Here is a 50,971-nt window from a genome sequence, read left to right as displayed (position 1 = left end):
ACCCAATCTCACAAGCTGATTTAGTATGTAGTTAAGTTATGACCTCTATAAATTTATTATCAATTTTTTTAGTAGCTTTATCTGTCAATTACAGTGCGCAGGTAGGGATCAATACCAATCCGCCACATCCCTCGGCAGCATTGGATATGTCCGACAGCAAACGTGGTTTTTTACCACCAAGGGTTGTATTAAGCCCAACGTCCGAAAACCCCTTTAATCCCATTACAAATCCTGCCGACGGATTACTGGTATACAACAAAACAGCAAGTACCTCTTTTCCTGCAAAATATTATTATAAATACGGCACGAGCTGGATACCTTTTGGGAATGGGAATGAAACCTACAAAAATGCAACATCCCTTGGGATAAGTGCTTCGACATTAGGCTATGCGCCACGCATCCTGACCTCTACAGCAGATGTACCCAACTCATTGAATGTTTCTGGTGTTATATCTACCAAATCTAAATGTGCTGCGTTTAATGGTCACACATACTGCTCTTTTAACCTCAATAATGGAGTAACATGGGAACAGGCCTTCAATATTGGTAAAGTATATGGCGGCTACTTGCCTGTAATTACTACCAATGACGAATGGAATTTTATTAAAACCAACCTGCTGGATGGGACAGGCAACAGTAACCATGACAGTTGGATTGGCTTTAATTATGTTCCTTTTAAAGGAAACGCAGGAGCTTACACCTGGATTACTGCTGAAAAATCTATGGTTAACTGGTCAACATCTTCCAGTGAAACCAATTTTGCAACGGATCAGCCCGCCGCTTATGACTCTAGCGGGAATGTTGTGCCTACAACACCAGGTTGTATTAAAATAGCAAACAGTACAACCAACAGCAATAGACAATGGTATAAAGACAACTGCAGCAACACCGCAAATTTTGATTTTATCATCATTGAATTCCATAACAACTAATTTGATAATGCATGAAAAATATATATTTATTCCTTAGCCTTTTTCTTTTTGGAATGATTAGCGCACAAGTCCAGATCAACGTGCCGGCAGGTAGTGAAGAAATGTCTGCAGATTTACAACTAGATGCCAGCAATCAGGGAGTTATTCTGCCACGTGTTGCTTTATCATCTACAACCGTATCATCACCGGTAAGCAATCCAAAAGAAGGAATTATGGTTTTTAATACTCAAACTGTAGGAGACGTCACTCCGGGATATTACTATTGGAAGTTAAGCCCCACTCCACACTGGGTTTCTATGGGATTGACATCTACAAACACCATCATACAGCTTGTGGATCAAAATATCTTAGGATACAATCCAACAGCAGCCGGTTCTACAGCACCATCCAGCATTAGCTTTGGCGGTAATACGGCTACCAAACAACGATGCAAAAAATGGGAAAAAACAGCCGGTGGCAACGGACACAGTTACTGTGCATATACCATTGACAAAGTCACAGATTTTGGGACAGCTTTCAACATGGCACAGAGTACAAATGGTTACCTTCTTACCGTAACTTCTCAAAACGAATGGGCTTTTGTACTGGATAACATTATTAATGACGGTCTTGGATTGGGAGGATCTGTGCTTAATCAAAAAATATGGATAGGTTATGTAAAAGTAAGAAGGCCGGGTAATAACAGCTGGGTCAATAAGTATGAGTTCATTACCGGAGAAACCTGGGATATGTTTTGGGCAAACTCCGCATCCACACAGGATCATTTTGCAACAGGGCAACCGGCGGACGCCACAACTGACAATACCTCAAAATGCTCATACATTGCCAGCAGCGCAACCAACAGTTCACGTCTTTGGTATTCTGATACCTGTAGTACCACTACAAATTACACCAATTTAATCATTGAATTCACAAACTAAAATGATGAAAAACAAATACTTTTTTAGCATAGCAATTCTTTTAATTTCTTACGCACAAGTCTATTCTCAAAATAAAAATGTAGGAATAGGAACAGAAACCCCAGACCCATCGGCTGTTTTGGATGTGGTGGCCACAAACAAGGGTTTTGAAGGCCCTAATGTAGCATTATTAAGCCGTACTGATAAACTGACAATTCCGCTTCCTGCAGACGGGCTGATAGTTTTTAACACCACCACTCTCAGTGGCGATACAGATACAGAACTAAAACCAGCCTACTACTATTGGAAAACCAACAAATGGTATCCATTTGCCGATGACACGGAAGTAAATGTTATTACCAATGGCGTTTTCCCTACCTTTTTGGGTTATGTTGCCAACGGAACACATAATGATTCTTCTTTTTCAGACAACGGAATCACTTTAACCGGGCTGGGTTGTAAACAATGGACGAAGGCGAGCGGAGGTAATGATCATTGGTATTGCGGCTACAGAAAAGGAGTTGTGAATGACAGCAATTACAATGCGGGGATGACCTGGTCACAGGCATTCAGTGCGGCTAAAAGCAGAGGCGGCTATCTCGCCACTTTTACATCAACTGATGAGTGGAACTGGGTTAGAACCAACTTGATAGAAAATACGACAGGATACAACCTTGCCAGCCACATTTGGATAGGTTATAATAAAATCAAATATTCCGGGAATACTACAGAGTTTACATGGATAACTGGGGAAAAATCAAGAGTCAGCTGGGGAACTGTAGCATCTCTACCCTATATGCAACATTATTTTTCTCTAAACCCTAATAATCCTACCGAGCCTAATAATCAAGGAGGAAACGAAGGTTGTACACATGTCACCTCCGTTAGTTTGGGAAGACAAAGAACTTGGAATGACTTTGCATGTACAGCTGGCGGGTCTGGTGGATGGGGAGGATCGTTTTCTGAAATAATTATAGAATTCGAGCAATAATGATTCGCTCTTGGCATATTGAATTATTTTAAAAATGAAGCAAGGCGCTATCATTAATGATGAAATTTTTATGATGGGATTTCTGATTTATATAAATTTGTTGCATCAAAAAGTAACTTGTAAAATTTACTAAAACTAGATCAATTAAGAATTTACAAATCTTTTAAATAAATCGTAAAAATGAAAAACAAGCTTATAGCACCTTCCCTTTTGTCTGCTGATTTTGGAAACCTGCAGAGAGACATAGAGATGCTAAATCATTCTCAGGCAGACTGGCTTCATGTAGATGTGATGGATGGGCGTTTTGTTCCCAACATTTCTTTTGGATTTCCCGTGATGAAAACGATCCAGCAGCACGCCAAAAAATTTGTGGACGTCCACCTGATGATTGTAGAACCCGAAAAATATGTAGAAGAATTCATAGAACACGGCGCGGACCTTGTCTCCGTCCATTATGAGGCATGTACGCATCTGCACCGGGTGATTCACCAGATTCAGAACAAAGGCGCAAAAGCGGGTGTTGTACTTAATCCTGCTACGCCTGTTTTGCTTTTGGAAGACATTATCTCTGATGTGGATTTGGTTTTGCTGATGAGTGTCAATCCCGGATTTGGCGGGCAAAAATTTATCGATAATACTTATAAAAAAATCAGTGAGACTAAAGATTTGATTTTAGGGAACAATTCTACAGCACTGATTCAGGTAGATGGCGGCGTTAATCTGGATAATGCCTCAAGGCTTTTTGATGCCGGTGCAGACGTTTTGGTTGCAGGTAATGCTGTTTTCTCATCAGAAAATCCTGAAAAAACCATAGAACTCCTGAAAATCTAAATAATGGGGAGCTTCATCCCGCTGTCCATTGTATCTTTTTTATAATGTTACAGAGCATTTGTCAAAAAAAGGATGTTATAGAGCACAATTACAAAAAAGGATGCCGTTAACATCGGGGCCAGTTCCAGAAAAAACGGAAAAAGCTGTCAAAATCTGACAGCTTTTTATGTATGACATTTCCGGGAAATGTATTAGAAAATCTCTCTTCCTGAAAAATGGAACTGAGCTTCTATAAGCGCATTTTCATCAGAATCAGAACCATGAACCGCATTCTCTCCAATGCTTCTTGCAAACATTTTTCTAATCGTACCTTCAGCAGCTTCGGCAGGGTTTGTAGAACCAATCACAGTTCTGAAATCTTCTACCGCATTATCCTTTTCCAATACTGCAGCCACAATTGGCCCTGAAGACATAAAATCTACCAACTCCCCATAGAATGGTCTCTCCGCGTGAACTTCATAGAATTTTTTAGCATCTGCTACCGTCAATTGGGTTAATTTCAGAGCTTTGATTTTAAAACCAGCTTCGCTGATTTTTCCAAGAATCGCACCAATATGTCCATCAGCTACAGCATCTGGCTTAATCATGGTAAATGTGATTTTTCCTGACATTTTAAATTTATTTTTTAGAACTGCAAATTTACAATATTTTTTCCTTAATTTTGTCAACGGAAATTCTTTTCAAAAGAGTCGATTTATTGGCACAGTATTTGTTTCAATACTATTGATTCTCATGTTTAATTTGAGTTTTCATGGTTATTAGTTTTTACCCCAACTTCGGTTGGGGTTTTTTTGTGGAATCAATTAGTTAGATAAAACAAATGCGCCAAACTAACTATGTCTTGGCGCACTGAAATTTATTGCTGTGAAATCCAATTTACTCGAACAGATCCACCATTTCTGGATTGGCAACCGGATACTTCTCTGTAAAGCAACCAAAGCAATGGTTTGGTGAGCCCAGTATGTTAATTAAGTTGTCAACGGTCAAAAACTCAAGACTGTCAACATCCAGATATTTCCTTAATTCTTCTTTGGACATGTTGGCAGAGATGAGGTCATCCTTGGTAGGTGTATCGATACCTAAAAAGCAAGGTGCAACAATTGGTGGGGAAACACTCCTAAAGTGTATCTCCTTAACTCCAGCATTTTTAAGAATCTTAACCAGTCGTTTGGATGTCGTTCCGCGTACAATTGAATCATCTATAATAACCACTCTTTTATCCTTCATTTCAGAAATAATAGGATTGAGTTTAAGGTTTACAAAATGTTCCCTCATCTCCTGAGACGGGATAATAAATGACCTTCCAATATATCTGTTTTTGATCAAAACTGGGCGAAAAGGTATGCCTGATGCTTTGGAAAAACCGATAGCCGCAGGAACGCCCGAGTCCGGAACGCCGATAACAATATCCGCTTCCACAGGTGCTTGTTCCCAGATTTTCATCCCCGATTTTTCACGAACTTCGTGCACGTTAATACCCTCCAATGTGGAGTCCGGTCTTGCAAAATAGATGTACTCAAATGCACAAATTTTATTCACACAATCTTCTTTTACAAGGTAAGATTGCAAACCTTCTTCATTATCGCTGGTATAAACAATTTCGCCAGGTAAAATATCCCTCACGTATTGTGCGCCAATCCCATCTAATGCGCAGGTTTCCGAAGCGACCACAAAAGTATTCTCGTCAATAGCTCCCAAAACCAAAGGCCTGATTCCGTTAAAATCTCGGAAAGCGAAAAACTTGTTTCTGGTGATCCCAACCACCGAATAAGCACCTTCTATCTTCTCCATCGTTGCTTTAATAGCGCCTCGCAGACCAAGATCCAGATTTTTCTGAATCAGTCTTAAAATAACCTCGGTATCCGAAGTTGCGCGAAATACCACACCTTCGTCCTCCAACTCTTTCCTGAGTTGCTTGGCGTTGGTAAGATTCCCGTTGTGCGCAATGGATAGGATGATCTGGTCATACTCATTCTTGGCAAAAAACGGTTGAAAATTATATTTCTTTTTATCTCCTGCAGTTGTATAACGTGTATGGCCGATGACAGAACTTCCCATAAACTGCTCGGGCTCCCCAATCGTTTTAAAAACATCCAAAACCAAACCCTCATCTTTCACAGAAAATATCTTTCCCTTGTTACCCACTGCTATACCGCAAGCCTCCTGACCGCGGTGCTGTAAGGCAAAAAGACCAAATTGTGAAAGGGAAAACGTATCCTGTTTTTCATCAGAATGCAATCCAAAAACGCCACACTCCTCTTCCATTTTATCAAAAGGGTAATTTCCTAATTCTTCTTTGGAAAGGTGCTTGCTGTCTTCAAAATCCTGATATCTGTTCTGGAAAGCGTATTTTGGTAATGTGCTATATTGTTGAAATTCTAAATCCATTCTACTGTTTCTCGGATTTTATTTTTCTAAAGCTGTTCGTAATCTGTTATAAATCTCGACATAAGCTTCGGTGATTTCTCCCAAATCTCTTCGGAACCTGTCCTTGTCAAGTTTTTTCATTGTGTCCTTATCCCAAAGCCTGCAAGTATCAGGAGAAATTTCGTCTGCCAAAACAATTTTACCATCCGATGTTTTTCCCAATTCTATTTTGAAATCAACAAGGATTACGTTCATTTTGTCAAATAATGATATAAGCAGTTGATTAATTTTATCGGTCAAGGCATACATTTCCTTCAGCTCATCAAAGCTTGCAGCACCTAAAAAAACCGCCTGATAATCATTAATTAATGGATCTCCCAATTCGTCTTTTTTGTAGCAGATGTCAAAGATCGTTACCGGAGATTTGGTACCTTCTTCCACGCCCAACCTCTGAGCCATACTTCCTGCGGCGTAATTACGCACCACCATTTCCAACGGAATAATGTCTACTTTTTTTACCAGCTGCTCTCTGTCATCCAATTTTTGAATAAAGTGCGTTGGAATACCGTTCTCTGCAAGATAACCGAAGATTAATGTAGAAATAGCGTTGTTCAGTTCGCCTTTTCTGTCAAACTGCCCGCGTTTTTGGGCATTGAAAGCGGTTGCGTCATCTTTGTAACGCACCACCACTTCATCAGGCTTGTCTGTAGCAAAAACCTGTTTAGCCTTACCTTCGTAAAGCATTTCTTTCTTTTCACTCATAATTACTTTCATTTTATTAAACAAGACATTGGATCACCAATTTCTGATTAAACTTTTTACAATTAGATTTATGCACAAATTTACGAATTTTATATTTCTTTTTGATGGGATTATTAATTGTGTAAAATTTGTTTGTGCCACAAGAATCGAGGTATTAATTTTGTTAAAGAAAAACAGCTAAAAGGATTATGCAGACAACATTTGGAGATAAAGTGATTGAGTTTAACAAAAATTTAAATTATACCGGATTACTGCCGGATGGCTTTAGGGTTCTCAATCCTTACCTAGACAATCCCGAAACGCTGGATGTGATGCAACAGTTTTACCACAAATATTATAATGATGTGAAACCACGGAAATTCATTGTAGGAATCAACCCTAGCAGGCACGGCGCAGGTGTAACGGGCATTCCCTTTACCGACACAAAACGGCTGAAAGATGTTTGCGGAATTGAAATGAAATCTGCCCACACCCACGAAGTTTCCTCTGTTTTCATTTATGATATGATTGCGGCATTTGGCGGTGCGAAAAAGTTTTACAGCAAATTCTATATCAACTCTCCTTTTCCACTGGCGATTATCAGAAAAAATAAAGACAACAGTTGGGTGAACGCTAATTATTATGATGACAACAGTCTCTTTGCCATGGTTAAAGATTTCATGATTCAATCTTTAAAGAAACATATCGACCTGGGACTGGATACATCCAGAGTTTTTGTATTGGGCAAGAAAAATGCAGGTTTTATCCAAAAGCTTAACCATGAAGCTCATTTGTTTGATCAAATCGAAATACTGGAGCACCCGCGTTATATACAGCAATACAAATCAAAAGAGAAACAACTTTACATTGATAAGTATATATTAACCCTAAACGGAATGGATAATGATCTTTTATAATTATTAATTAACCAGAACAATGAAAACAAAATTTAAAATTGGCGATAAAGTCAGTTGGAACTCAGAGGCAGGACATGTTTCGGGAACGATTATAAAAATACATACAACCAATTTCAATTACAAAGGTTACACCCATCACGCCACCGAAACAGAGCCTCAATATGAAATTAAAAGTGATAAATCTAACCATATAGCCGCCCACAAAGACTCTGCCTTGACTAAAATCTAAAGGTTTAACAAATCGCGCAGGTGGCGATCTACCTCCTCCAAATAATCTTTATCCATGCCAAATAAAGCCAGATGTCCCCAAATGCTCTTAAGCGGGCGCAACTCACTGTTCGGGATCAGTTCCTGCTCTAGTTGACAGTCATTTTGTATAAAAAACATGTCGTGGTCAATTGGCATCACAAATACTTTAGCTTTTACGCGGCCTAGTGCGGCAGCCAAATCGCCACCGGTGTTTCTGCTTACGTCGCCACGCTGCCATTTCCAGGCACAGGTTTGCAGTACATTGGGATCCATCACGGCAAAATATTCTTCGGTAAAGCCCTTTGTAAAAGCCTCAGCCGTGTCAAAACCTAATGCTTTATAAGCTTTTTGGCGGAACATTTCTGGAGAAAAACCCATCACATTCCAAATATTACCCTGGCGTTTAAGAGCAGGTACCATAGCCGCTTGGTCTGTATAGAAGCCATCTTTAAAATTAGGATCTGACGAAATGGTGTCAATCAGCGTCTGTGTAAAGATGAAATCGTGTTCACTGTTTTTGGCGTAGCCGGCAATAGGTGCTGCTTTTCTCATAAAATCAGGAAAGCGGACGATCCACTCATAGGTTTGCTGTGCGCCCATAGAACCACCCACAACCAGCTCCAATTGCTGTATCCCAAAATGTTGCGTCAAAAGCTGGTATTGTGCCTTAACATCATCTTCTATCCTAACTTTTGGGAAATGACCGGCATGGATGGGTTTCGGCGCATTGTTTGCCGATGTAGAAAGACCGTTGCCAATCTGGTTGACAAGAATGATAAAATACTTTGCCGAATCCAAGGCACGGCCTTCACCAATGTAAACATCTTCCCATATTTTTGTAGTACCACTATACCATGTGGGGATTAATATAGCATTGGATTTATCGGCATTCAGCGTGCCGCGGGTTCTTACTGCCAGTTGCAGATCCGGGATGATTCCACCTTCGCTCAGTTTGAATTCGCCCAGCGAAATCAACTCAAAATCACCATGATGCTCTCTATTGTAAAATGTGTTTCCTGTATTCATACGTTTTTTAAGTTTATCTCTGTTTTAAAAATAATAAAAAATCATAAAATAGAAAACCAGCTTAAAACCATTGCGTCATAAACCGGTCAAACGCTGATGCAGAACAAGAAATCCATCATATCAGGTATTACTCCGGCGGATAAAACCCACAGATTTTATCCCTTAATATATTCCCGAAGGTAAGGTGCCGTCACACTATTTTGCTGATTAACAAAATCTGCCGGGGTGCAGGCCGCCACCACTTTGCCGCCATGCCTTCCCGCACCGGGTCCTATCTCTATAATCCAGTCACTTTGTGCTATAATCTGCAGGTCATGCTCCACCACAATGACGGTGCTCCCCGCCTGTGCCAAGTTCCTAAGTTGCTGCAACAGGCGGTCTGTATCTGCAGGGTGCAGGCCGGTGGTTGGCTCATCCAAAACGTATAATGTTCCTTTGTGCTGTGTTTTTTGCAGTTCGGTTACCAGCTTGATGCGTTGTGCCTCGCCGCCGGAGAGTTCCGTTGCGGGTTGCCCCAGTTTAAGGTAGCCCAACCCCAGATCAGATGCTACCTGAAGACCCCGCGAAATAACTGGCTCATCCTGAAAAAAAGCCAGAGCCTCTTCTACAGTTAAGCCCAGTACGTCGGCAATATTCTTATCCTTGTATTTAACCTGCAAAACCTGTTGGCTGTACCTGCTGCCATGGCACTCCGGGCAGGGCGTATAGACACTGGGCAGGAACAGGAGCTCTACCATCACCATGCCTTCCCCTTTACAGCGCGGGCAACGGCCTTTGGCCACATTAAATGAGAACCAGCCGGCGTCGTAATGCTGTTGGCGGGCTTGGGGAGTGGCCGCGAATATTTTCCTGATCCCGTCGAATATGCCACTGTAAGTTGCCAGGTTAGAGCGTGGTGTGCGGCCTATTGGTTTTTGGTCTATCGGTACCAGCCTGCGGATCAGGTCCCTGCCTGCGGTCACTGTCCCGGTAACAGGTTTTTGCTCATTCTCGGCAAGCAGCAGGCTGTCGGTTTCATTATCTTCTTCGTCTGCTGTGGCATTCATCCTGTCATTTAATAAATTAACCAATGCCTGGCTCACCAAGCTGCTTTTACCCGAGCCCGATACGCCGGTAACGCTGGTTAATACCCCCAGAGGGAAATCAACATTAATATCATTCAGGTTATTATGGGAAACATGCTCCAGCTTTAGCCAGCCTTCCGGGGTGCGGGGCTTATTGTTAAGGGTATGGGGCTTATCATAAAGGTATTGCCGCGTAACAGAATTGGTAACATCCTGCAGGCCTTCTGCATTACCGCTGTATAGTATTTCACCACCATGCTGGCCAGCCCCCGGCCCTACATCTACAATCCAGTCGGCATGGCGGATAACGTCTGTCTCATGCTCTACTACCAGGATAGAGTTGCCGCCTTCCTTCAGCTGGTCCAGTGCTTTTAGCAGTTCGTGGGTATCGGCTGGGTGTAGGCCAGCAGAAGGCTCATCCAGCACATAAACCACACCAAAAAGGTTAGACCTAATCTGTGTTGCCAGCCGCAGCCGTTGCAGTTCGCCGGGAGAGAGCGAGGGTGTACTCCTGCCAAGGCTTAGATAGCCGAGTCCCAGGTCTATAATAATCTGCATCCGGGATGCAAGGTCGGCTGCTATACGCTGTTTTACCACCACACGCTCCGGTGATTGGTTGTTTTTACCCGTAGGGTTTCCGCCTGCATCCTTGCGGAACAGCTCATAAAGATCTTCGACAGGCAGGGCGGACAGTTCTGTAATATCCATCCTGTGATAGGTAACAGCCAGGGCATCCTTCCTCAGCCTTTTGCCGTGGCACGTAGGGCAAACAGTGCTTATCATAAACCGGCTGACGCGGTTTTTCATCAGCTGGCTCTGGCTATTGGCAAAAGTCTGCATGATATAGCGTTTGGCTCCTGTAAAAGTCCCCATGTAGGACGGTTTGCGTTTTTCTTCGATGGCTTGTTTTACTTCCTGCGGAGACAGCCTGGGATAGACAGGCATCACAGGTTGCTCATTGGTATAAAGGATAAAGTCGCGCTGCTTTTTGGGTAGGTCTCGCCACGGGATGTCCACATTATAACCCATGGAAATAAGGATGTCTCTAAGGTTTTGCCCCTGCCATGCCGTGGGCCAGGAGGCTACAGCACGCTCCCGGATGCTGAGGCTGTCATCGGGAACCATAAGCTTTTCCGATACTTCATAGATGCGCCCCAGGCCATGACATCTGGGGCAGGCACCCTCCGGGGTGTTGGGCGAAAAGAACTCTGCATGCACAGTTGGCAGGCCAGGAGGATAATCCCCGGCACGCGAATAGAGCATCCGGAGAAGGTTGGAAATGGTAGTAACGCTGCCTACGGATGACCGGCTGCTAAAAGCCCCACGCTGCTGCTGTAGGGCAATTGCGGGTGGCAGGCCAGTAACCTCATCCAGATCCGGCACCTGCATCTGATTAAACAGGCGACGGGCGTATGGAGATACCGACTCCAGGTAGCGGCGCTGCGCCTCTGCGTAGAGTGTCCCAAAGGCCAGGGAGGATTTGCCAGAGCCGGAAACGCCGGTAAATACAACCAATGCATCCCGCGGGATACTTACATTGATATTTTTTAGATTATTCTCGCGGCCGCCTTTCAGTGTTATGAATCCATTGTATTCTTTTTGATTGCTGTTGCCCATCGTTATTTTATCTGAACCCAAAAGTTAGCATTAGTCACGCAAACAAGCAAATTTTATGGTGAAAAAGTGGAGGCTTTTAAATGGTTGATCGTAGCTTTAAGGCATAAGAATTCATGGTTCTACCAAATATTTCTAATTCCACCTGAAGAAATAGAAAGTCAATTTTTTTAAGTTTACCATTAAAATAAATTGGACTTAAAGAAATAAAAGTTTCTAATATATAATTAGTTCTAAACAAAAAATATCAAAAAAGGAGCAGATTTACAGGATATTAGATAAATTTTGCTCTATAAATAAAATGCTAATGAAAGTTGAATAAATTTCTAGCTTAATGCGTACGACCGTTACATTTAATGAAAATTACACTTGGAGAATAAATCTTAAAATATTTTCTAAAGGATTTACTATCTTTTTTAATTATTTATAAAACTATTTTTTGGTTAGTTTTGCTAGGTAAGAATCCTCATCCTGCAAGACTTTTTCTATATTAAAGTTGTTCTGTTCTGCGGCATTCTTCAGCGTATTATAATCTAAATACAGCCATTTAATAGGATCTTCCGACTCGTTTTTATAATGGACGATGTAATCCAGGTCGCCATAATAGCCGTCTGCCGGAATGAAAACGCCACCATCTTCATCGGTATCAAACATATATAAAATATCTGTACTATCAATCAAGATTTGGCCATCTTTATTGAGTAAACTGTTTAATTTCTGAAGATAAATATCAATCACATTCAGGCTTTGAAAAATCCCAGTTCCATTCATCAACAAAAGAATCGTATCGAATGTTTCCGCCGAAAATTGCAGCAGATTGTCTGAATAAGCTTTTCTGACACCGCGTTCTTTACAAATTTCTATTGCTTTTGGGGAAATATCAATGGCAGTAACATCCAATTTCAGTTCATCCTGAAGATACAAGGCATGAGAACCGGCTCCTGCCCCCACATCCAAAACCTTTCCTGAAGACAGTTTCAAGGCTTTTTGTTCGATTTTATTCATCGAGGCGAAATCGCGAAAGAGGTATTTTACCGGTAATTCATCCAGCTCTGATATGGATGTTTCTGTCTGCAGGTCTGCGGAATTTTTTTGATGATAAAAATCCCAAATCGCCTGCCCCATTAGATCTTTCATAATTAATCTCTGATTGTACGTTTCTAATATTTTACAAAGATAGGTACAATTTGCTGTTAAGTTTTAACGAAGGGCAAAACCCATAGCCCCGATAGAAACGGCATCCTTTTTTGCGGCATGGAAAAAGCCAAGGCAGCAAAAAAGATACAGTGGATAGCGGGAATAGCTCCAAAAAAATAATTGAGATATTATTTTAACTAGAACTGGCCACCTCCCAAAGCTCTATAAAATTCGGTGACGGCTCTCAATTGCTGAAGCTTATCGTTGACTGCCGATAATTTTGCCGCTAGAAGGGATTGCTCCGATGTTAAAACATTGACATAATTAACATGTGACGAGTAGGTTAGCAATTCTTTATTAAATTCTAGAGCCTTTTCCAAAGATTGTATCTGTAATTGTCGCGTATCTTCTTTTTCTTTGGCTTTTTGATAAGACAATAAAGCATTTGAAACCTCGGATCCGGCCGTGAGTAACGTTTTCTCAAATGTATAATAAGCCTGCATTTTACGGGCCTCCATCACTTTAACCTGGGTTTTCCTATTGCCCATTTGGAAAATATTTTGTGTAAGCGTACCGCCCACTGTATAAAACAGGGAGTTGGTAAAGAAATTTTCCAAAGTTCTGGAGGATAAGCCTAAAGTCCCTGTAATACTAAACGTGGGATAAACCTGTGCCAAAGCCATATTTTTGTTTTCAAATGCCTGACGGAAGGTTAATTCTGCCGCCTGAACATCTGGTCTGTTTTTTAACAGAGATGTGGGCACGCCGGTTTTGAGGTCGGTATAAATCTGTTGGTCATCCAGTCTGTTTCTTTCCACAGCCTGTGGATTATCATTCATCAAGATACTCAAGGCATTTTCGGTTTGCTGAATCTGCAATTCCAAATCGGGGACTGATAACTGTGCAGAATATAGGTTGGCCTTGCTTTGCTCTACATCGGCACCTGTAAGATAAGCCGCCGTCATGAGTGCCTGCACAGTTTCAACATCTTTTTTCCTAAGCTCGATGGTTTGTTTTGTAATTTCAAGCTGTTTGTCCAGCGACAGCAATTGATAATAAAAGCTGGCAGCCTGCGCCACAAGTTGTGTCTGAACGGCTCTTTTAGCGGCATCGGTTTGTAAAAATCCCGCATAAGCTGAACGTTTTAATGATGCAATCCTGCCCCAGATATCCACTTCCCAACCGGTGGAAATTCCCAATTGGTAATTTAGCAAATCCGGCATTACAAATGTGTTTGCCTGCGCAGCAGAACTATTTTTGGTTTCCTTAATTCCCGCAACGGCATCTAAGCTAGGAAGATTCTGAAGTTTAGATTGCTTAAAAATAGCATCGGCTTCTTGAATTTTTGCCACTGCCACCTTAAGATCCAGATTATTGGCAATTGTTTTACGAATAATATTTTGAAGTTTATTATCTGTAAAAATTTGATTCCATGACACATTGGCAACAGAAAGACTGTCTGAACTGGTTTTCTCCCGGAAAAGATTCTGACGCGACTGCTCTATTTTTGGATTCTGATAAGTTTCGGTGACTTTACACGAATGAAAAAAACCAGCAACGCCTGCTAATAGGATTAAATTTGATATTCTAATTTTCATCTGATTACAACTTGTTTTTGGTTATTCGCTTAGTTCACCTTCGTATTTATCCAGATCTTTTTTACCACTCACTTTCTCCTGCAGATACATAAACACCGCAAACAGAATTGGAATAAAAAATACACCAAAAATAGTCCCGAACAACATCCCTCCAATCGCACCAATGCCAATTGACTGGTTACCGACAGCACCTGCCCCGGTAGAAATGGCCAATGGAATCAATCCAAATATGAATGCAAAAGAGGTCATAAGAATTGGCCTAATCCTCTGCTTGGCACCACTAATCGCAGCATGGGCAATGGTGTAGCCTTTTTTCCTAGCATCCAAGGCAAATTCTACAATAAGGATGGCATTTTTGGCTAGTAACCCAATCAACATAATAAGAGAGATCTGGGTATAAATATTATTTGAGCCACCAATCCAACTGCTAAACATCATTACACCAGCCAAACCAACCGGTAAAGACAACATCACAGCAAAGGGTAAAAGGTAGCTCTCATACTGCGCTGCCAATAGAAAATAGACAAATACACAACACAGTATAAATATATAAACTGTCTGGCTTCCTGCAGTTACTTCTTCTCTTGTAAGGCCGGAAAACTCGTAGCCATAACCTTGTGGTAATGTTTGTTTGGCAACCCTCTCTACTGTACTGATTGCATCCCCAGAAGAGAATCCCGGGTTGGGAGTACCATTCAGAGAAATAGCTGTAAATAAGTTAAATCTGCCAACAGTTTGTGGCCCGTACACTTTTTTTGCGGTAATAAAACGGCTAAGCGGTGCCATCTCACCTTTGGAATTACGGACCTTAATCATATTAAAACTTTCAAGATTTTCTCTATCCTGAAAAGGTGCCTGATAAATAACCCTATATTGTTTACCAAACAAATTGATATTGGATGAGTACACTCCACCATAATAACCTTGCATTGTACTTAAAAGATCCGACACTGAAAATCCTGCTGCCTTGGCTGTAGGCACGTCAATATCAATCATATATTGAGGATAATTGGGATTAAAGGATGTAAAAGTTTTCTGAATCTCGGGTTGCTGATTCATTTTATCAATAAAATCATTAGTCACCTTGTTGAGATCTGAGATACTTCCCCCCTTCTGATCCTGTACCTGCATTTCAAAACCTGCCGCATTACCAAAACCTTGAAGAGTTGGGCGACCAAAGAAAGTCATTTTAGCATCCTTGATACCGGCTGTTTCCTTATACATTCTGGCAACAAATGATTGTAAATCCGAGCCTTTTGCTGTACGGTCTTTCCAATCTTTTAGTTTTACAATCAACATCCCATTGTTGGAACCTGTTCCGCTGATCATCCCTCTACCCGATACTTTGAAAATATGCAACACTTCGGGTTGCTTTTTTACAATGTTTTCAACTTTGGCCATGACTTCTTTGGTTCGGTTTTCATTAGAACCAATCGGCAAGGAAATATCCATAAAAATTCCGCCCATATCTTCACTGGGTACAAAAGATTTAGGTGTTGTATTCATTAGCCAAACAAAAATTGTCGCAAACACGGCGAGTCCTGCAAAAGCCATCCATTTCTTTCTGAGCAGAAAAAGAATGCCTCGCGAATACCTTGCCACAAATACATCAAAAACGGTATTGAAATTATCAAAGAAACGCTGTAAAAAGTTCTTTTTCTTATCCTCGTGTGAATGTGGTTTTAAAAAGATGGCACACAAGGCGGGGCTTAGTGTTAAAGCATTAACCGCTGACAATACGATAGAGATAGCCAGAGTAAGACCAAACTGCTTGTAGAAAACACCCGCAGATCCTGATATAAAACTTACCGGGATAAAAACCGCCGCCATCACCAACGTTATACTGATAATTGCACCACTAATCTCGTCCATAGCACTGATACTGGCTCTGAGTGGTGACTTTTCACCTTGTTCCAATTTACTGTGAACCGCTTCAACCACCACAATCGCGTCATCCACCACAATACCAACAGCCAAGATTAATGCAAACAGGGTTAAGAGATTGATGGTAAAACCAAATATATCCAGAAAAAAGAATGTACCCACAATAGCTACCGGAACCGATATGGCCGGTATAAGCGTAGACCGCCAGTCCTGCAGGAATAGGAACACCACGATAAAAACCAATATAAATGCTTCAAAAAGGGTATGAATCACCTTTTCTATAGATGCATCCAAAAAATCATTGGCATTAACGAGTGCTTCATATTTGATACCCTTTGGGAAAGAGGCTTGTGCTTTATCCAGTACAGCAATAGATTGATTAATAACATCTTGGGCATTGGATCCAGCCGTCTGAGCGACCGCCATCCCTATCGCCGGATAACCGTCGGTAGCACTACTGCCCGTATAATCCTGGGCGCCCAACTCTACTCTTGCAACATCTTTTAGTTTAAGGATTTGTCCATTTTCCGTTGCCTTCAGAACAATATTATCAAACTCCGGAATTTGTGTCAGCCTTCCTTTATACTTGAGGGTATAACGAAAACTCTGGCTACTTTCGTCACCAAGACTTCCGGGGGCGGCTTCTATATTCTGTTCTGCTAAAACACTGCTGATATCCGAAGGTACAAGACCATAGCTGGCCATTTTGTTGGGATCTAGCCAAATCCTGATGGAATAGTCCTTTGCTCCAAATACGGTAACATCACCCACCCCGGTTACACGCTTAATTTGTGGTACAATATTGATGTTGGCATAATTCTGCAAAAATGTCATGTCATAAGCAGGATTCTGGCTGTATAAAGAAAAGATCAATACATTGGAACTTTGTCTCTTGGTCACAGTAACACCCGCCTGCGTTACTTCTTTCGGTAGTAGCGAATTTGCTCTCGATACCCTGTTCTGAACGTTTACAGCAGCAATATCCGGATTGACGCCTTGCTTGAAATAAACCGTCACCGAACCGGTACCATCATTGGTAGCAGTGGATGTCATATAGGTCATACCTTCTACCCCGTTTATCTGCTCTTCCAGTGGTACAATCACACTTTTGAGAATCACGTCTGCATTAGCCCCCATATAACTGGCATTAACGACCACTGTTGGTGGCGCAATATCCGGATACTGAGAAACAGGCAATGTAACGATTCCCAAAACACCGAGAATAACGATAATGATAGAAATAACCGTGGATAAAACGGGACGTTCTATAAATTTTTTAAACATATATCCAATAGTTTAAAGAAGATTAAAAACCCATCAAACAACGTTTTAATTCCTCTAAATATTAATAAATAAGGCTAAGATTATTTTTTGTTGAGCACGCTCTGTAAACTGGTTTCTTTCGGAACTACCTGTGTATCATCTTTGAGAAGTCCTATGCCTTCTACCACAATTTTGTCTCCTTTTTTAAGGCCAGAAGTTACAGCGTAGGTTAAACCATCCGGCAAATCCTCAACTTTAATTTCGGTTGATTTGACTTTATTATTGTTACCAATCAGGTAAACAAATACTTTGCCCTGAAGCTCATAAGTTGCTGCCTGTGGAATGATAATCACATTTTCCAGATTATTCGGTAACTGAATGGTGGCACTGTAACCGCTTCTCAGAAGCCCCTGCGGGTTGGCAAATGTAGCTCTCATAGAAAAAGAGCCCGTATTAGGGTCTACAAGTCCGCTAATAGATTCTATTTTGCCCTTTTGATCATATTTGCTGCCATCAGATAACACCAGATCTACAAGAGGTGAGTTTTTAATTTTATCCTGAATAGTGGCTCCGGGAGAATGTTTGAAAAACTCCAGCTGCTGTTTTTCATTAATAGAGAAATAAGCATAGATGCTGGAAATATTAGAGACAGTGGTCAACGCTTGAGCTGTAGAACTACTAATGTAGCTACCGGCTTTATAAGGCAGCGTTCCCACAACACCGCTTACAGGGCTGTATAACCTAGTATATCCTTGGTTGACCTGAGCATTACTCAACTGCGCCTGAGTCTCTGCCAAGGCAGCTTTAGACGATTTAAGAGCTAACTCTGCCGCCTGCAACTCGTAAGCGGAGATAATTTTTTTATCTACAAGAGGTTTGGTTTTTGTCACCTGCATCTGTGATGTTGCCACCTGAGCCTTGGCACTGTTAACCGCTGCCTGAGCTGCCAGTACAGACTGTTCATACTGAGGATTTCTTATCAAGAATAGCAATTGTCCTTTTTTAACCTGGCTGCCTTCATCCACATAGATCTTCTCTACAAAACCATCAATTTTTGGCCGGATTTCTACATTTTCTACACCTTCAAGCCGGGCTGGGTATTGCGTAAGATTTTCTGCTGGGCCACTATTTGCAACAATATATTGGTATGGTTGGGGCGGCAATTCTTTAGTGTTATCTTTCTTTTCTGACTTGGAACAGGCAGTTAAGAGACTTAAAACAACAAAAAAACTAAGCGCGGTATTCCTCATAGATACTATTTTTAAGATGTATATTTCAAACAAACGTTCAAATTTATTGATTAATTATAAAACGGATGTTATGTCTTTACTTATAAAATCTATCAAATATAATCAACAAAAACTATTATTATTGATATCCAATACCTTAAAAATTAATTTTAAAGAAAAATTAACATGTAAATCAAACAAATGTTTGACTGAATATAAAGAAATTAATGTTAACTCTTACGAACCACCGGTAAGATCTCACTTCTGTTTAATCCAAATTTACTGGATTCGGCCTCAGTAAATTTTTGTGAGTAATAATTGATTTCTACATCAAACCCAACACTTTGCAGGCGGTCAAAATAATCCATGCCATACCAGCGGACATGATCATATTGCCCAAAATGCTTTTGCCGCTCTTTGGGATCTGTAATGCTGAAATCTTCATAAGTATGTGCCAGAGAATTTTTCATGGGAACCTGTAGAATTCCCCAACCACCAGGCCTCATCACACGATACAATTCCGACATTGCCTTTCGGTCATCCACTATATGTTCCAAAACGTGGTTACAGATGATAACGTCAAAACTATTATCCGCAAAAGGTAGATCCAGAATATCCGCCTTCACATCCACGATTGGTGAAAAAAGATCGGCCGAAGTATAATCAAGGTTGGGCATTTTCTTGAACCGACGCAGAAATTCCTGCTCCGGCGCAATGTGCAAAACCTTTAAGTTATCCGTAAAAAACTTGGTTTCATTTTGAAGGTACAACCACATTTGCCTGTGCCTCTCCAAAGACAATGTCCCCGGTGATAAAGCGTTGGCGCGCTGCTTACCGTATCCATAAGGCAAAAACTTACGGTATGACCTTTCATCAATGGGGTCATAAAAATTATTGCCTCTAAAAATCTGATAAATAACAGGCCTTGCCAGGATACTTAGTTGGATAAGTGCAGGCCTCGGAATGCTGTTTAAAAGAAATTTGGCGAGTTTTTTCAAGGTTTTACGGAAAGATTAATCTGATTAAAAATCAATCTGAAAAGCTTTTTCCTCATCAGACTCAATTCCCAATGCATCGTAGATATATTGGTAAGTGGACAAGAGAACGGGTTTCCCAGCAATGATGCACACGTCATGCTCAAAGTGTGCAGAAGGCTTGTTATCTGCGGTAGTCACCGTCCAGCCATCCCTATGGAATTTTACTTTCTCTGTTCCCAAGTTAATCATTGGCTCTATCGCCAGGGCAATACCGTCTTTCAAGACTTTACCGCTTCCGCTTCTGCCATAGTTGGGAACCTGAGGATCTTCGTGCATTACACGTCCTACACCATGACCAACAAGCTCACGCACCACGCCATAACCTTCTTTTTCACAATAGCTTTGGATAGCGTAAGAAATATCGCCAACGCGCTTACCACGCACGCACTGCTCAATACCTTTGTACAAAGATTCTTTGGTCACTTTCAAAAGTTTTTTGACTTCTGGGGCAACTTCACCCACTTCGAACGTGTAAGCATGGTCGCCCACAAACCCTTTCCAGTCCACACCACAGTCTACAGAAAGAATCGTACCCTCTTCCACAGGTGCAGCATTGGGAATACCATGAACCACTTGCTCGTTTGGAGAAATACAAAGTGAAGCCGGAAAACCGCCGTAGCCTAAGAATGCTGGCTCAGCACCATGATCTTTGATAAAATCATGTGCCAGTTTATCCAAATATAGTGTTGTAACACCTGGTTTGATCTCTTTGGCGAGCATCCCCAAGGTTTGTGATACCAATCTTGCACTTTGCTTCATTAAGCGAAGCTCTTCTATTGTTTTTAACTGAATCATTTTTTTTGAAATATTGATTGAAAGATAGTAGATGACAGATTTGGATATCTTTTATCCAGCGCTCAATTATCTGTAAGTCTAAAACTTTACCAGAATAGACCTTTTTTCTTTTCCTTTTTCATTTTGGAGTAGGCATGAACCTCTCCGCCAGCCACCTGAAACTCTATTCTTTCGGTGATGATCTGATAGATCTCTCCCCAGCCGGGAAAGCCACCCAAATTACGGTCATCTATAAAAAGATCGGCATCAATCTTTCTGGATTGTGTCTCAGAATCAAAAATCTCGCCTTCAAAACTAGAATTAACGGCATAAAACTCTACCCCGTTTTTTCTACAAAACTCGATGGCCTCTTCCAGAGTCTTGCCATGCCTGTAAGTCCATAGTATCAGGCGGTAGCCCTCACTCTGAAGTTTTTTGAGCGTTTCAAACGCAAATGTTTTTGCTTTTCCAATGCCCGGGTATGCATCATCTACTACGGTACCGTCAAAATCGATTGCAAGTTTTTTGTTACTTTTTATCATGGCTGTATTATCGCTAAAATGAAGATGCAAATATACAAATTATCTCACTTCAACATATCAATAATGACATAATAAAAATTGCGCCCTAGTGGCGCAATCATTTAGCTTTTAACCCATTTGAAACTGTACGGCAGTTGCGGCGTGGCAATCCTGTCCGAGATCCTTTGCAGCCTATCCGGCAGCTTCATAACATAATCCCTTGCCCTTTCGGCTTTGTCGTTCAGGTTTTTGAGACTGTCGATTTTCCATTCATCAATCAGGTCTTTAAAGATATTGATATAATCCTGAGCGGTATAAACCATCGCCCTTTGTGCCGCATCGGAAAAATGTTCCCAAAGTTCACCGGCTTTCTGCCCGGATTCTCTCAGTAAGTGAGCCGGCATAACGATTTTGCGGCGCATCATGTCTTCAAAAGCAAGCATCATCCCGCTGGCATCCATATCAAAAATCCTTGATGCAAAATCTTTGTAAGCTTTGGCATGGCGCGCTTCATCGGCAGCAATCACTCCGCACATCTGCGCCAGTTTTTTATTACCAGACTGCTTAGCCAACGTCCCTACCCTGCGGTGCGAAATATTGGTAGCTGTCTCCTGAAAACTGGTGTAAACAAAATTCTTATAAGGGTCTGAACTGGTACCAATGTCAAAACCGTCATTAATAAGATGGTGCGTGGTAATCTCCATCTCGCGCATGTTCACGCGGCCACAGAGATACAGGTACTTCCCCAGAAGGTCGCCATGGCGGTTCTCTTCTGCAGTCCAGGATCTTATCCATTGCGTCCAGCCGACATTTTCTTTTTGGTTAACGCCATCCAGATCCATCAACCAGGATTCGTATGTGGGTAATGCTTCTTCGGTAATACAATCGCCAATAAGGGTTACAAAAAGGTCATAAGGCATCTCTCTGGCAAATGTCTGAAGTTCCTCGATCTCATCTTTAAAATTATCACTGGAACTGTCGGGCAAAAAATCAGAGGGCTGCCATATTTTCTCTATCGGAGTAAGATAAGAACTGATGAACTCAGGCATATTCTCCTCCAAAGTTTTCATAACTTCTAATTGCAATTGTTTCTCGTGCATCTATTAATTTGATTTAAAGCACAAAACTAAACATTAAATACTATTCAATGCATAATTTTATGATTTTTAACTTTTATATGACACAAGCCGTTAAAAAACCGGCTTGTTATCATTTTAATTTGATTTAGTATTGGTTTTAGCTTACCAGCACATCACCCGTCATCTCTTCAGGGATATCTACGCCCATCACTTTGAGGATGGTAGGTGCCACGTCACCCAGCTTGCCGGGTTTCAAATCCCAAGTATGATCTTTATCCATCACGATAAACGGAACCAGATTGGTAGAGTGTTGCGTATTAGGCGTACCGTCTGGGTTTATCATCACATCAGAATTACCATGATCTGCCAAAATAAACACAGCATAGCCATGTTCATAAGCAGCGGTTGCCACCTTTTGGATGCAAGCATCTACCGTTTCCGCTGCTTTTACCGCTGCCGAAAAAACACCAGTATGTCCTACCATATCAGTATTAGCAAAGTTGAGGCAAACAAAATCTGCAGACTCGTTTTCCAATTCTGGGACGATGGCATTGGTAATATCGTAGGCAGACATTTCCGGTTTCAGGTCATAGGTTGGGACATCTTTCGGACTTGGGCACAGCAACCTTCTTTCCTGCACAAACTCTGCCTCGCGGCCACCGGAGAAGAAAAATGTAACGTGAGGGTATTTTTCGGTCTCAGCAATCCTGATCTGGGATTTGCCTGCAGCTTCCAAAACCTCGCCCATTGTTTTTTGCAATACATTTTCATCAAAGACCACACGCACATTCTGGAACGTTTTATCATAATTGGTTAATGTAACATAATAGAGGTCCAGCTTTTTCATCCCATACTCCGGCAGGTCTTGCTGAGACAGCACTTCTGTAATCTCGCGGCCCCTGTCTGTACGGAAATTAAAACAAATGACAACGTCCTGATCCTCTATCTTGGCAACCGGCAAGTGGTTTTGTACCACAACAATTGGCTTGATAAATTCATCGGTAACATCTTCATTATAAGAATCCTGAATAGCCTGCACGGGATCTTTGGTTTCTTTGCCAATGCCGTTTACCATCACATCATACGCCAGTTTTACACGTTCCCAGCGCTTATCACGGTCCATAGCATAGTAGCGCCCAATAAGGGATGCCAGCTTACCGGTTGTGGCATTCATATGATGTATAAGATCTTCTATAAACCTTTTTCCCGAATGCGGATCGCAATCCCTGCCATCTGTAAACGCATGCACAAAAACGTTATCTGTAAAACCAAATTCATGCGCTGCCGTCAGAAGACCCTTTAGGTGATTGATATGCGAATGCACACCACCATTGGAAACCAACCCAATGAAATGCACTTTTTTATTATTTGCCTTGGCATATTCAAAAGCGGACTGAATCACAGCTTCCCTTCCCAAGCTACCGTTTTCTACCGCCATATTGAGCTTAACAAGATTTTGGTAAACCACGCGGCCAGCCCCCAGATTCATGTGTCCCACTTCAGAATTCCCCATTTGCCCTGCCGGCAAACCTACTGCCAGGCCACTGGCCTCCAAGGTTGTATGAGGAAAAGTTTTAAGGGCATAATCTATAAAAGGCGTATTGGCCTGAGCCAGTGCGGAAACTGCGGGATTAGGACCCAAGCCCCAACCGTCTAATATTGCAAGAATTGCTTTTTTTGACATTTCGATTTTAATTTTGTTATTACAAATTTACAAAATGAAAAAAGGACTAGGGAATTTTGATGTTTATTTTTTCTCCAATTAATAATGTTTATTTAATCAAAGGGGAGTATAAATTATTATTTTTTCAATAATATTATTAGTGAATGCTTTTGAGCCTTCTATTTTATTTAAAAATCAAACAGAACCAAAGCCCAACAAATTTTTATTGGAGTTGGTTTTGAGAGTATTTCTCTCGATGCACCACCATAAATATCGTATTATAATTGGTAATCAGGTTTCTTAATATGATTACTATATTTTAAAAATTATAATCAATTACCCAAATTACTTTTTTCAATTTAGCAAATATGCTTACCTTTAAAACCCTTTTTAAAAAATCAAAAATGGACTTAAGAGACCAACTGAAAAACCTTTTCCCGGAGCATGAAGAGCAGGATTTTGAAATGCCAAAAGAAGCTTTTAAACAGAAAGAGCCTCTGGTTTGCAAATTCGAAAAGAAAGGCAGAAACGGCAAACCTGTTACCCTGATAGAAGGCTGGGAAGGCGATGATGAAGGCCTGAAGCAGATCTCAAAAAAAATAAAAACAACCCTGGGAATTGGCGGCTCGGAGAAAGACGGCGTCATCATCATCCAGGGGGACAACCGGGACAAAATTATGGCTATCCTAAAGGACTTGGGCTACAAAACCAAACGTGTAGGCGGTTAAGAATTAATGATCGATAACTGATGAATGATTTACACAATGGCGGAGACCTCCCCATCATCATTATTGGTGCCGGCCCCGCAGGGCTGATGGCGGCGCAGACCCTTGCCGAGAGATGCCACAAAGTTGAAATCTATGAGCAGAACAAAGCCGCGGGAAGAAAGTTTCTGGTAGCAGGCCATGGTGGTTTTAACCTCACGCACAGCGAAGGTCTGGAGACATTTGTCCAAAAATACGACGCACCACAGATCCGGAAGATCGTGAGTAGTTTTGATAATCAAAAGGTGGTAGATTGGCTTTCTGACTTGGGGATCAGCACTTATACCGGCAGCTCGGGCAAGGTTTTCCCAACCAAAAATTTTAAACCTATTCAGGTTCTTAGAGCCTGGCTAGACCGCCTGGATCAGCTGGGTGTGATCATCCATTACGAACATACTTTTGTTGATTTTGATGAAAAAACAGTCACCCTCAAAAATAAAGACAATGAGATTAAAATTGATTATCCAAAATTGATCCTCTCAATGGGTGGCGGATCCTGGAAAAAAACAGGTTCTGATGCAAAATGGTTAGAAATTCTGAAATCAAAAAACATAGACATTAACCCTTTGCAGGCGGCCAATTCCGGCTACAATACTGATCCTAAATTCCATCAGTTAGAAGGGCAATACCTGAAAAATATTAAAGTGACCTTTGATGGAAACGAAAAAACAGGGGAAATCGTTTTTACAAAATACGGCATCGAAGGAAGCCCCATCTATTACCTGAACCGTTTCATGAGACCGCATCCGTTCCCCCAAACGATCTACATAGACCTGAAACCCAAGCTTACCGAAACAGAAATCCGGGAAGCACTTATGGGCAAAAAGAATATTGCCCACGCGTTGAAACGGCAGTTAAAACTATCTACCACGGCACTCAACCTCCTAAAAACACTCAACAAAGAAAGCTATACCCATATCGGAACCCTGTCAGAAACCATCAAACACTTCCCGATAGAGGTACTCGCTTTCCGGCCAATCAATGAAGTTATTTCGACTTCGGGAGGTGTGTCTTTTTCTGCGTTAACCGACAGTCTGGCGCTGCGGGATTACCCCAACGTCTATTGCGCCGGAGAAATGACAGACTGGGAAGCCCCTACCGGCGGCTACCTTCTGCAGGCCTGTTTCAGCTCAGGGCATTGGGTTGCTGATGAAATATCGAATTCTTTAAACTAAATCAACCAAAAATTAAAAAAGCTTTTGAGGCTTTGTCTTTTGCTATTGAAGAATTTTATTACCTTTAAAACCTTTTTAATTTTAGAATAATTCAATAATTACAACAATAATATGATTAACAAATTAGCAGCTTCTGAACTGGTACTGAATGATGACGGAAGCGTTTACCACCTTAATCTCCTTCCAGAAGACCTTGCAGACAAGGTAATCCTGGTGGGCGATCCGGACCGCGTGCCCAAGGTTTCCCAATTTTTTGACAAGATTGAAGTCAAAAAAAACAAAAGGGAGTTCTATACGCATACGGGGACGCTGCGTGGCGAGAGGATCACAGTAATGTCTACAGGCATTGGGACAGAGAATATCGATATTGTGATGAATGAGCTGGATGCCCTGGTGAATATCGACCTGAAGGCCAAGGAATTCAAAAAAGGCCATAAGGCTCTGGAGCTTTTCCGCTTGGGAACCTGCGGCAGTGTAAACCCAGATATCGAGGTTAACAATATGCTAGTGACGGAAAATGTGGTTGGCCTGGATGGGCTTCTCCATTTTTATCAGGACTATGCATTCGAGAATGAATTCAGTAAGAATTTCCTTGCCAAATTCCCTTACGAGAAAATTAAGCCGATGCTGTATTTTTCTAATTATGCAGAGGACATTGCCAGTTATTATGCCGATGCCAAATACAAAGGAAACACAGCCACCTTCCCGGGATTCTATGCGCCACAAGGTCGCCAACTGAGGTTAAAAGCCTTGGATGATCAATTTCTAGAAACTCTGAATGACCTTGGCGTTTCTAATTTTGAAATGGAAACGTCTGCCATCTATGGGTTATCAAAATTACTGGGACACAAAGCACTCACCGTAAACTGCGTGATTGCCAACAGACGACGTGGCGAATTTGCAAGTGACCACCATGCTTCAGAAAAGATGATGATAGAATGGGTATTGGAGAGAATCATCAAATAATGTAGTTCAAAAAATAAGGCAGCAGTTGTTAAAATTGTTGCCTTTTGTTTTTTTTTATAATTTAATTAACATTCGTTAAGATTTAACGGCATCTTAATTGGATAAACTGTATCATCAAATTCAAATCAAATTTTTTAATTAATCAAAAAACAAATTATTATGAGTACACAAGACGAAAAATACATCGATGCAGAAAAAGCAGTTAACAAAACTGAGAATTCTTTAGAAAATGCTGCAGACCATGCAAAAAATAAAGTGAATGAATATGCTGACAGAGCCAGAAATTACATTGATGAACAAAAGCGCAAAAATGAAAATCCAACCAAAGAAGGTTTTTTTGAAAACCTGAAAGCTAATGTAGCAGATGCTTGGGATGATACCAAAGATTTTGCCGATAAAGCTTGGGCTAGCACAAAAGATACAGCATCTGATGCTTGGGAAAAAACCAAAGATGCTGCAGAAGATGTTAAAGCTGAAGTAAGGAAAGCGACCAATTAGTTTTTAAGTTAGTAATAGTTTTTCACAAAGGAGAAGACGGTTTCCCGCCTTCTCCTTTTATATTGTTTTTCTTAGACTTACAATCGTGTTTATTCTTAATATTTTTATATACCGAACATTAATTGTTTAGTTTTACGAAGTTAAATTCATACCTTTGCATCTATGCAGAAAATCTTAATAGTAGAAGACGAAAAAGCGATATCTGGTGTTTTACACAGTATCCTGTCTGATGAATTACCAGAATACGAATTCGAGGTTGCAGAAGACGGCCTTGAGGGTTTCAAATTTATTGAAAAAGAGGATTTTGCGCTGGTAATTTCTGATATCAAAATGCCCAAAATATCCGGGACAGAACTCCTCAAACAGAGTCTGCAACTAAAACCCGAAAGTACATTTGTGATGATCTCCGGCCATGCCGATATAGATACCGCTGTAAGTTGCCTAAAAGAAGGGGCTTATGATTTCATCTCCAAACCAATTGATATCAATAGGCTGATGACCAGTGTAAAAAATGCATTACACAAAGGTGATCTGCAAAAAGACAATAAAAATCTAAAGCACGAGAATACGCAGCTTAAGAAAAAAGTCAATAAAAAATACCAGATGATTGGCGAATCTGCGGCACTCAAAAGGATTCAGGATATCATTGACAAAGTTGCCCCTTCAGAAGCGCGCGTTATGATTACGGGACCAAACGGTGCAGGTAAAGAGCTGGTGGCACATGCCATCCACTCCCAAAGCGAGAGAAGCCGCGGCCCAATGGTAGAAGTTAACTGTGCTGCAATCCCGTCTGAATTGATAGAAAGTGAACTTTTCGGCCACGTGAAAGGATCTTTTACAGGTGCTATTAAGGATAAATCTGGGAAGTTTGAACAAGCCAACGGCGGCACCATATTTCTGGATGAAATTGGGGACATGAGTCTTGTGGCACAAGCCAAAGTCCTTAGAGCTTTGCAGGAAAGCAAAGTTTCTCCCGTGGGTAGTGATAAAGAGATCAAAGTTGACGTGCGAGTGATTGCCGCAACTAATAAAAATCTAACTAAAGAAATTGCTGAAGGCAAATTCCGGGAAGACTTGTTTCACCGATTATCGGTAATCGAAATCAATGTTCCATCACTTAATGACAGGAAAGAAGATATCCCTTTGTTGGTACAATATTTTACCCAGCAGATTGCTAATGAAAATGGTAGCACTCCGAAAAAATTTGATGAACAATCGCTAAAAGCACTGCAACAGTATGACTGGACCGGTAATATCCGTGAGTTGAGAAACGTTGTAGAAAGGTTGATTATCTTAGGTGCAGATCCTGTAACTGCTGATGACGTAACTAACTTTGTTAAGAAATAGTTGTAAACATTTTACACTTGCAATATGAAAACCAAAGCCATAAGGCTTTGGTTTTATATTACGAAATTTCGAAGCAATTACTTTAAACGTTAACAAATTAATAGCAACCGTAGTTGTCCTTCATTTTCTATTGGTGCCCTATGCACGCAGGGCAATACCTGCTGATTGGGATGATCCACAGCCAATCTCCATAAATGCCCATTGCCCAGGTTGGTAGGTTGCGCACTGGGCAATGCCTGATAATGCAAATCAAAATAATTTTCGCTTAAAAAATGTTCAAAATCAGCTTTGGAGCCATTATATGATTCCTGTAACTGTTGCCGAATCTCTGGTATTTTGATCTTTTGCACACTGTCTTTATTAGCAATAATATCACTCGATGCACCAAAATAAGTACATAAAAAAGTATCGGTTGCCAAAGGTGAACGGTCAACGTGGTAAGAGTAAACATCGGTGGAGATAAAATCAAACTCTGTGTCGCGCTTATAACTTTTTAAAAGATTGAGCGAAGGTGACGCACCAAAATCTGTAAGTAACTTAAAATCATTGATAACAATTTCTCTTGCATTATTGCCACTTTCCGATAAAGAAAGGGAAAGGAGGTCATCCATAGAAACTTCAGTTATGTCCTCTTCCAAAGTTAGTCTAGCAACCAACTCTTCAAAATTTGACGTTAATTTCCTTTGCCAGCAAACTGCATTGTTCTCACCTGAAAAATGATGCGTAACCAAATCGTCGAAATTTTCGACAATTACAACTTGAGAGTTTGAATCAAAATTATTCATTGTTCTAAAAACTGGCTAAAAATAATAATTTTAAACAAAAGACTCACTCCCACAATGGACTATTACTTTCCTTGGTACCTCATTTTTAATCTGCAATGGTTGTCTGAAACGTTTTCCGTACCTTTGCATTTTTACACAAAAAATGTAGTAAAAAAATATTTTTTTCTTTAAAACACTTATTTTGCAATGAAATTTCTCGACAAACAATACACAAATCAATCACTCAAATTAGCATTACCCGTTATGCTGACGCAAGTCGGTCAGGTTTCTGTTAACCTGTTTGACAATATCATTGTAGGAAAATTACTGGGTGCACAGGCTTTGGCATCGGTATCGTTGGGAAATGCCTTGTTTTTCTCAATTTTTGTATTGGCTTTGGGGTTTTCTTTTGCTATCCCACCATTGGTTTCATCAGCTAATGCTCAGCAGGACCACAAAACCATCAATTCGGTTTTCCGCCACGGTTTTATAATCAATCTTGGGATTGGCATTTTGCTGATGATCATCCTTTTGCTGGCTATGCCGCTGATTTGGCATATGGATCAACCTAAAGAAATCATCCCGAATACCATTAATTTTTTGAGCATCATGGCTTTTACGATGATTCCGTTTATGATATTCCAAACCATGCGTGAGGTTTCTGAAGGTTTGTCTTTCACCATTGGGGTTACGAAAGCAACGATTATAGCCAATGTCATCAACATCATCCTAAACTATGTTTTTATAAAAGGTCTATTTGGGTTTCCTGCAATGGGGGTGAAGGGTTCTGCACTGGCAACACTTTTGGCTCGGATTTTCATGGTGGTTTTCCTCTACTACGTTCTGGTAAAAGAGCCAAAAACAAGGAAATATATCAAAGCATTTTCTCTTAAAATAGCTTCTTTCAGCAGGGAAATGTTCAGTAGAATGATCAAATTGGGCTTACCAACTGCCTTACAGATGTTTTTTGAAGTAACGGCATTTGCGGCTGCCGCTTTTATATGTGGGATGATAAGTTCTACTGATATTGCTTCCCACCAGATTGCCCTTTCTATGGCGAGTTTCACCTTCAACTTGTGCATCGGTTTTTCTGTCGCCTCTACGGTGATGATTGGCAATAGGATGGGAACCGGCGACTATACAGGACTTAGAAAAGTAGGCATTAATAATTTTAAATTAACGCTGATCTACATGGGTTTTTGCGGGTTGATGTTTATCCTTTTTAGAAATATCCTGCCTCACTTTTTCACCAAAGAAGGTGACACACTAGTGATTGAATTAGCTTCTAAACTAATGATTATTGCTGCACTCTTCCAGCTTTCTGACGGTATTCAAGTGACCGCTTTGGGCTGTCTTAGAGGGATTCAGGATGTAAAAATACCGAGCATCATTACGTTTGTCGCCTATTGGGTATTCACTATTCCGGTTGGGTTTTTCCTATGTGTAACGCTGAAAATGGGTGCTTTTGGGATGTGGATTGCTCTTGGAATTGGCTTAACGATTTCTGCAATCCTCCTGGTAATCAGATTTTTGAGGCTAAGCAAAAGGAAAGCGCTGGATTTCGCCAAGCTATAGAAAACAAGGCATCGTTATTCGGAAACTGAGAAGACAGAGAATAGCTCGCAGCCCGGCCTGAGTGGAGCTCATCCCTAAATGCAGTTGGGAAAGCGTTGGCATTTTGGGATAGCGGGAACGGAGGACGGATTAAGCTGCCCAAATAATACCGAATATTATATCGATTTTTCGGGAAAGCTATTTTTAATTTTTAAATTTGCAACACATACATTTGACATGAATATCAAACAACATATACAATCTAAAATAACGGAAATTACCGCCCAACTCTACGGCATCGAGAATGTAAACCTGGATGTCCAAAAAAATAAAACGGAGTTTGAAGGGGATTTTACGATCGTTATTTTCCCACTGGTCAAACTGGCCAAGAAAAGCCCTGACATCATCGGAAACGAATTGGGTACCGAAATCCAAAACCAGGTTGATTTTATAGACAGTTATAATGTGGTAAAAGGTTTCCTGAACCTAAAAATCAAGGATCAGGTTTTTGCAGCGCAGTTATCTGAAATTCAACAGGATTTTGACCATGTAACGGCAAAAAATCAAACGGTAATGGTGGAATATTCTTCACCAAATACCAACAAACCACTTCACCTGGGCCACATCAGGAATAATCTCCTCGGTTATTCGGTGGCAGAAATCCTGAAAGCAGACGGTTACCATGTTATCAAAACGCAGATTATCAACGACCGTGGCATCCATATTTGCAAATCTATGCTGGCATGGGAAAAATTCGGAAATGGCGCCACGCCTGAATCTACAGGTCTGAAAGGCGACAAACTGGTTGGGAATTACTATGTGGAATTTGATAAATTATACAAATCCGAAATCAAAGCACAAGAGGCCGACGGCGTGAATGAAGAAACCGCTAAGAAACAGGCTCCTTCTATAATACAGGCTCAGGAGATGCTCCTAAAATGGGAGCAAAACGACCCCGAAGTTCGCAAACTTTGGAAGATGATGAATGAATGGGTTTATGCTGGTTTTAACCAGACTTATGCCAGATTGGGAGTCAATTTTGATCAGGTACAATACGAGAGTAATACTTACATCTTGGGCAAAGATCTTATACAAAAAGGACTGGACAGTGGCGTGCTTTACAAGAAAGAGGACGGCTCTGTTTGGTGCGATCTTACCGATGAAGGCTTGGATCAAAAACTACTGTTGCGCTCTGATGGGACATCGGTTTATATGACTCAGGATCTTGGGACAGCGGTAGAACGTTTTAAGGATAATGATATTCAAAAATTAATTTACACAGTTGGGAATGAGCAGGATTACCATTTTCAGGTTCTTTTCAAAATTTTGAAAAAACTGGGTTACCAATGGGCAGACCAACTCTACCATTTATCTTACGGGATGGTAGAATTGCCGGAAGGGAAAATGAAATCCCGCGAAGGTACCGTAGTAGATGCCGATGACCTGATCCAGGAGATGTACCAGACTGCTAAGGAAAAATCTCAGGAACTGGGCAAACTGGAATCTTTGAGCCACGAAGAAAAAGAAAAATCCTATGAAACGGTTGGCCTTGGTGCGCTTAAATATTTCATCTTAAAGGTGGATCCTAAGAAGAAAATGATGTTTAACCCGGCAGAAAGTATCGATTTCAACGGTAATACAGGACCATTTATTCAATACACTTATGCGAGGATCCAGTCATTATTGTCAAAAGCTAATTTTGCGGCGGATAAACAAAGCATCAATTATATTCCAAATCCCGGAGAGAAAGACCTCATCATGCTCCTTAGCGAATACAAAGATGTTGTAAGTAAGGCTGCGGAATCCCTAAGCCCGGCATTGGTTGCCAATTATGTTTATGAATTGGTTAAAGCTTACAACTCATTTTATCAAAACAATCCTATACTTAATCAGGACGATGAATCGGCTAAGCAATTCCGGCTTCAGTTGTCTGAGCTGAGTGGTAAAACCATCAAAAAATGCCTTTCTTTATTAGGAATTAATGTGGTGAACAGAATGTAAACACTCACAACTCCATAAAAAAATGTCGGAAACTTTATTCCGACATTTTTTATTTTAATTAGCGACATCGCTTATAAATTTGATCCTGAGAATCCGTACCTCATCATCAGTCAGATCATCACCATACTCTGTGAGCAGCGTTTTCATACTATCGCTCTCGGAGTTTTTCATAAAATCCATGAAGTCGTCTACCACATCTTCATCAAAATTTTCATCGATGTAGTAATCGATATTCAACTTGGTACCTTGATAAACAATACTTTCCATTTCCGACAATAGATCACTCATGGACAAATGTTTAGCCTTGGCAATATCTTCCAGATCGATTTTTTTATCCGTATTCTGGATGATAAAAACCTTATGACTGGACTTGTTGGCTACCTGTTTCATCACCAGATCCTGAGTCCGCTCTATGCCATTATCATCTACATATTTTTGGATAAATTCCGCAAATTCTTTGCCGTATTTCCTGGCTTTGCCCTCTCCTACACCGTAGATTTTGGCCACCTCTTCTACCGTTACCGGATATTGCACCGTCATATCCTCTAAACTGGGATCCATAAAAACCGTGTATGGTGGGATACCATATTTTTTGGCAACGGTTTTCCTGAGTTCTTTTAACTGACCAAACAAAACCTGATCCAGTCCGCCACCAGCCTGAATCTGCACCTGCTCGTTATCTGATTTTTGCTTGATTTGAGAAAGGTCATACTCTCGGTCTTCTGCGATAAAGAATGGATCTTTATATTGCCCTGATATCAGCTGATTGCCTTTTTCAGAAATTTTAAGGACACCATAAGTTTCTATATCTTTTCTCAGGAAATCCTGAACTGTAGCTTGCCTAATGATGGACTTCCAGTAATTGTCTGTTTTTGATTTACCAAAACCAAAAAATTGAGACTGCTCTAGTTTATAAGACTTGGTAACAGCAGATTCTTTCCCAACAATTATTGAAATCAAATCTTTTGTACGGAACTTTTCGCCTAATGATTTTATCATTTCAAGGACTTGTTTAAGATCCCCGGTAGCATCTGCCAACTTAGGTGGATTCTGCGAATTATCGCACATCAAAGCACCTTCCCCGTTAACGGGATCAAATTTTTCCCCGAAATAATAAAGCAAATACTGGCGCCTGCTCATGGATGTCTCGGCATAGCCTACCACTTCATTCAGCAATTGAAGCCCGATTTCCCGTTCAGAAACAGGTTTTTGCGCCAAGAATTTTTCCAGCTTTTCTATGTCCTTGGGATCATAAAAAGCAAGGCAGTAACCTTCTCCGCCATCCCTTCCGGCACGGCCTGTTTCCTGGTAATAACTTTCCAAAGATTTCGGAATGTCATAATGGATGACAAATCTTACATCCGGTTTATCGATCCCCATCCCAAAAGCGATGGTTGCCACAATGACATCTACCTCTTCCATCAGGAATTTGTCTTGGTTGGCCACCCTGGTTTTCTGATCGAGACCGGCGTGATAAGGTAAGGCGTTGATCCCATTGACCTGTAAAAGCTGTGCAAATTCTTCCACTTTCCTTCGGCTCAGGCAATAAACAATCCCGGATTTACCTTTGTGTTGATTGATAAATTTTACAATCTCTTTGTCTACATTTACTTTAGGACGAATTTCGTAAAACAGGTTGGCTCTGTTAAAGCTTTCTTTATAAACTACTGCATTATTCATGCCCAGGGTTTTCTGGATATCATCTTGCACTTTGGGGGTTGCCGTTGCTGTTAGCGCAATCACGGGAACCTTGGCAATCCTGTCAATAATGCCTTTTAGATTCCTGTATTCTGGGCGAAAATCATGGCCCCATTCCGAGATACAATGCGCCTCGTCTATTGCTACAAAAGAAATCTTGACAGCGCGGAGAAACTCAAGGTATTCTTCTTTAATCAAAGATTCTGGTGCCACATACAGCAGTTTGGTTTTACCATTGGTAATATCGTCCATTACCTGCTTGGTCTGGGACTTATTAAGAGAGGAATTGAGAACATGCGCCACACCTTCTTCTGACGACAGGCCATTAACAGCATCTACCTGATTCTTCATCAACGCAATTAAAGGGGAAACAACAATCGCCGTTCCTTCGGAGATTAATGCAGGCAGCTGATAACACAATGATTTTCCGCCGCCGGTGGGCATCAGTACAAATACATCTTTGCCGCTAAGCAGGTCTGTGATAATCTGTTCCTGCTGTCCTTTGAATTTTGAAAATCCAAAATATTTTTTGAGTTCTGCAGATAAGTTGATGTCTTTTATATCCATCCTTAAATATAGTTTGCTAAATTTGCAATGTATTAATGGTAATCAATACCCCTTAAAAACCCTGATATTTGGGATAAAAAAATGAAGCCGTAAAACTTCATTGGTTATGGGTAAATTATTACCGTGAAGGTACAAAATAAATATTATTAAAAAAAATAATTAAACGCTTCACAGATTTTGGATCCAAAAGAAATAATGGCTAATGCCAAGCTCGCTATAGATACCGAGATTAACGAGCTTGCCAACCTGCGCAACAGGCTCAACGACTCATTTATAAAAAGCGTTTTGACAATCAATGAATCCAAAGGCAAATTGATTGTTGTAGGAATTGGAAAATCTGCCCACGTTGCCAATAAAATAGTCGCCACACTCAACTCCACCGGTACGCCATCACAGTTTTTACACGCTGCAGAAGCCATTCACGGAGATCTTGGCGTTATCCAAAAACAAGATGTTGTACTTTGCATCTCGTACTCGGGGAATTCTCCTGAAATCGTTAACCTGCTGCCTTTTCTAAAAGATTATTCCGCAGCCCTCATCGGTATGACCGGCAACCCCGAAAGTAAACTGGCCAAAGCGGCTGATATTGTTCTGGATACGCATGTGGAGAAAGAAGCCTGCCCCAATAAACTGGCTCCAACCAGTTCTACAACGGTCCAAATGGCGCTTGGCGATGCATTAGCAGTTTGCCTTATGGAACTAAAAGGTTTTAAAGACACTGATTTTGCAAAGTTCCATCCGGGAGGAAGCCTTGGAAAAAATCTAACTGCAAAAGTGGAACAATTTGTTTCCCAAAACAAACCTCAGGTTGCACCGCAATCCGGAATCAAAGATGTAATCATCTCGGTAAGCGCCTCTAAACACGGGATTACCGTTGTTTTGGAAAACGATGAAATCATCGGCGTGATTACTGATGGTGATATCCGACGAATGCTGATGGATACGGATGATATCAAAAACGTAAAAGCTGCGGATATCATTAGCAAAAACCCAAAAACCATCGATAAGAACAGCTTAGCCAAAGAAGCTATGCAAATGCTGAAACAATATAACATTGGCCAGCTCATTGTAACTGACCATGGAAAATATTACGGCATTATCGATATCCATACATTGCTGGACGAAGGAATTAATTAATATTCCTAATCCTAAAAAGCTTGGTGATATCTCCACTGTTTTTTCCAACAATACCTGCTCCAGAACCAAAAATAGGTGTTGAACTTCCGGGTTTTGATATGCTGATTCTCAATTGATCATTTTGACCAAAGCTAAGAATTGTCCTAGGGATAATTATGGTTTGGGATTGGTCTGTAGATCCATTGTCAAACGGCATCGCGGAGCCCATTACAGGTGTCCAAGTAATTCCGTTATCTTTTGATTGCAAAACAGTGAAGTTGACATAAGAATAATTGGAGTTATTTTCCGTCACACTTCTCTTGGGAGTAAAGCTGAAATTAGCTAAAAGTCGATAATTACCAGCCGTTTTAATTCGGAAGGTCAGATTATCAGACAACAATTCTATATCATTGGGATCATCAATGATCACTTCACCAGAAGACCAGGATATAGGCACCGCATAAGTGGTACTTGCATTGATACCCGTCACTTGCTCATTGCTCATTACCTGATTATTTACAGATCGTATTGCATATTGATTGGATGATTCAAGATTATTAACTTCGGCATCGGAAGTAAACTTTTGCCAAACCGAGTTCTGCCGAAAATACAACGAATTGGCAGCAACAGCATTAGAACCGGAACCAGCAGCAGCCAGATTGAAGACCAGAAGACCATTTGCTGGATTTTTAACAGTTGCATTATCATTGATACCAGTCAGATTAAGCCTTGGCAGCAAAAACCCTTTGCTGGCCGATGACATATCCAGTAATGCAGATGCATTAGGCGTAGTTGTACCAACACCCACTTGTGAAAAAGCGGATAGGGAAAATAATATCGTGAAAAGATTTAGTAATCTCATTATGATAACAATTAAATTAAATAGCGTTTGATTAATTAAGTTTTTGAAACCTCAACAACCTTGAGTAAGACAATCCTGTCCCAGCCTCGATAGTCAGATTACCTTTAGCCCCATGATTGGTTGCCGAACCTTTCCCAACTACTCCCCTGATAAGATCATTCTCATTAAGCGTTACAACAAATGGGGCAACGATAACTGACCTGTTACGGTCGCCAGTTCCTACCCCCCCCAAATTGTACTGGATTTTGCAATCTGGCTCCATGTAACCCCTTTATCGACAGACCTTTGTAAGATAAAATCTAAAGAAGCGGTACAATTAGCCTCGGTTTGATACGTCGAGCAATTGATTTCGACCCATGGGTTATAGCCTACATAGCCGGTAATTTCGTAAGTTCCGTTGGATAATATTTTAAAATTACTATTGCTAAGGGAAACCCTATTACCAACATCTACAACCATAGCGTCTGAGGCAGTATTGTCAAAAGGAACCAATTGATTGACGCCATTATTAAACCCGTCTTTATCAATACTGGAGTTACCCTTGTTGGCCACAATAAAAACCTGGGCATATAATTTTTTCTTAATTGTCTCGGTTGTGGAGACATCTGTCCAACTGGTCCCATTCCAGAAATAAAATGTATCTGCCTGGATAGCCGTATCTGTGGCAGAAGCTGACGTGTTGTAGACCAACAAACCAACTGCTGGATTTGCAATAGTAACAACATCGGTTTTACTTTTCAAAGCTACTCTTGGCAAGAGAACTCCTTTTTTATTATTACTGGCCAAAGAAGATGCGTCCAAATCCAAAAGTGCTGAAGAATTGGGAGATGACGTTCCAATACCAACGCCTTGGGCAAATACAGATGAAGAACTGATGAGCCCACCGACTATCAAAATTGTCTTGGATAGCTTTATTATTTTATTGTAAATCATAATCTAAAAGTATAAAAGTTAAACTTTTGGAAATTGGTATTGTAGGAGATGTTGTAATGGCAGGTAGAGGCGTAGACGTCTCCTCGCCGTGTACCGCAGTGAGATCTGTAATACCAAAAGGATTTTGAACTACAAGCCTTATTTTATTACCCGCCGTGAGAGAAACTGGTGTGGAAACCATTGGTACAGTTTTCAGGTAATTGGTCACCTTAATTCCCCATGCTGTTCTGTTTCCAATAACATCAGTCCACGTAGAACCGTTATCTGTAGATTTTTGCAATTTGATATTAAGGAATGTACCGCGCTGCCCTGTAGTCAATGTTGTTCTGTTAGGGTTATAATTAACATAAGCAGAAATTTCGTACAAGCCCGTTACGTTGATTGTAAATACTTCGGCAGACTTTGAGATGATATTCCCGGTACTTACGACCATATCCGTATCGGCAAATGTTACCGGTATACCACCATTACCGCTGCTCGTATTGTTAATAGCAGTGTAGGCAAATTCCTGGGTACTTTTGGAATTAAGACTGTAGGCACGGTTAGCCAAATAGTTTTTCAGAACTGTTGTGAGGCCAATATCAACCCAACGGCTACCATTCCAATAATAATATCTGTTCGCATAAACATTAGCAGGATAAGCACCTGCATCTGCCGTGTTGTATACAAGGAGTCCTACGGCAGGATTAGGAATTGTAGTTTTATCAACGTTACCGGCAAGAGCCACCCTAGGACCCAAAAATCCCTTTTTATTGCCAACAGGTAAATCATTGGTATTAAGTTCCAGAATGGCAGATGGCGCAACCTCAGAAGTCTGTATGCCTACCTGTGCTGACAAAGCCCCAGCCGAAATCAAAAATAAATGGGTAAGCCAATTTTTTATCATCATTTTAAAAAAAGTTACTCTATAATCTTGTTAAATATTCCCCATAATTATGTTATGAAGAAATAAAAAGTCAATTTCCTGCGCAAGAAACGAATTATTTTCCAAATCTAATAACCGCTAAAAAATTAGCAAAACATCAGTTTGACAAAAATCAGACCTAAAAACACACTGCAAATACAAACTGCTATTTAACAAATAAAATCCTTAATTTCGTGGTCTTATTTTTCTGTAATCTTATGAGCGAAGAGAAAGACATGTCCTTTCTGGGACATATTGGAGAATTGCGGTCACACCTTGTTAGATCTATTTTGGCGATTGTTGTATTGGCCATTATTGTTGGCTTCAACATCAATTGGGTGATGGATCATATATTTTTCGGGCCAACAAGAAATGATTTTCTGACTTTTAGGATTGTTAACCATTTTTCGCGGGAATGGACAGGGAAAGATAGTTTTATACTTCCTGCGCAGTTCAGCGTGCAGCAAAAGCAGCTTTTTCAGCAGTTTAATGTGATGATGGCTGTTTCGCTTTTCTCAGGATTAGTCCTGGCTTTTCCTTACATTGTTTGGGAAATTTGGAAATTTATAAGTCCTGCATTACTACCCAAAGAAAGAAAGCATTCTATATTTTATATCAACTCCATCTGGATGCTCTTTATGTGCGGCGTGCTGTGCGGCTATTTTCTGATTTTACCGTTCGCTATAAATTTTGGGCTACTCTTCAAAGTATCAAATAATATTGTACAACTTTTTGATTTATCAGATTACACCACTTTATTCCTACAGGTTACAATGGGAATGGGCGTTGTTTTCCTCTTCCCGATTGCTGTCTATATCTTGACATCCATCGGTATTTTGACTCCTAAATTTTTAAAAACTTACAGACGGCACGCGATTGTCTTAATCATGGTAGTGGCCGCGATTATTACGCCAGCAGACGTTTTGAGTATGATGGCAGCAGCACTTCCGTTGGTGATACTGTATGAGATAAGCGTCATTATGTCTAAGATGATTTATAAAAAAATGCAAAAGCAACAAAATAACTTACCAACGAAATAACAAAAAGCAGTATCAATAAGATACTGCTTTTTTTGTTATTCAAATAGTTAAATAATTATTTCAGTGCATTAATAGCGGCCTCATAGTTAGGCTCATGCCCAATTTCCGGTACTTGCTCTGTGTAGATTACTTTTCCTTTTTCGTCTAGGATTACCACTGCCCTGCTTAGCAAACCTTTCAGCGGAGAATCTTCTAGCGTTACGCCATAATCTTCGCCAAAGTTTCCTCGGAAGTCAGATAAAACCTCAACATTATCGAGGCCTTCTGCAGCACAAAATCTATTTAATGCAAATGGTAAATCTCTGGAGACATTGATGACAACAGTATTATCCAAAGAGCTGGCATCTTTATTAAATTCTCTTGCAGATGCGGCACAAACGCCTGTATCAATACTTGGAAAAATGTTAAGCAACACTCTTTTTCCTGTGTAATCTGCCAGATGTTTTTCTGAAAGATCCGCTCCAACTAATGTAAACTCCTGAGCAGTTGTTCCTACTTCTGGCAAAGATCCCACAGTATGGATCGGGTTGCCTTTGAATGTGATTTGTGACATTGTAAAAATATTTTTCCCAAAGTTAATCTTACAATTCTTTTTAATCAAAAATTATTGGCTGTTTTAATATAGATTTAACTTGATATGTTATAAATCACTGCCTGAATAGAACAAAAATCACTAAATTTGTGTGCCTTGAAAAAAATAAATCAAAACAAATCAATATAATGTCAGAAAAATCAAAAATTATCTACACGCTTACAGATGAGGCGCCAATGCTTGCAACGCATTCTTTTTTGCCTATTGTAAAGGCTTTTACATCAGTTGCAGACGTTAATATCGTTCCAAAAGATATTTCTCTATCGGGAAGGATTTTGGCTAATTTTCCTGAGTTTTTGAAAGACGACCAAAAGATCGGCGATGCTTTGGCAGAATTAGGCGAATTGGCGACAACTCCTGAAGCCAACATTATTAAGTTACCCAATATTTCGGCTTCTGCACCACAGTTGGAGGAAGCTATCGCAGAACTTCAATCCAAAGGTTTTGCTGTTCCCAACTATCCTGCCGAACCAAAAAATGATGATGAGAAAGCTATCAAAGCTAAATATGCCAAAGTTCTCGGTTCTGCCGTAAATCCTGTTTTGAGAGAAGGAAACTCGGACAGACGTGCGCCAAAAGCTGTTAAAAATTATGCTAAAGCCAACCCGCACAAAATGGGCGCTTGGGCTTCCGACAGCAAAACTGACGTTGCTCATATGGAAAGTGGCGATTTTTACGGTACAGAAACGTCTACAACATTGGATCACGACTCCAAATACAGAATCGTATTTTTTGGAAATGATGGTTCAGAAAAGGTATTGAAAGATTTTGCGCCGCTTAAATCCGGTGAGGTTATCGACTCTTCCGTAATGAACCTTAATGCGCTGAAAGCATTTGTACAACAGGCCATCGAAGAAGCTAAGCAAAGAGGCGTTCTGCTCTCTGCACACCTAAAAGCCACAATGATGAAGGTTTCTGACCCTGTGATTTTTGGCGCTATTGTAGAGACGTTCTTCAAAGATGTTTTTGATAAATACAAAGACACATTTAAAGATTTGGATATCAACCCTAATAACGGATTGCAAAATCTTTACGATAAAATTGCCGGCACACCTAAAGAAGCCGAAATCAAAGCAGACATTGACAAAGCTTTGGCACAAGGTCCAAAAGTGGCAATGGTTAATTCTGACAAAGGAATTACCAATTTCCACGTGCCGTCTGACATCATCGTAGATGCTTCTATGGCTGCATTAATCAGAAACGGCGGAAAAATGTGGAACAAAGAAGGCCAGGAAGAAGATACTCTTGCAGTGATCCCAGATCGTTCTTACGCAGGTTTTTACCAGGCTGCCATTGATGATATGAAAAAACACGGCGCGTTGGATCCTACTACAATGGGAACAGTTCCCAATGTAGGACTAATGGCTCAGAAAGCTGAAGAATATGGTTCTCACGACAAAACATTTCAGGCAGATGCAGACGGAACTATCAAAGTTTTAGACGAAAACGGCAACACGCTTCTTGAGCAGAAAGTTGAAAAATCAGACATCTTCAGAATGTGCCAAACCAAGGATGCACCAATCCAGGATTGGGTAAAATTAGCAGTCAACAGAGCAAGATTGTCTGACACACCTGCTATTTTCTGGCTGGATAAAGCAAGAGCACACGACAGGGAAATGATCAAAAAAGTTGAAAAATACCTTGCAGATCACGATACAACTGGTCTTGACATCAAAATACTTGATGTTAAAGATGCAATGACAGAAACACTTGAAAGAGCAAGAGAAGGAAAAGACACAATTTCTGTGTCAGGGAACGTGTTGAGGGATTATTTGACAGACCTCTTCCCTATCCTTGAACTTGGAACTTCTGCAAAAATGCTGTCTATTGTTCCTTTGATGAACGGTGGCGGACTTTTCGAAACAGGAGCCGGTGGTTCTGCACCTAAGCACATTGAACAATTTATCGAAGAAGGTTACCTGAGATGGGATTCTTTAGGAGAATTCTTGGCATTGCAGGCTTCTCTGGAACATCTATCTCAAACTCAGAACAATCCGAAAGCTCAGATTTTAGCAGACGCTTTGGATGAAGCCAACGCTAAGTTCTTGGCAACCGACAAATCTCCGGGTAGAAAACTGGGAACTATTGATAACAGAGGCTCTCATTTTTACCTTGCCACTTATTGGGCAGAGGCTTTGGCTAATCAGACTAAAGATGCTGAGATTGCAGCGAAATTTGCCCCAGTTGCGAAAGCATTGACGGACAACGAAAGTCAAATCAACCAAGAATTGATTGGTGCGCAAGGTCAACCACAAGACATCGATGGTTACTATAGACCAGATTATAACAAAACGGATAAAGCAATGCGCCCTTCTGCAACGCTTAACAAGATTGTGGACGGTATCTAACCACAGCGTGTTAAAAATTATATAAAACCCTCAGCAAATGCCGAGGGTTTTCTTTTGTTTAATTAATTTGCATAGAAATTAAATCAATCCTTTATGCACCATTTTGGTATGAAGAAAATCTTTATTTGTTTGGTATTCGCCGTAGGCATTGCACCGTTAAAATCACAGGATAAAATAGACGTTGCAGTACAAAATCTGGAGCAGAATTATAATCAGGAGAAAGTCTATCTGCTGTTGGACAAAGATGAATATGTCGTAGGTGACCATATCTTTTTTAAATCTTTTGTTTTTGACGGCTACAGACGTTCTTCTATTTCTAATACTTTATTTGTTGAATTATATGACCGTAATAAAAAACTGGTAGATAAGAAGACAATTGCTCTAAAAAATGGTGAAGGGAATGGCACATTTAATCTCACGGATGCTCTGAAGGAAGATGTTTATTATGTGCGTGCTTATACGGCATGGATGGCCAATTTTCCGGATGAATTTAATTTTATACAACCTATACCTATCTATAATCCTTCTTCCGATCAAAAATTGATTATTGACAATAATTCCCAATGGACTGCGGCGGCATTCCCAGAAAGTGGTACATTGGTAGAAAACATCAACACAAAAGTAGCAGTTCGTTTTTTCTCGCAAGGAATCTTACCCGAAAAATGGAGTGGTTATGTGATTGATGCTGCAAAACCTATGGAGAAAATTACAACTTTCAAAAGTCTTGACCAGAATGTCGGTAGTTTTATGCTGACTCCCAAGTTTGGAAAGACCTATCAGGTTGTTATTGAAGATGGCAATGGTAAAAAGAAAAATATCCCCTTGCCAGTGGTTACCAGTTCTGGTGCCAATCTCCATATAAGCAGTAATGACGATGGCATAAGCTACACGATTAATACCAACAATCTTTCCGATGGATTAAGGGATTACAGCATTGTGGGAACTATTAACAATCAGTTAGTTTACCGGGCTAACATCAAAAAAAATACAGCAGAAGTTTCCAGCACTATCCCAACAAAAGTGAGTGATGACACCAATGCAGTGCTGCAATTGGTTCTTTTTAATAATCAGCAGCAGGTAGTCGCTAAAAGATTATGTTTTATCAAGCCAAAAAAACTCAATATCAGCAAGCCTGTTTTTGTAGATACTTCGTTAAATAACGATCCTCGCGCTTTTAACAGTATCGATATAGAACCAGATCCCGCGTTTCCTGCCTATACCGTATTGGTTAGAGAGAAAGAAAGTGAATCTACTAACAATATTGTAAGTGCTTTGTGGCTTACCGGAGATTTCACTTCCCCTATATTTAAACCAGCCCAATATTTCTCGGCCAATTCCAACGCCGATGCTCTGGATGCATTATTAATATCGGAAAACTGGAAGCGATTTAGTTGGGATGATGTGTTGCAAGGCAAGGCCCCCAGTATAAAGTACAAACCAGAGTCTAATCTTTCCTTTAAAGGAAAAGTAACTAATAATGGAATAGTTTTGCCTAACAAAGGCATTAATCTTCTCTTTTTATCGGATAATAAAGAAACTAATATATCGCAAACAGTAACCGATGATAATGGCTATCTTTATATGGATCACATCTATTTTGAAGGTCCTTTAAAAGTTTCATATTATCTAAATCAAGATAAGAATAAAGTGGCCGAGTCTGAAAATTTATCAATCAATTTCCAAGCATTAACAAATAATATTCCTTACCGAGGAGATTTACCTTCTACATCTTACAAATTGAGTGATAACAAACAGACGAAACCAGAGCCTGTTGTTGCAAGAGCGCTACAAAATAGAAAAAACCAGCAGATAGTCAAGGCAGCCAATGATGAAACCTTAATTAAAGAAGTCCAATTAACCGCCAAAAAAGTTGATAAAAAAGCAGAGCTTAACCGGGAATTGTCTACCGGAATGTTCAACAGTATGAATGCTACGATTTTTGATTTGGTCAATGAAAATCAGGATGCCCAAGGCTCTCTCAATATCCTACAGTGGTTACAAGGCCGCGTGGCAGGTGTAACATTTCAAATGGACAACAGTGGCAACTATGTCCCCAGTATTAGAGGATCCCGCGCCAGCCTTTATCTTAATGAGATGCCTGCAGATCCCAGCTTGATAAGCTCTATATCTGTCAATGATATTGCGATGGTAAAAGTACTGAAGGACGGAGGTTTGGTTTCTAACGCCATTCTGATTTACACCAAAAAAGGTAATATGCAGTCCGGTCCCAAAGATGACAAAAAAGCCGCCACCAATAATGCCATCCTGAATGGTTATGACAAAGCAGAAGAATTTGAACAGCCAGATATAACGAGTGATGCCTACAAAAAAGTCGTTAACGATACTAGGGAACTTCTGTATTGGAATCCCAATCTAACTACAGATTCAGGCTTGCCTGCAAGAATAAAATTTTTCAATAATGACAACGCCAAAAACAGAGAAATCACGATTATTGGATTTGACAAAAATGACCATCTCCTCTACTATGATGAAGTGAAGTAGTCAAAAAATTTAAATAATCTTCCCAACTTCCTCACAAATCCAATTCAGAAGTTCTTCATCTTCTTCTGTGAATGGGTCTTTTGAATGGGAATCTATGTCTATTTGACCAATGTTTTCTCCGTTTTTGAAGATCGGAACCACAATCTCGGCTTTTGTATCGATGGAACAAGCCAAATAATTGTCCTGAGCCCAAACATCAGGAACTACAAATGTTTCCCCAGAAACTGCTACTTGGCCGCAAATCCCTTTCCCGAAAGGAATGATGGTATGATCTGTCTCTGCACCTACGTAAGGCCCAAGAATCAATTCATCTTTATCACCATTTTTGAAGTAAAAACCTGTCCAGTTATAGTAAGGAATCTCTTTGTCCAAAACCTGGCAAATCTTAAGAAGTTTAGTATTCGTATCGTGTTGCGGACTTTCCAAGATGAAGGAAAGTCTCTTTTTAAGTTCTGCCATGGTATTAATTTAATCCTTCAAAAGTTAGTTCCTTATAACCAAACATGCCACGATCTTTGATCATTTCGGCCACGCCTTTTGGCAGTTCTTCTTCCCATCCCTGTTCATGAAGCATTATTTTCTTCAAAATTTCGCGAGAATAGATTTCAAGGAATTTTGGCGTATGGTTGACGATGTCAACGATTCTTTTATTTAGTTTAAAATATTTGTAAAGTTCTTTCAAATTTTCATGAACTTTCAGGTTGTCAGAAGTAAGAAGTTCACCATTCTCAGGATCTTTGTAAGGGTAAAGATAAACACGCATGTCTTTTTTGAAAAACTTACCAAAAGCTTCCAAAATACCACCTGGGAGATTCTTATAATATTCCTCGTCAAAAACGTCCAAAAGATTGTTAACACCCATGGCTACTCCAATGTGCTGATTGGTAAACGTTGAGAAATAATCTACCATTCTGTAATATTCGGAGAAGTTGGAAATCATCACCGTATAACCCAAAGTCCCCAAAATATCAACCCTATCTAGGAAGTCCCGTTCATCAATATCGCCTGCAGCTCTCAGGTTAGAAATCGTAATCTCGAATAAGATTTGTGTATTCTCATGATCACAAGCATTATCCGCATTAAACATTTCCAAACCGTGTTCAAACATATCAATATTTACGCGGGTCACAGGACGGAAACTTCCTCTTACAGCAAAAATATTTTTCTTGTAAAGGATATCTGCAGGTAGCATATTACTACCCTGGGAGTTAAAAATTACAGCATCTGTCATTCCTAATTTTACAAGCTGCAAGCTCATCAAACGGTTATCGACATATTGGAAAGCCGGCCCGCTGAAATCTATCATATCAATCTCCAATCGGTCAACCGATATATCATCGTATAACGATTCTATCAATATACGCGGGTTATCGATGTAAAAAAATGCACCATAAATCAGGTTAACCCCAAGGCTTCCCAAGGTTTCCTGCTGCAAAGTGGCATTAGTTTCCTTGAATTTGACGTGGATCACAATCTCATTGAATTCTTCGTCCTCATGATTTTGGTATCTGATGCCTACCCAGCCGTGCCCTTTTGATGTCTTGTCAAAATTGATGGTCGTTACCGTATTGGCATAGGAGAAGAATTTTTTACCCGGATTTTTTTCTCTCGGGATCCGCTCTTCTATCAAAGCGACTTCGTAGCGCAGCATTTTGCGGAGACGGTTTTGCGTTACATACCTGTTTTTCACTTCTTTGCCGTAGATGGCATCAGAAAAATCTTTATCATAAGCAGACATGGCTTTGGCAATGGTTTGAGAAGCACCACCAGCCCGAAAAAAATGCCTCACAGTTTCTTGACCCGCTCCAATCTCGGCAAAAGTTCCGTAGATAGATGAATCTAAATTAATGGCTAATGCTTTCTGCTTAGGAGTAAGTTTTGGCTTTATCACGAAGAATTAGATTTATTTTGTAAATTTACCAAAAACAGCCCAATTATAAAAATGCTTTTAAAATTTTTAGGAACCGGCACTTCGCAGGGCATTCCCGTTATTGGCAGCCACCATCCGGTTTGCCTTTCTAAAGACCCCAAGGATAAACGCCTGAGAACTTCTGCCCTGGTGACATCGGACAACGGAAAAAAAATACTGATAGACTGCGGACCCGATTTCCGCCAACAGATGCTGAATAATCAAGAGGAACAGATTGACGCAGTTTTGATTACCCATGAACATAATGACCATGTCATCGGTCTGGATGACCTTCGGCCTTTGATTTTTAAAAATAAGGCGTCAATGCCCGTATACTGCAATGCGAGAGTGGCAGATGAAGTAAAAAGCAGGTTTCCTTACGCGTTTACGGAACACAAATATCCGGGCGCACCGAGCTTTGATCTGGTTGAAGTTCAAAACAACTTTACCTTATTTGACGAAGTTGACATTTTTCCAATAGATATTGTCCATTCCGAGATTCATATTCTTGGTTTCAAAATGAAGAATCTCGCTTACATTACCGATGCCAGCCATATAGATGATACAGAGAAAGAAAAACTAAAAAACCTTGATTTTTTTATTATCAACTGCCTTAGAAAAACAGAACCACACCATTCCCATTTTATACTACCGCAGGTGTTGGAACTTGTAAAAGAGCTTAAACCTAAGAAAACTTACCTTATCCACATTAGCCATCACTTGGGTTTCCACAGTGAGGTTGAGAAAGAACTTCCTGAAAATGTACATCTTGCCTTTGACGGTTTGGAAATCGAATTTTAAAATTATAAAAAAGTTCAAAAAAAGTTTTGAATAATTAAATTTTGGGCTATATTTGCACACCAATTTAAACGAAGCCCAGGTGGCGGAATTGGTAGACGCGCTGGTCTCAAACACCAGTTCTTCGGAGTACCGGTTCGATCCCGGTCCTGGGTACGAAAAAAGCCTTTTAATCTATTGATTATCAGGCTTTTTTATTTTATCAAGGGACAAAATAGGGACAAAAATAGGTGAAAAGTGATCTTTTTAAAGTCTCTGACAGTAATTGGTTTGTAACTTTAGTAGGTTTTTTAAATGCCAACATATAATTCAATTAATTTCATAAAAAATACAGGCATTTTTGCCTGCATTCTAATATTAAAAGTTTTAGTAAGATTATTTAACAATAATTTTCCGCGCTTCCTGTTTTCCATCAACTTCTAAGATCACAATATAATTTCCTTGTACTATGTTTTGAAGTTGAATTTTATTATCTCCCCGTTTTAATGTTTGTGATTTTACTTGTTTCCCACTCGCATCTATAATTGTAGCAGTACCCTTGTTTTTAAGGGTATTTACACGGATTACAAATTCCCCATTGTTAGGGTTTGGGAATATTGTACTTTCTAAAGCCATTTCATTTTCATATAAATCTTTTTTATCTCCTGCTGATCTATTCGCGCTGTGGGTGCCTAAAGTTGTAGCACAAACAGTTTGAGCATTACCGCTAACTATAACTTCAGCACATACTGATGTCGGTGCAGGGCCGCTGCCTCCTAAGAATAAACTGTTGCCGAATGCAAAAGCTGTCCCTGAAGGAATTAAAGGAGATCCATTGATATACCATTCAGGAGTACTTCCAGAGCAGTTGGAAAGAATATATTGATCAAAACCTGTCGCAGCCGGTATAGTAGAAATTGAAAGATATGAGATTTGAATACTGGCAGACTGGCTTACACAACCATTTATTGTAAGGCTTACACTAACTGTAACAGGTCCCGCAGTTGTACCGTTAGGTCTGAAAGTCGGATTTGCTGTATTTGCTCCCGAAGTTATTGTCCAGCCTGGAGCTCCGCTTAGATTCCAAGTGTAACCTGTCGTAGGTGTTCCCGGTACCGAAGTGTCAAGAGCGATCGAAGTAAGCGGAGAGGTTCCTTTTGCAATACAAGTTGGTGTAGTAGCAGTAAATATAGGAGTAGCTGGTTTTACATTAAATGTCAAACTTGTAGATGTAGCTGTACAATTTGCTGAAGTTGCGGTTAGTGTAAATTGTCCGGTAGCTGTCCCAGGTGTAACGGTACAGGTAGATCCACTACCAGGTCCTTTCACAACGGTAGGACCATCTGCCACAAAAGGAGTAATAGTCCAGTTTGTATTATTACCTAATGCATTTTGAGGCAATGAATATCCTGTAGCAGAATCAATACAGGTTATTGGCGCAACACCTCCTATTCCTGTTATACCTAATGCGGGAGCGAAAGTTCTCTCTATTGGATAGGTGAAAATTTTTGGCTCACAAGTACCATTGGTAATTTTCAACGTTAACATTCCAGGATTATTATCTAAGTTAGTAATTGTTAGAACAGATCCTTGAGTACCAGACTGCACAAGATCCCAAGTTGGATTACTGGATATCCATTCATAGGTGTAACCAGTGATGGGAGTAATAGTAATAACGTAAGATGATGTTCCAGTTACTAAACAGTTTGTTGAATTTTCGTTTAGACTTGGGGTAAGTGTTGGTTTGAGAGGAACACTACCAATAGATTTTGTAACACAGGTGGTGTGTGTGCCGCCATTGTTACCATCCCAGCCGTTTGCTCTACCGTAGCAAACCTTTATTTCCCAATTGTCAGTAATTTCAGGTGGAGTTTTAAATGTTATTGAACTTTTATCAGCAGAAGTATAAATATTTGATATTGAAATAGAATCATTAGAAACCGTCCAGTAATATTCATCCACTCCAATTTCATCACCAAGATTATCGCTGGCAATCTGATCTACGGAGTAAGTATAATCCGTATCGGGTAGCCAGCAGTCCGGACCAACAATTATTGGGACATTGGAAGCATCATATTGTTTGTAAACATCAAACTCTATCCTGCCACCACAACCGCCATTGGTATAAGTGACCCACACCTGTCCTTTGCTACGTGCTAGGCTATCACTTTCTGACGGTCTTAGGTTTTTGTTGTAAGAGTAAATCGTAACAGGCGAGGTAGTTGCTGTCTTTGATTGGTCAATAAGAGAAGGAGGAGAAGAAAAAGGATCGGAAAACGAAATGTCTCCCCAAAGTTTCCACGAACTAAGCGATGCCCCATTGCTGATGATGGTAAATGATCCATTGCCCGGGTCGGGCATCGTTACTACTCCTCCGCTACCGACTTTGCCACCGAATCCGGTTACCGCACCGGTGCCAGAGCCGGCGACCACCACGTTACAGTTCACAGGACCTGTACTACAGGTTGCTGGGCGACAATAATGCCTGCCCACAGAAGAATTACCATCGGCAGATTCTTCAGAAAATGTTTAATTGATTTTTTCATAGTAAATAATTTTACCGGTTAATAATATATAAAAAATGATTTGGTTTATTTTTTTAGGAATTTTCCTTTCCAATGCCCTTTTTCCGTTTTTGCCAAGAGAATGTACAAGCCTTTTGGTAAAGCAGAAACATCAGTCTCTTTGGAATTTCTGTCTACCAGAACCGTCTGCCCAAGCATATTGATAATGCTTATTTTTTTCACTTTGCTTTCGGTTTTCAAAAACAGTTGGTTGTCTACAGGATTAGGATATAAAACAATCGCATTTTGTTGCAACTCGTTTACCCCGAGATAC

At 40.4% G+C, this 50,971-nt stretch carries 43 protein-coding genes and 1 tRNA gene; 19 read left to right on the top strand and 25 right to left on the bottom strand.

Annotated elements, in window-relative coordinates:
• Window positions 1–38 precede the first annotated feature (38 nt).
• The 4 genes from AC00Y6_RS14355 (at window position 39) to rpe (ending at window position 3,653) form a co-directional block, all read left to right on the top strand.
• Window positions 39–932: a C-type lectin domain-containing protein gene (locus AC00Y6_RS14355; RefSeq protein ID WP_474491297.1), complete on the top strand. Its 894-nt coding sequence runs from the start codon at window positions 39–41 to the stop codon at window positions 930–932.
• Window positions 933–943: 11 nt separating this feature from the next.
• Window positions 944–1,852: a C-type lectin domain-containing protein gene (locus AC00Y6_RS14350; protein ID WP_474491296.1), complete on the top strand. Its 909-nt coding sequence runs from the start codon at window positions 944–946 to the stop codon at window positions 1,850–1,852.
• A 1-nt stretch (window position 1,853) separates the two neighbouring features.
• Window positions 1,854–2,822 (top strand): C-type lectin domain-containing protein, encoded by a 969-nt coding sequence (locus tag AC00Y6_RS14345; RefSeq protein WP_474491295.1) that lies wholly within the window; start codon window positions 1,854–1,856, stop codon window positions 2,820–2,822.
• Window positions 2,823–3,002: 180 nt separating this feature from the next.
• Entirely contained in the window at window positions 3,003–3,653 is a 651-nt protein-coding gene (gene rpe / locus AC00Y6_RS14340) for a ribulose-phosphate 3-epimerase (protein ID WP_076783824.1), read from the top strand.
• A gap of 191 nt (window positions 3,654–3,844) precedes the next feature.
• Here rpe and AC00Y6_RS14335 read toward each other — a convergent pair whose 3' ends face one another.
• The 3 genes from AC00Y6_RS14335 to purC form a co-directional block, all read right to left on the bottom strand.
• Window positions 3,845–4,264: a nucleoside-diphosphate kinase gene (locus tag AC00Y6_RS14335; protein WP_474491294.1), complete on the bottom strand. Its 420-nt coding sequence runs from the start codon at window positions 4,262–4,264 to the stop codon at window positions 3,845–3,847.
• Between the two features lie 265 nt (window positions 4,265–4,529).
• On the bottom strand, window positions 4,530–6,041 hold the full coding sequence (gene purF / locus AC00Y6_RS14330; protein WP_474491293.1) for an amidophosphoribosyltransferase: 1,512 nt from the start codon (window positions 6,039–6,041) through the stop codon (window positions 4,530–4,532).
• Window positions 6,042–6,059: 18 nt separating this feature from the next.
• On the bottom strand, window positions 6,060–6,782 hold the full coding sequence (gene purC / locus AC00Y6_RS14325) for a phosphoribosylaminoimidazolesuccinocarboxamide synthase (protein WP_474491292.1): 723 nt from the start codon (window positions 6,780–6,782) through the stop codon (window positions 6,060–6,062).
• A 188-nt stretch (window positions 6,783–6,970) separates the two neighbouring features.
• Between purC and AC00Y6_RS14320 the strand changes: the two genes are divergently transcribed.
• The gene (locus AC00Y6_RS14320; RefSeq protein WP_474491291.1) at window positions 6,971–7,678 is read left to right on the top strand and encodes an SMUG2 DNA glycosylase family protein; all 708 of its coding nucleotides are present in this window, start codon (window positions 6,971–6,973) and stop codon (window positions 7,676–7,678) included.
• Between the two features lie 19 nt (window positions 7,679–7,697).
• On the top strand, window positions 7,698–7,907 hold the full coding sequence (locus AC00Y6_RS14315) for a hypervirulence associated TUDOR domain-containing protein (protein ID WP_474491290.1): 210 nt from the start codon (window positions 7,698–7,700) through the stop codon (window positions 7,905–7,907).
• On the opposite strand, the gene AC00Y6_RS14310 is transcribed toward AC00Y6_RS14315, so the two are convergent.
• The 11 genes from AC00Y6_RS14310 to gpmI form a co-directional block, all read right to left on the bottom strand.
• On the bottom strand, window positions 7,904–8,953 hold the full coding sequence (locus tag AC00Y6_RS14310; protein WP_474491289.1) for an alpha/beta fold hydrolase: 1,050 nt from the start codon (window positions 8,951–8,953) through the stop codon (window positions 7,904–7,906). The genes AC00Y6_RS14315 and AC00Y6_RS14310 overlap by 4 nt on opposite strands.
• Before the next feature lie 155 nt (window positions 8,954–9,108).
• Window positions 9,109–11,655 (bottom strand): excinuclease ABC subunit UvrA, encoded by a 2,547-nt coding sequence (uvrA, locus tag AC00Y6_RS14305; RefSeq protein ID WP_474491288.1) that lies wholly within the window; start codon window positions 11,653–11,655, stop codon window positions 9,109–9,111.
• Between the two features lie 408 nt (window positions 11,656–12,063).
• Window positions 12,064–12,768, bottom strand: a complete 705-nt coding sequence (locus tag AC00Y6_RS14300) for a class I SAM-dependent methyltransferase (protein WP_474491287.1) — start codon at window positions 12,766–12,768, stop codon at window positions 12,064–12,066.
• A gap of 197 nt (window positions 12,769–12,965) precedes the next feature.
• Window positions 12,966–14,366 carry a TolC family protein gene (locus tag AC00Y6_RS14295; RefSeq protein WP_474491286.1) on the bottom strand — a complete coding sequence of 467 codons (1,401 nt, stop codon included), beginning with the start codon at window positions 14,364–14,366 and terminating at the stop codon, window positions 12,966–12,968.
• 21 nt (window positions 14,367–14,387) lie between these two features.
• Window positions 14,388–17,534, bottom strand: coding sequence for an efflux RND transporter permease subunit (locus tag AC00Y6_RS14290; RefSeq protein ID WP_474491285.1), 3,147 nt, complete (start codon window positions 17,532–17,534; stop codon window positions 14,388–14,390).
• A gap of 80 nt (window positions 17,535–17,614) precedes the next feature.
• Window positions 17,615–18,763: an efflux RND transporter periplasmic adaptor subunit gene (locus tag AC00Y6_RS14285; RefSeq protein WP_474491284.1), complete on the bottom strand. Its 1,149-nt coding sequence runs from the start codon at window positions 18,761–18,763 to the stop codon at window positions 17,615–17,617.
• Between the two features lie 209 nt (window positions 18,764–18,972).
• Window positions 18,973–19,740 (bottom strand): methyltransferase domain-containing protein, encoded by a 768-nt coding sequence (locus tag AC00Y6_RS14280; RefSeq protein WP_474491283.1) that lies wholly within the window; start codon window positions 19,738–19,740, stop codon window positions 18,973–18,975.
• 24 nt (window positions 19,741–19,764) lie between these two features.
• Entirely contained in the window at window positions 19,765–20,574 is an 810-nt protein-coding gene (map, locus tag AC00Y6_RS14275) for a type I methionyl aminopeptidase (RefSeq protein WP_474491282.1), read from the bottom strand.
• Between the two features lie 86 nt (window positions 20,575–20,660).
• Window positions 20,661–21,092: a BT0820 family HAD-type phosphatase gene (locus AC00Y6_RS14270; protein ID WP_474491301.1), complete on the bottom strand. Its 432-nt coding sequence runs from the start codon at window positions 21,090–21,092 to the stop codon at window positions 20,661–20,663.
• 104 nt (window positions 21,093–21,196) lie between these two features.
• On the bottom strand, window positions 21,197–22,174 hold the full coding sequence (locus AC00Y6_RS14265; RefSeq protein WP_474491281.1) for an acyl-ACP desaturase: 978 nt from the start codon (window positions 22,172–22,174) through the stop codon (window positions 21,197–21,199).
• Window positions 22,175–22,310: 136 nt separating this feature from the next.
• On the bottom strand, window positions 22,311–23,837 hold the full coding sequence (gene gpmI / locus AC00Y6_RS14260; protein WP_474491280.1) for a 2,3-bisphosphoglycerate-independent phosphoglycerate mutase: 1,527 nt from the start codon (window positions 23,835–23,837) through the stop codon (window positions 22,311–22,313).
• Window positions 23,838–24,220: 383 nt separating this feature from the next.
• Here gpmI and AC00Y6_RS14255 point away from each other — a divergent pair, with 383 nt between their 5' ends.
• The 5 genes from AC00Y6_RS14255 (at window position 24,221) to AC00Y6_RS14235 (ending at window position 28,566) form a co-directional block, all read left to right on the top strand.
• Complete coding sequence (locus tag AC00Y6_RS14255) at window positions 24,221–24,544, top strand: translation initiation factor (RefSeq protein WP_474491279.1); 324 nt, start codon at window positions 24,221–24,223, stop codon at window positions 24,542–24,544.
• A 20-nt stretch (window positions 24,545–24,564) separates the two neighbouring features.
• Complete coding sequence (locus AC00Y6_RS14250; RefSeq protein WP_474491278.1) at window positions 24,565–25,755, top strand: BaiN/RdsA family NAD(P)/FAD-dependent oxidoreductase; 1,191 nt, start codon at window positions 24,565–24,567, stop codon at window positions 25,753–25,755.
• 111 nt (window positions 25,756–25,866) lie between these two features.
• Window positions 25,867–26,721: a nucleoside phosphorylase gene (locus AC00Y6_RS14245; RefSeq protein WP_474491277.1), complete on the top strand. Its 855-nt coding sequence runs from the start codon at window positions 25,867–25,869 to the stop codon at window positions 26,719–26,721.
• Window positions 26,722–26,880: 159 nt separating this feature from the next.
• A complete protein-coding gene (locus AC00Y6_RS14240; RefSeq protein WP_474491276.1) occupies window positions 26,881–27,219 on the top strand; it encodes a hypothetical protein in 339 nt (112 codons plus the stop codon).
• Window positions 27,220–27,381: 162 nt separating this feature from the next.
• On the top strand, window positions 27,382–28,566 hold the full coding sequence (locus AC00Y6_RS14235; RefSeq protein WP_474491275.1) for a sigma-54-dependent transcriptional regulator: 1,185 nt from the start codon (window positions 27,382–27,384) through the stop codon (window positions 28,564–28,566).
• Between the two features lie 89 nt (window positions 28,567–28,655).
• Here AC00Y6_RS14235 and AC00Y6_RS14230 read toward each other — a convergent pair whose 3' ends face one another.
• Window positions 28,656–29,351: a DUF1826 domain-containing protein gene (locus AC00Y6_RS14230; RefSeq protein WP_474491274.1), complete on the bottom strand. Its 696-nt coding sequence runs from the start codon at window positions 29,349–29,351 to the stop codon at window positions 28,656–28,658.
• Window positions 29,352–29,537: 186 nt separating this feature from the next.
• Here AC00Y6_RS14230 and AC00Y6_RS14225 point away from each other — a divergent pair, with 186 nt between their 5' ends.
• Window positions 29,538–30,905: an MATE family efflux transporter gene (locus AC00Y6_RS14225; protein ID WP_474491273.1), complete on the top strand. Its 1,368-nt coding sequence runs from the start codon at window positions 29,538–29,540 to the stop codon at window positions 30,903–30,905.
• Window positions 30,906–31,121: 216 nt separating this feature from the next.
• Complete coding sequence (gene argS, locus AC00Y6_RS14220; protein ID WP_474491300.1) at window positions 31,122–32,885, top strand: arginine--tRNA ligase; 1,764 nt, start codon at window positions 31,122–31,124, stop codon at window positions 32,883–32,885.
• 54 nt (window positions 32,886–32,939) lie between these two features.
• On the opposite strand, the gene recQ is transcribed toward argS, so the two are convergent.
• On the bottom strand, window positions 32,940–35,150 hold the full coding sequence (gene recQ / locus AC00Y6_RS14215; protein ID WP_474491272.1) for a DNA helicase RecQ: 2,211 nt from the start codon (window positions 35,148–35,150) through the stop codon (window positions 32,940–32,942).
• A gap of 195 nt (window positions 35,151–35,345) precedes the next feature.
• Between recQ and AC00Y6_RS14210 the strand changes: the two genes are divergently transcribed.
• Window positions 35,346–36,287, top strand: a complete 942-nt coding sequence (locus tag AC00Y6_RS14210; protein WP_474491299.1) for a KpsF/GutQ family sugar-phosphate isomerase — start codon at window positions 35,346–35,348, stop codon at window positions 36,285–36,287.
• Here the strand turns inward: AC00Y6_RS14210 and AC00Y6_RS14205 are convergent.
• The 4 genes from AC00Y6_RS14205 to AC00Y6_RS14190 are packed head-to-tail and all read right to left on the bottom strand — an operon-like array spanning window position 36,280 to window position 38,950.
• A complete protein-coding gene (locus AC00Y6_RS14205) occupies window positions 36,280–37,128 on the bottom strand; it encodes a hypothetical protein (protein WP_474491271.1) in 849 nt (282 codons plus the stop codon). The two genes, AC00Y6_RS14210 and AC00Y6_RS14205, sit on opposite strands and share 8 nt — an antisense overlap.
• A gap of 31 nt (window positions 37,129–37,159) precedes the next feature.
• Window positions 37,160–37,390, bottom strand: a complete 231-nt coding sequence (locus tag AC00Y6_RS14200; protein WP_476589247.1) for a hypothetical protein — start codon at window positions 37,388–37,390, stop codon at window positions 37,160–37,162.
• Window positions 37,348–38,061, bottom strand: coding sequence for a hypothetical protein (locus AC00Y6_RS14195; RefSeq protein WP_474491269.1), 714 nt, complete (start codon window positions 38,059–38,061; stop codon window positions 37,348–37,350). Before AC00Y6_RS14195 ends, AC00Y6_RS14200 begins: the two co-directional genes overlap by 43 nt.
• A complete protein-coding gene (locus AC00Y6_RS14190) occupies window positions 38,048–38,950 on the bottom strand; it encodes a hypothetical protein (RefSeq protein ID WP_474491268.1) in 903 nt (300 codons plus the stop codon). Before AC00Y6_RS14190 ends, AC00Y6_RS14195 begins: the two co-directional genes overlap by 14 nt.
• Window positions 38,951–39,183: 233 nt before the next feature.
• On the opposite strand from AC00Y6_RS14190, the gene tatC reads away from it, so the two are divergent.
• The gene (gene tatC / locus AC00Y6_RS14185) at window positions 39,184–40,005 is read left to right on the top strand and encodes a twin-arginine translocase subunit TatC (RefSeq protein ID WP_474491267.1); all 822 of its coding nucleotides are present in this window, start codon (window positions 39,184–39,186) and stop codon (window positions 40,003–40,005) included.
• A 55-nt stretch (window positions 40,006–40,060) separates the two neighbouring features.
• Here tatC and tpx read toward each other — a convergent pair whose 3' ends face one another.
• Entirely contained in the window at window positions 40,061–40,558 is a 498-nt protein-coding gene (tpx, locus tag AC00Y6_RS14180; protein ID WP_474491266.1) for a thiol peroxidase, read from the bottom strand.
• Window positions 40,559–40,725: 167 nt separating this feature from the next.
• On the opposite strand from tpx, the gene AC00Y6_RS14175 reads away from it, so the two are divergent.
• A complete protein-coding gene (locus tag AC00Y6_RS14175; RefSeq protein WP_474491265.1) occupies window positions 40,726–42,945 on the top strand; it encodes an NADP-dependent isocitrate dehydrogenase in 2,220 nt (739 codons plus the stop codon).
• Between the two features lie 108 nt (window positions 42,946–43,053).
• Window positions 43,054–45,447: a hypothetical protein gene (locus tag AC00Y6_RS14170; protein WP_474491264.1), complete on the top strand. Its 2,394-nt coding sequence runs from the start codon at window positions 43,054–43,056 to the stop codon at window positions 45,445–45,447.
• A gap of 9 nt (window positions 45,448–45,456) precedes the next feature.
• Here AC00Y6_RS14170 and AC00Y6_RS14165 read toward each other — a convergent pair whose 3' ends face one another.
• Window positions 45,457–45,906, bottom strand: a complete 450-nt coding sequence (locus AC00Y6_RS14165; RefSeq protein ID WP_474491263.1) for a GAF domain-containing protein — start codon at window positions 45,904–45,906, stop codon at window positions 45,457–45,459.
• Window positions 45,907–45,910: 4 nt separating this feature from the next.
• Entirely contained in the window at window positions 45,911–47,335 is a 1,425-nt protein-coding gene (locus tag AC00Y6_RS14160) for a TonB-dependent receptor (protein ID WP_474491298.1), read from the bottom strand.
• Between the two features lie 54 nt (window positions 47,336–47,389).
• Between AC00Y6_RS14160 and AC00Y6_RS14155 the strand changes: the two genes are divergently transcribed.
• Both AC00Y6_RS14155 and AC00Y6_RS14150 read left to right on the top strand, forming a co-directional pair.
• Window positions 47,390–48,157 carry an MBL fold metallo-hydrolase gene (locus AC00Y6_RS14155; protein ID WP_474491262.1) on the top strand — a complete coding sequence of 256 codons (768 nt, stop codon included), beginning with the start codon at window positions 47,390–47,392 and terminating at the stop codon, window positions 48,155–48,157.
• A gap of 73 nt (window positions 48,158–48,230) precedes the next feature.
• Window positions 48,231–48,310: transfer RNA gene (locus tag AC00Y6_RS14150), tRNA-Leu, on the top strand.
• Between the two features lie 219 nt (window positions 48,311–48,529).
• On the opposite strand, the gene AC00Y6_RS14145 is transcribed toward AC00Y6_RS14150, so the two are convergent.
• Both AC00Y6_RS14145 and AC00Y6_RS14140 read right to left on the bottom strand, forming a co-directional pair.
• The gene (locus AC00Y6_RS14145) at window positions 48,530–50,581 is read right to left on the bottom strand and encodes a T9SS type A sorting domain-containing protein (RefSeq protein WP_474491261.1); all 2,052 of its coding nucleotides are present in this window, start codon (window positions 50,579–50,581) and stop codon (window positions 48,530–48,532) included.
• A gap of 143 nt (window positions 50,582–50,724) precedes the next feature.
• On the bottom strand, window positions 50,725–50,971 hold a 247-nt coding region (locus tag AC00Y6_RS14140; RefSeq protein WP_474491260.1), incomplete at its 5' end, for a T9SS type A sorting domain-containing protein.

The sequence above is a fragment of the Epilithonimonas sp. genome, from assembly GCF_056329745.1.
This window is presented reverse-complemented; position numbering and strand designations above follow the sequence as displayed.

Excerpts from the sequence above, each read along its gene's own strand:
- AC00Y6_RS14210 (WP_474491299.1), top strand. The coding sequence starts at position 35,346 with ATGGCTAATGCCAAGCTCGCTATAGATACCGAGATTAACGAGCTTGCC.
- AC00Y6_RS14310 (WP_474491289.1), bottom strand. The coding sequence starts at position 8,953 with ATGAATACAGGAAACACATTTTACAATAGAGAGCATCATGGTGATTTT.
- AC00Y6_RS14230 (WP_474491274.1), bottom strand. The coding sequence starts at position 29,351 with ATGAATAATTTTGATTCAAACTCTCAAGTTGTAATTGTCGAAAATTTC.
- AC00Y6_RS14245 (WP_474491277.1), top strand. The coding sequence starts at position 25,867 with ATGATTAACAAATTAGCAGCTTCTGAACTGGTACTGAATGATGACGGA.
- AC00Y6_RS14315 (WP_474491290.1), top strand. The coding sequence starts at position 7,698 with ATGAAAACAAAATTTAAAATTGGCGATAAAGTCAGTTGGAACTCAGAG.
- AC00Y6_RS14235 (WP_474491275.1), top strand. The coding sequence starts at position 27,382 with ATGCAGAAAATCTTAATAGTAGAAGACGAAAAAGCGATATCTGGTGTT.
- AC00Y6_RS14195 (WP_474491269.1), bottom strand. The coding sequence starts at position 38,061 with ATGATTTACAATAAAATAATAAAGCTATCCAAGACAATTTTGATAGTC.
- AC00Y6_RS14200 (WP_476589247.1), bottom strand. The coding sequence starts at position 37,390 with ATGGAGCCAGATTGCAAAATCCAGTACAATTTGGGGGGGGTAGGAACT.
- purC (WP_474491292.1), bottom strand. The coding sequence starts at position 6,782 with ATGAGTGAAAAGAAAGAAATGCTTTACGAAGGTAAGGCTAAACAGGTT.
- AC00Y6_RS14225 (WP_474491273.1), top strand. The coding sequence starts at position 29,538 with ATGAAATTTCTCGACAAACAATACACAAATCAATCACTCAAATTAGCA.
- gpmI (WP_474491280.1), bottom strand. The coding sequence starts at position 23,837 with ATGTCAAAAAAAGCAATTCTTGCAATATTAGACGGTTGGGGCTTGGGT.
- AC00Y6_RS14345 (WP_474491295.1), top strand. The coding sequence starts at position 1,854 with ATGATGAAAAACAAATACTTTTTTAGCATAGCAATTCTTTTAATTTCT.
- AC00Y6_RS14295 (WP_474491286.1), bottom strand. The coding sequence starts at position 14,366 with ATGAAAATTAGAATATCAAATTTAATCCTATTAGCAGGCGTTGCTGGT.
- AC00Y6_RS14285 (WP_474491284.1), bottom strand. The coding sequence starts at position 18,763 with ATGAGGAATACCGCGCTTAGTTTTTTTGTTGTTTTAAGTCTCTTAACT.
- recQ (WP_474491272.1), bottom strand. The coding sequence starts at position 35,150 with ATGGATATAAAAGACATCAACTTATCTGCAGAACTCAAAAAATATTTT.
- tatC (WP_474491267.1), top strand. The coding sequence starts at position 39,184 with ATGAGCGAAGAGAAAGACATGTCCTTTCTGGGACATATTGGAGAATTG.
- AC00Y6_RS14170 (WP_474491264.1), top strand. The coding sequence starts at position 43,054 with ATGAAGAAAATCTTTATTTGTTTGGTATTCGCCGTAGGCATTGCACCG.
- AC00Y6_RS14255 (WP_474491279.1), top strand. The coding sequence starts at position 24,221 with ATGGACTTAAGAGACCAACTGAAAAACCTTTTCCCGGAGCATGAAGAG.
- AC00Y6_RS14320 (WP_474491291.1), top strand. The coding sequence starts at position 6,971 with ATGCAGACAACATTTGGAGATAAAGTGATTGAGTTTAACAAAAATTTA.
- AC00Y6_RS14240 (WP_474491276.1), top strand. The coding sequence starts at position 26,881 with ATGAGTACACAAGACGAAAAATACATCGATGCAGAAAAAGCAGTTAAC.
- AC00Y6_RS14350 (WP_474491296.1), top strand. The coding sequence starts at position 944 with ATGAAAAATATATATTTATTCCTTAGCCTTTTTCTTTTTGGAATGATT.
- AC00Y6_RS14355 (WP_474491297.1), top strand. The coding sequence starts at position 39 with ATGACCTCTATAAATTTATTATCAATTTTTTTAGTAGCTTTATCTGTC.
- AC00Y6_RS14155 (WP_474491262.1), top strand. The coding sequence starts at position 47,390 with ATGCTTTTAAAATTTTTAGGAACCGGCACTTCGCAGGGCATTCCCGTT.
- purF (WP_474491293.1), bottom strand. The coding sequence starts at position 6,041 with ATGGATTTAGAATTTCAACAATATAGCACATTACCAAAATACGCTTTC.
- tpx (WP_474491266.1), bottom strand. The coding sequence starts at position 40,558 with ATGTCACAAATCACATTCAAAGGCAACCCGATCCATACTGTGGGATCT.
- AC00Y6_RS14335 (WP_474491294.1), bottom strand. The coding sequence starts at position 4,264 with ATGTCAGGAAAAATCACATTTACCATGATTAAGCCAGATGCTGTAGCT.
- AC00Y6_RS14175 (WP_474491265.1), top strand. The coding sequence starts at position 40,726 with ATGTCAGAAAAATCAAAAATTATCTACACGCTTACAGATGAGGCGCCA.
- AC00Y6_RS14190 (WP_474491268.1), bottom strand. The coding sequence starts at position 38,950 with ATGATGATAAAAAATTGGCTTACCCATTTATTTTTGATTTCGGCTGGG.
- AC00Y6_RS14290 (WP_474491285.1), bottom strand. The coding sequence starts at position 17,534 with ATGTTTAAAAAATTTATAGAACGTCCCGTTTTATCCACGGTTATTTCT.
- argS (WP_474491300.1), top strand. The coding sequence starts at position 31,122 with ATGAATATCAAACAACATATACAATCTAAAATAACGGAAATTACCGCC.
- AC00Y6_RS14300 (WP_474491287.1), bottom strand. The coding sequence starts at position 12,768 with ATGAAAGATCTAATGGGGCAGGCGATTTGGGATTTTTATCATCAAAAA.
- rpe (WP_076783824.1), top strand. The coding sequence starts at position 3,003 with ATGAAAAACAAGCTTATAGCACCTTCCCTTTTGTCTGCTGATTTTGGA.
- AC00Y6_RS14265 (WP_474491281.1), bottom strand. The coding sequence starts at position 22,174 with ATGCACGAGAAACAATTGCAATTAGAAGTTATGAAAACTTTGGAGGAG.
- AC00Y6_RS14250 (WP_474491278.1), top strand. The coding sequence starts at position 24,565 with ATGAATGATTTACACAATGGCGGAGACCTCCCCATCATCATTATTGGT.
- AC00Y6_RS14205 (WP_474491271.1), bottom strand. The coding sequence starts at position 37,128 with ATGAGATTACTAAATCTTTTCACGATATTATTTTCCCTATCCGCTTTT.
- AC00Y6_RS14165 (WP_474491263.1), bottom strand. The coding sequence starts at position 45,906 with ATGGCAGAACTTAAAAAGAGACTTTCCTTCATCTTGGAAAGTCCGCAA.
- map (WP_474491282.1), bottom strand. The coding sequence starts at position 20,574 with ATGATTCAGTTAAAAACAATAGAAGAGCTTCGCTTAATGAAGCAAAGT.